This is a genomic window from uncultured Capnocytophaga sp., from assembly GCF_937936315.1.
Lineage (GTDB): Bacteria > Bacteroidota > Bacteroidia > Flavobacteriales > Flavobacteriaceae > Capnocytophaga.
In genome coordinates this window covers 56,985-114,655 of the sequence record NZ_CALGWU010000041.1, presented here as the reverse complement: position 1 = coordinate 114,655, position 57,671 = coordinate 56,985, and the positions used below count along the sequence as shown (strand labels likewise).

Sequence of the window (57,671 nt, the reverse complement as noted above, 5' to 3'; positions counted from 1 at the left end):
TATTTGGTGCGGTGAGCGGTGATATAATCAGCCATTGTTTTCACCGATTGGAAGATTTCTTTTCCTTTTTTAGGGTCGTCTAAGCGGATACCATAATTTTTGTCGAGTAGTACGATAAGTTCAAGAGCATCGATAGAGTCGAGGGCTAAGCCAGTGCCGAAGAGGGGCTCGTTTTCATCGATATCCTCGGGGGTTACTTCTTCTAAGTTGAGTACTTCAATAATTTTGTTCTTGAGTTCTAAAATAAGTGCGTCCATTATAAATGTTATTAATATCAGGGGGCAAAGATAGTGAAGAATTAGCAAATTAGCAAATTCACTAATCTGCTAATTGGCAAATTGCCCTATAATCATCGTCTAAGAATTCAACCCAAGCTGTAAGCACACTTTGGGCTTTGCCTTGCGCTAAAAGAGAGTTGCTGTATTGCTCTAAAAAGGGTTGTGCCTTTTCGTAACTATCGAATACAAAAAAACTGTTTTCGGTTTTCAGTTGGTGACGTATGCTTATTTCACCTAAACAGATGTTGGGTAGGGTGTAAACAAATACCGCTGGACTGGGGTAATATTCCTGTGGGTTGGCAATAGTTGCCTGATGTTTGCGGTCGGTATCAAGGCTGGCAGAACGATTGGCAAATACTAAGGCTACACCGTTTTTCTCGGATTGTGAAAACGGGCGCAAGAGTACTTCGGCGGCTAAGAAAGCGAGCTTGCTGAGGTTATCCATTTTGAAGAATTTAGGATACTCCATTTGCAGGGCTTTGAGGGCTTTTTTGGAGAAATCGGCAAATGAGTCGCTTTTATCAGTGAAAAGCACTGAACCGTTTAGGGTGATAGTGTTGTTTTCTATAGTGCAGGTCTTCATAAGTGAATAGTGAAAAGTGAATAGTGAAAAGTTGTTATTCGTGGGCAAAGGTAGGAATAATTTATCAATTTGCTAATTTGCTAATTCGCTAATTATGTAGTATCTTTGTCGGCAGTAACAAAAATGCTTCTCTATGAAAAAGTTTTTATTAGGTTTGCTTTGCTTCTTGTGTTTAGTGATAGGTACGCTCTACCTCACTGGCTATGGCTATATTCTCAAAGCAGTGGCAATGGTCTATGGCACAGGACATACCACTACTTTTCTCGATGATTATACGTATTTTGATAATCGTACGATTGCCAAAAGTTCCGCCGCTCAACCTTGGGCGATTTCTTTGGATTACAACAAAACTCCCGAAACCCCCGAACTGCAAAATGCACATCAAAAATACGGCACTGTGGCTTTTCTCATCATCAAAGGGGATAGCATTTGGCACGAACAGTATTTTGATAACTACAATTCTAAAAGTATGAGCAATTCGTTTTCTATGGCGAAGAGCTATGTATCAGCACTTTTGGGTAGGGCTATTGCCGATGGCTATATCAAGAGCCTCGACCAAAAAGTGAGTGATTTTTTTCCTGAATACAAAGAAGGTTTGGCGGCACAGCTAACAGTAGGCGACCTCTCTTCTATGGCATCGGGGCTCGATTGGGACGAGTCGTACTACAACCCTTTCTCTATCACTACTCGCGCTTATTTTGACAAGGAATTTCGCGAGAAGATGTTGCACTTAAAAATTACGTCATCCCCAGGCAAATCGTTTAAATACCTCAGCGGGAATACTTTCCTCTTAGGGATGGTTTTAGAAAAAGCTACGGGCAAAACGCTTACCCAATACCTCACCGAGAGTCTTTGGCAACCAATGGGTTGTGAGAGCGATGCGCTTTGGCAATTGGATAGCGAGGAGAGCGGATTGGAAAAAGCGTATTGCTGTATTGCCTCTAATGCACGTGATTTCGCTCGTTTGGGGAAACTCTATCGCGACCACGGCAAATGGAATGGCAAACAGTTGTTAGACTCCATTTTTGTAGCCACCTCAGTACAACCGCGCTTTGCCGAGAGTCCGCAGTATGGTTATGGCTGGTGGTTGTTAGATTATAAAGGAATGCACTTCTTTATGATGCGCGGACACTTAGGGCAATATGTGATTGCCAATCTTACGGATGATGTTATCATTGTGCGCTTAGGACACGACACTGCCTCCAAACCCTCGGAAGAAACTATCTACCCTCAAGACATCTACGACTATATCGATGAGGCGTATAAGATGTTAGGGGTCAGGATTTAGGTTTCAGGTATCAGGTATCAGGTATCAGGGGTCAGTGCTGTAGGGGCGTTTTGCAAACGCCCGCACCAATAAGTTTTGCAAACGCCCACGCCAATAAGTTTTGCAAACGCCCGCACTAATAAAACTTTTCGGGCAGGGGGCTACGATTTATTCACAATTTATTTTTGTTTGACTATAATTATGAAAGATTTTCCTTTTGAAGAAGAAAAAGAATATATCGCGATGGTAGAGGCGAGTAAGTGCAGAACCTATATAGGTTTTATAGAGGCACTCAACGATGCTTTTTTCATTCATACCGGTCAGGAGCCTCATATCAATGATACGATGTGGCATATATTTTCATCGGATGTAGGGCATCGCAAGATAAAAATACTTTTTATGCGCAGTGGAGCCCTGAAAAAACTGCCTGTTTATCACGAAATTACTGCCGATTTAGAGCAGTGGAAACGCTATTGGGAAGCCGAAAATCCCAAAAACCAATTAGAATGGGAGTTTTGTTGAGGTAAGAGGTAAGAAGTATGTAGTCCAAAATTTGTGAAAATTCGTAGGCTTTTAATAAAAATGGAATGAAAAAAGTATTATTATTCATAGTTTTAGTTACTATTGCCAAAACTTATTCGCAAACCCCAACTGCGTGGCAATTGGTATGGGAAGATGATTTTAATCGCAAAGATATCTTTTCAACGGCTGTATGGTCTAAAATTCCCCGTTGTGAAAAGGTTGATTGGTGCAATACAATGAGCGATGACAAAAGTCTGTTTAAAATTAAAAAAGGCAACCTCATTTTGTCGGGCAAACCCAACCCACACCGCAAAACCGACCCTAATCAGTACATTACCGGAGGTGTTTTTACCAAAGGCAAGATGTATTTTACTTTTGGGAGGATAGAAGTGCGCTGTAAGTTAGAGGGTGTACAAGGTTCTTGGCCTGCCATTTGGATGCTTCCCCAAAGTATTAAATGGCCTAAAGGAGGTGAAATTGACATTCTTGAGCGCCTCAACCACGATGCTTTTGTATACCAAACCGTACATTCGCCCTACACTCAGAAAGGCAATACGGAGTACCCCAAACACTCAGCAACAGCCCCCATTTGCCCCACTGATTACAATGTATATGCTGTAGAATGGGATGAGGAGGCGGTACGTCTTTATGTAAACGATAGTCTTTCACTCACTTACCCGCGTATACCCGAAAAAGATTCCGAAGGGCAATATCCTTTTGCACAAGAACCTTACTACCTGCTAATTGATATGCAACTTGGTGGCAGTTGGGTAGGAGAAGTAAAACCCTTCAAAAAGCCCGTAAAAATGTACATAGATTGGGTGCGGTATTACCAAAAAGAAGAAAAATAGTAGCTCGGGAACTATTTAAAAATTATTCATTTGCACAAAGAAGAAGTTTTTAGTATTTTTGCCACAAATTTAGAATAACCATAAAAATAAACGCTAGTCGTACTACAATATGCAAGAACAAGAAACCCAAATATACGGCATTCGTGCCCTGATAGAAGCCCTCAAAGCAGGCAAAACCATCGATAAAGTCTTTTTGCAAAAAGGCTTACAAGGTGGTTTGTCTAAAGAGTTAATGCCCCTACTGCAAGCAGCCCAAGTGCCAGTGCAGTATGTGCCCGTTGAGAAGCTGAACCGCCTTACCAAGAAAAACCACCAAGGGGTAGTGGCAAATCTTTCCCCCGTAGATTATCACAATTTTGAGGATTTGGTGATTTCGGTTACCGAAAGCGGAGCCACACCGCTTTTTCTTGTGTTAGACCACCTCTCGGATGTGCGCAATTTTGGTGCGATTATCCGCACGGCAGAGTGTACAGGCGTTTCAGGGATTATCATTCCTAAACGTGGTAGTGTGAGCATCACCGCCGATACTGTCAAAACCTCGGCTGGAGCTGTGTTTCGCGTACCTATTTGCAAGGTCGAAAACCTCGTAGATGCTGTGTATTACCTGCAAGGCAGTGGCATCAGGGTAGTAGCAGCGACCGAAAAGACAAACCAATTGCTATACACCGAAGATTTTACCGTGCCTACCGCTATTGTGATGGGAGCTGAAGATGTGGGTGTATCGTCTGCTGTGTTGAAGGTAGTAGATAGCAAAGCCAAATTGCCAATGGTAGGCGATATCAGTTCGCTAAACGTTTCTGTAGCTTGTGCCGTCTTCTTGTACGAAGTTCTCAAACAACGCCTCTAACTCCTAACCTCTAACACCAATGAACCGCCAACAAACCCGAGGAGTTATACTGCTCCTCGTTATTATTGTCGCACTGCAATTCGCCTTTCGCAACTGTGAATTCCGCCATACTTTTACTCCCGTAGAAACTACGCTGGGCTACCGCGAAATGGATTCACTAAGGGCGATCGCAACTGCCCTTAAAAAGGATACCATCTATCCCTTTAACCCTAATTTTATCACCGATTATAAAGGCTTCAAACTGGGGCTTACTCCAGAGCAAATCGACCGTTTGCAAGCCTTTCGCGCACAGAATAGGTATGTAAATTCTGCTCGAGAATTCCAGCAAGTAACGGGTGTTTCGGATAGTTTGCTCGCTAAGATTGCCCCTTCTTTCAAATTCCCCGACTGGGTGAACAATCGCAAAACAACTGCTTATAACTATGAGTATGCCTCTTCTAAACATTTTCCTAAACAAGATATCAACACGGCAACTGCCGAAGCGCTGATGAAAATCTACGGCATAGGCGAGGGATTTTCTAACCGCATCTTGAAATACCGCGACAAACTGCACGGCTTTACCTATATCGACCAAGTAGCTGAGGTATACGGACTTGACAAAGAGGTCTACCAGCGTGTAGCCGAACGTTTTGAGGTACAAACCGCTCCCGTGATTGAGAAAAAGAACATCAATGCGCTCAATATGTATGAACTGAGCAAAATACCCTATGTGAAATACGGCGAAGGCAAAAAGATTGTAGGGTTGCGCTCAGAACTCGGTGCTATCAAATCTTTTGACGACCTTTTGCAAATCGAAGGGTTTGATAAAGAACGGATTGCCCGCTTGCAGTTGTATTTGTATATCGAATAGGCGCTACAGTTTGCCAAAGTTCCCTGCCTGTGCGGCTCGCACCTTTGGCAAAGTTGATTACTCTGATTATTAATAATCTTTGAAGTATGTTATGTACGGGCGTTTTGCAAACGCCCACATAAATAAAACTTTTTCGTACAGCCTCAATAAAACTAAAAAGGCTGCCCAAATAATGAGCAGCCTCTTTTAAATTCCAAATTTGCTAATTACCTAATTGTGTAGCATATTTTTAGGGTCTAACACTTCATCTAATTTCTCTTTAGAGAGCAATCCGTGTGCTAACACCAAATCATAAACTGATTTACCTATTTGTAAGGCTTCTTTGGCAATTTTGGTACTGTTCTTATAACCGATATGTGGGTTGAGAGCTGTTACAATACCAATGCTATTTTTCACCATATTGAGGCACACCTCGCGGTTGGCAGTGATGCCTTCCACACATTTAGTGCGCAAAGTATCAATAGCGCGTTCTAAGAATACGATTGATTCTATAATGCTTTGGCACAACACAGGCTCCATTACATTCAATTGCAACTGACCAGCCTCGGCAGCAAAAGTAACAGTAAGGTCGTTGCCTATCACCTTGTAGCACACTTGGTTCACTACTTCGGGGATTACAGGATTTACTTTTCCTGGCATAATAGACGAACCTGGTTGCATAGCAGGAAGATTGATTTCATTGAGTCCTGCACGAGGTCCTGAAGAGAGCAAACGCAAGTCGTTACAAATTTTAGAGAGTTTCACCGCCATACGTTTCAATGCCGATGAGTAAATCACGTAAGAACCAGTATCAGGAGTAGCCTCTACGAGGTTGGCAGCAGTTACAAAAGCATCGCCAGTGAGTTTTGCTAAGTTCTCAGCGCATAGTTTGGCATAGCCTTTAGGCGCATTGAGTCCTGTGCCGATAGCCGTTCCTCCCATATTGATTTCCAAGAAAAGATTGGCATTGCTTTGCAAACGAGCGATTTCCTCTTCTAAGTTGGCTGCAAAAGCCTCAAACTCTTGACCGAGAGTCATAGGTACTGCATCTTGTAATTGGGTACGCCCCATTTTAATTACATCAGCGAACTCTTGTCCTTTTTTGCGGAAAGCCTCGATGAGTGATTGCAATTTCTTGATGAGAGATTTATTCATCATAATCACCGCTAATTTCACGGTGGTAGGGTAAGCATCGTTAGTAGATTGCGATTGGTTCACGTGGTCGTTAGGTGAGCAGTGCGGATAATCCCCTTTTTCATAGCCCATAAGCTCTAAAGCGCGGTTAGCAATCACTTCATTAGCATTCATATTCACCGAAGTACCTGCTCCCCCTTGAATCATATCTACAGGAAACTGACTGTCGAACTTACCGTCGATGACTTCTTTACAAGCCTCACTAATAGGTTTGAGGAGTGTATCGGGTAATAACCCCAAAGCGTGATTAGTTTGAGCCGCAGCGAGTTTCACATAGCCGATAGCTTTTACAAAAGCGGGATAGTCACCCATTTTAGTGCCGGTGATGCGGAAATTCTCGATAGCGCGCTGAGTTTGCACACCATAATAAGCATCGGCAGGCACTTGCAAATCACCGATAAGGTCTGATTCTGTTCTAAATTTTGTCATAATTATTATTGTTAGTCATTAGAAAATAGGAATTAGGAATTACAAAAAATCGCGGTAAAATTACGAAAGATTTCTGATATAAAAAAGAAAAATCAGAAGAAAAACTTATAGGTAAATAAAAAAGGCTGTTCTAAAATAGAACAGCTTTTTTATTATAGTTCGTACCTGCTTGTGCCTGTACGGCTCGTACTATTTTACTCCGTGCATCATTGCTTGGAGTTTTTTGTTGAGTAATATCATTGTTAAACCACAGAGGATTACAAAGCCTGATACACCTGCAAATACTACACTCGCGCCGAGTTTTTCTACATAAGAAGCGATTATTCCTCCTGCAGCATTAGCAAAGAAGGCTGCCATCATCCAAACTCCCATCAAGATACCAGCTAAACGAGGAGGTGAAAGTTTGGTAACGGTAGAAAGTCCTACAGGCGATAAGCATAACTCACCAATAGTGTGTGTGAGGTAAGTAAGCACTAACCACGCCAAGCTAGCTTTTACAGCTACATCTTTAGGGTCTACCCCTATAGCGCCACCGCGCTCATACACGGCACCGAGCATAAAGAAGAACCCTACCCCAAGAAGGATCATACCTAATCCCATTTTGAAAGGTGTAGTAAGGCGTTGCCCCATTTTAGTACCCCAGAATGATGCAAATACTGGCGCTAGCAATACAATAAACAATGGGTTTACTGATTGGAACCAAGCGGTAGGAATTTCAAAGCTACCTACCACGCGATTAATGTAACTATCGGTGTAGAGGGTTAGTGAAGATCCAGCTTGTTCAAAGCCTGCAAAGAAGAAGATAGCAAAGAAGAAGTAAATAAAGATAACTGTAATGCGCTCTTTTTCTTCTTTGGTAAGTGGTTTGTGGGCTTCAGTTTCCGAAACTTCTACAGCTTTTTTCATGCCACCTTTAGGTTTTAAACCGAGGTTTCCTAAATATTTCTGTGCAAATAAAATAAATATCAATTCACCGATGAGCATCCCTATAGCTGCTGCTCCAAAACCGAATTTATAACCAAACGACATCGCTACTTCACCCGTGTTAGGATCAATAGCGGTTGAAGCAAAGATATTGTCGGTGAGGAGTCCAGTGATAAGAGGCGCTAAGAAAGCCCCCAAGTTGATACCCATATAGAAAATAGAGAAAGCTGAGTCAAGGCGTTTATCTCCTGATTCATAGAGTCCTCCTACTAAGGCTGAAATATTTGGTTTGAAGAATCCATTACCGATGATGAGTAGGAAGAGTCCTAAATAAAGTCCTGCGTGGCTCGTCCAAGCGAAGAGGGCTGCCTCACCCAAGAACATTATAAATCCTCCTAACAACACCGATTTGCGTTGTCCTAAGAAGTTATCGGCTATCCATCCGCCAATCAGTGGGGTGAAATAGGTGAGACCGGTGGCAAAACCATAGATCAAACTTGCGGTGGCAGGATCAAAAGCTAAACCGCCTTCAAGCCACGTTTTGGTGAGGTATAACATCAAGATACCGCGCATTCCATAGTAACTGAAACGCTCCCACATCCCTGTTAGGAACACCAAATAAAGCCCCTTAGGGTGCTTTTTCTTCTCATTTTCTACGTTTGTATTCATTTATTAATAAATTAAGGTTTGTTTATAAATTTTGTTCAATAAAATTCGTCATTTTTGTGTATAACTGAAAGCGTGTGCTGCCAGTGTTGTCGTAAATTCCGTGGTTCTTATCAGGATAAATGAGCCAATCGAAATCTTTTTGCAAACTCACTAAAGTTTCTATCAGCACCATTGCGTTTTGCACGTGTACATTGTCGTCGGCACTACCGTGAATAAGCAGGTATTTTCCTTTGAGTTTGGCAGCGTGAAACAAGGGTGAATTTTCGTCGTAACCCTTGGCATTTTCTTGAGGGGTACGCATAAAACGCTCGGTGTAAATAGTGTCGTAAAAACGCCAATTGGTAACAGGGGCTACTGCTATTGCCATTTTAAATATATCGCCTTTTTGAAACAGACAGTTAGACGACATAAAACCTCCAAAACTCCAACCCCATATTCCTATTCTGCTCTTGTCGATATAAGAATAATTGCCTACGAGCTGAGCGATATCGGCTTGATCTTCAACTTCATATTTACCCAATTGCTGATAGGTACATTTCTTAAAATCAGCGCCTTTGTAACCTGTGCCTCTACCGTCTACACATAGCACTATATAGCCTTTTTGTGTGAGCGATGCGTGCCAAAAGTCGTTCATATCCCACCATTGGTCGGCTACTTCTTGTGAGCCAGGTCCTGAGTATTGGTACATCAATAGGGGGTATTGCTTTTTAGGGTCGAAATCCTTAGGTCTCAGCATATAAGCGTTGAAAGTGCCTTTGGCAGTTTTCAGTTCCATAAACTCTTTTTCGGGCAAATTATACGCTTTGAGTCGCTGGGTATATTCGGTATTGGTAATGATTTCTTTGAGTTGTTTGCCGCTTTTGGTGTCGTTCAGCGTATAGCACGGAGGGGTAGTGGCATTCGCAAAAGCGTGAATATACATAGAGAAATCCCCGCTAAAGGTGCCTTTGTTCGTGCCTGCCTCCGTAGAGAGTGCGCGAGGGGCTTTGCCTTTGAGGCTCACTGCGTAGAGTCCTCGGCGGGTAGAACCTATTTGGGTAGACTGATAGAACAACTGTTGGGTTTTAGGGTCATAACCATAACAATCGGTTACTTCCCAGTTGCCACGAGTGAGCTGGCGCACCAATTTTCCTTTGGCGTTGCAATAGTAAAAATGGTTGTATCCATCTTTTTCCGATTGGTAAATGAAACTATTATCAGGCAAAAATAGTATATCCTTATTGATACTCACATAAGTAGCGCTGGTTTCCTTTACCAAAGTAGCAGTCTCTTTAGTGTGACTGTTCACTTGCACTAACTGCCAATCGTTTTGGTGGCGGTTGAGGGTCTGCACTGTGAGTTTGTGAGGGTCGTTTGTCCATTGCAAACGTGGGATATAATAAGCGTTGAGCGGTATTTCAGTTACCGATTGGTTAGCCACAGTATAGATGTGCAAACTCACTGCCGAATTGGCTTCACCTGCTTTAGGATACTTAAATTTATAAGGGGTAGGGTAGAGGTCGTAACCGTAGATGTCCATTGAAAATTCAGGGACTTTGCGTTCATCTGAACGTATAAAAGCTAACTGACTGCCATCGGCATTCCAAGCAAAGAGTTTCACAATCCCGAACTCTTCTTCATACACCCAATCGGCAGTACCGTTGATAATAGCATTCTTTTGTCCATCGATAGTGATTTGGGTTTCTTCGCCAGTAGCGAGGTCGTATAAATAGAGGTTGTTTTCGTATACAAAAGCTAATTGTTTGCCGTTAGGTGAAAAAGTGGGGACTTGTATGCGTTTGTCGCTCACTTTTTTAAGGTCGCCAGTAGCGAGGTCGTATAGGAAATAATCAGCTATAAATGAATGGCGGTAGATATCCTCTTTGCGAGTGGCAATAAGCAGTTTTTTTTCATCGGCAGTAAATTCGTAACCCTCAATGCGATTCACTCTATCGTTAGTTTGAAAGAGGGTTTGCACTTTGGTGAGCGTTGCAAAATCGTAGAGATTGATTTCCTGAGCGCGTTTCTCGCGGTTGTACTCTAATACAGTGTATTGAGGGGTGTTTTTCAGTGCTTTGAGGTTGAACATACGTTCAGGGTAGAAGGTGCCCTTAGTCCAAATCTCTTGAAGCGTTTGGGCAGGCAATAGGTAATAAGTAGCAGGTAATAAGTAACAGATAAGTAGAAGTGCGCAAAAGTACAAAGCCTTGTGCCCATATAAGTTCTTATGTAAGGTATATTTCGTCATTCGTAATTTGTAACTCGTAACTGATTTGAGCCGTCAATATTAGGAATAATTTTTGAGATAACAGCAATTTTTTAACATCTTTTTTTTAGAAGGACTTTTATGGTATTGATTATTAATTGGTTGTGTATTTTTTTTATCGAAGAGATTTTGATAGTTAAGAGCGAAATTTAGAGCTAAGATTTTTTTGGAACCAAAAGATTTGTTCTCTTGAATGGTGAATTTTAAAAATTGAGTTTGATGTTAGGGGGCTGTTAAAAATGTTAATTATTAATTGCTAATTATCAATTGTTTTGTATTTTTGCAATCTAAAAAAAATCATAAAATGAATACACGCTTTATAACAATGTCTTTTTTAGGGCTTGCTTTCATAGCCTGCCAAAACACACCTCAAGAAATAGCTGTTGCCGAAGATGCTTTTGCTAATACAGAGTTGGCTGAGGCACAACGAGATAAATCAAACGAAAATAATCCTTTTAGTCAGTTAAATAACAATATAGTACAACCTTCTTTACCCGCTAGCCAAGGGGGGGTAACACTCAATCCACCTCATGGACAGCCAGGACACCGCTGTGATATTGCCGTGGGCGCACCACTGCCTAACGATGGGAGTGCTGTTTCACAGGTGAAGCCTGTAGGTGAAAATGAAGTTATGCCAGTAGTTTCGGGTGGGGTGCCTCAGCAAGTAATGCAAGTACAGCCTCAAACTCAACAAAATTATGTAGGAGCTAAGGGGGAAAAACTCAACCCTCCTCATGGACAACCAGGTCATCGTTGTGATATACCTGTAGGAGCACCCCTGAACAGCAAACCTGCTGCTCAACCTGCTGCTGCTCAACCACAAGTAACTCAACAACAAATTGTAATCGACCCTCAACAAGCACAACAACACACGGGCACTACCGAGCTAGGGTTTTCGGGTAAACCCAATCCACCACACGGACAACCAGGTCACCGTTGCGATATCGCAGTAGGAGAGATACTTCCTTAGTTGATAATTAGTAAAATACAGTAAAAAGACGAGAAGAGGTTTTTTTAAATCTCTACGTCAATTTTACCTTAATAAACTTTGTCAAAATCTATAGCTTACGTTTTAAGATTTTTACAAAGTTTTTTATTTAGTTTACTTTAAAATAATTTGTACACTTCACTTCTATTTACTACTTTTGCCGCTTCTAAAAACCTTTAACTCTTAACTTTTTACTACTAACCCACTAATAACTAATATTTATGAAAAAATATCTAATCGCGTGCGCACTCTTGCCTTGTGGTATGGCAATGGGGCAGACACCCGTCACTCCTAAGGACAGTATCATACAACTGTCATCAGTTGATGTAGTAGCTACTGGCTACCAAAATCTTCGCAAGTCAGGAACTACTTCGGCGTATACCGAAATCAAACCTTCGCAAATCAATCGGCAAATCAATGCTACTCTCAAAGATGTTATAGAAGGGCAAGTGGCAGGTTTGCGCTTCACAAAAGACCCTTCTACGGGTAAAGAAGTTCCTATCTTGCGCGGTGTAGGCACTTTCTCGGGCAATGTAGGGTATACCCCTCTCGTTGTGATAGACAATATCCCTACTGATATTCCATTAGAGAACATCAACCCACAAGATATAGAATCAGTAACTGTACTAAAAGATGCTGCTGCTACCGCTATCTACGGGGTGCGGGCTGCCAATGGCGTGATTGTGATTGTCACCAAAAAAGGATTGCATAACGGGTTGCGTATCAACGTGAATACCGATCTTTCTTATACCTTTAAACCCAATGTAGACCGTATGCGCTACGCTTCTACTTCCGACCTTATCGACCTCGAAACCGCTTTCTACCAAAGTAAATTAGCGGATAGCAATAGCAATGTAGACAATCTTTTTGCTTCGTATGGAGAAATTGGAGGCAGACAAACCGTGCGATACTACTCGCCTCTCTTCCAGCTCTACCGCGACCAAGCCAAAGGAAAACTCAGCGCACAAGAGGTGAATAACACTCTCAACACTTGGCGCAACCGCGATTACCTCCGCGACTTCAAGCGCTATGTATGGCAACCTATCATCAGCAAACGCTATAATATAAGCGTAGAAAGTGGTAATAACCGCAGTCAAAATTACGCTTCCTTGCAATATGAAGACACCGATGAGCGCATCGTTACCGAAAAGACCCGTGCACTCAACCTCTATTTAAAAAACACTTATCAGCTTACCCCTTGGCTAAAAAGCACCATAGGACTGAATGGCAGATATACTGCTATTGATGCTGTAGCCGAACCAATGCGCTACAGCTATATCAATCCGCTGGGGCAAGCTCGTTACACCTCAGTATTAGGTACCAATCCGTATGCAGGGTTCAATTTAGTAGCCCCTATCAATGGTCATATTTTAGAACAAATTGCCGGCAACGATGCTTTCCGCTCCTATAGCTTCAATTTATTGGAATCTATAGCGCAGGAACACCAAAAGCAACACACTCTCAACTTGCGTCCGTTTGTAAATCTGCAAGTATCTATACTCAAAGGGTTGCAATATCAAAGTTATTTTCAGTACGAACTGAATACCTTCGACAGTGAAACTTTCTTAGGTAAAGATACTTATTATATGCGTTTGCGCCATAACCAATTGGTAAAACAAGACGCTACTACTCAAAAATTCTCCTCAGAACTGCCCGAAGGAGGTTATTACGAACAGCTAAAAAAACAAACACAGCACTATACCTTCCGTCAGCAGTTAGATTTCAACCGCACTTTTGCCGAAGCGCACAATGTAATGGCTTTGGTAGGTTTTGAGATGCGCCAACACTATACCCCGCGCAATATTGCTGAAGCTCATTATGGTTATGATGAGCAAACTCTCTCTTTCCCTACCCTTAATTGGAAAGACCTCTACAACCCTGGAGTAACTTCTTATCTCTATGGCAGGCAATCACTATCGTTAAACCGCAATCAGCATAGCGAAACCAAACACCGCTTCATTTCTTTCTACAGCAATTTTGGTTACTCATATCGCCAGAAATACAACCTTACAGGGAGTGTGCGTATAGATCAAGCAGATATGTTTGGCGCAGACCCTAAATACAAATACCGTCCGCTATGGTCAGTAGGGGGTAGCTGGAATGTACACCGCGAAAACTTCTTCAATATAAATGATATTGATTTGTTGAAACTCCGCCTCACTTATGGGATCAGTGGAAATGTAGATCAAACTACCTCCCCTTTCTTGCGCGGACGCTTGCTTACCGACGTACGCGGTGCTTATCCTAGCCAACAGTATTTACTGATCAATGATACCGATTTGCCTAACCCTAAATTGCGTTGGGAAAAGACTGAAACTGCTAATATAGGTATTGATTTTGGTGTATGGCATTGGTTCTCAGGAAGTATCGACCTCTACCGCCGTTATAGTTCTGACCTATTGGTACTCACTGAACTAGACCCTACGGTAGGAGCTCAACGACGCCTGATCAACAACGGAGCTTTGCTAAACAAAGGAATAGAAGTAAGTTTGAATGCTACTCGCAAATTGGCTGACGATTTGCAACTTAGTGTAGGAACTACCTTTGCCTACAACAAAAATACCATTGAAAAAGTGAGTAGTAAGCCTACCAGTGCCGTGGAATACGCGCGTAACCCCTTGTATTACTACCATCAAGGCGATGATTTCAACTCGCTATACGCTTACCGATATAAGGAAACCGTTAATGGTTACCCTATTTATTTAGACGAGAATGGCAATCCTAACACTACTTTCGATGCCAATGGCATACCTACTATAAAAGATATCAAAAATGAAGATGCTCTTGTGAAATTAGGAACAATGAATCCTACTTTCAATGGGGCGCTCAACTTGCAACTGCGCTACAAAGTTTTTGAACTCTCCACAATGTTTGTATATGCTGGAGGACATAAACTTCGCAAAGATACCTATTCTATCAACCAAGAAAGCGAAACCCACCATGATATCAAACAGCGTTGGACAGCGACTAACCCCACGGATATGCCGCGTATGTCGTTTGACTATCCAGCCGCTTTGAGACGTACCGCCAACACGGTGAACACCTTTTGGCAATACGGCGACAACCACGTGGTAAATGCCGATTATCTCAAATGGCGCAATGTGGTGTTTGCTTGCTATATCCCTAAAGATATTTGTGAGAAATTGCGCTTGCAAAACGCTAAAGTTACCGCTCAGCTCAACAACTTGTTCACTTGGTGTGCCGCTGGCGACGACATAGACCCCGAAGCTTATAATCTCAATACTGGAACACGCTCTTTGCCTATAGCAACCACTGCTCTTTTTGGCTTGTCACTTAGCTTTTAGCCGGCCGTAGCACGGCAGGCAGTTTTTATACCTTAATAATTTTACAATGAAAAGAATCATAACCACAATAATATTCAGCGCATTGTTTTTCTGTGCTTGCGAAAAATATACCGACCTTACCCCTAAAGGTGAAAAGATAATCAACACTGCTGAGGAATACTACGATTTGGTAGTACTTCCCTCTAAAAACTACTCTCCTTTCAACTTTCGTGCTTTGGTAGACGACAATTGGGTGAAAGAGAGTAGCATCGTTGGGAAAAGTCCCGATCTAAACAGCATCAACTTCTATTATGAGGAAAGTGCCCCTCGTGCCGATTACATTGAGTCATCAGCTTTTTATAACAACGTGTATAGCTATATCGGCAGATGGAATATGATTATCTCTACCGTTGATAATGCCAAAGGCGATGCCTCACTAAAAGCACGTGCCAAAGCCGAAGCCCGCTTGCTAAGAGCTTTTGATTACTTTATGCTGATAAACGTTTATGCCAAAGGCTACAACCCAGCTACAGCAGCTACCGATGGCGGGGTGTGCTTAATGCGCGAGTTCGATTTAGAAGCACAACCTGCTAAAGCTAGCGTAAAAGAAGTGTACGACTTTATTCAAGAAGATATCGAGGCAGCCTTGCCTCTCTTGCAAACACAGCCTGTGAATGTATACCACCCCTCTTTAGCTTTCGGTTATGCACTGAAAGCCAGAGTGCATCTATTCAGAAGAGAATACCAGCAAGCATTGGCAGCAGCCCAAAAGAGTCTGTCGTACAACAACCAACTGATAGATATGGTAGCTTATGAAACTAACCCTACCAATATCACCATAGATAAAAACCCCGAAGTGCTCAACTTAGCCTATATGAATGGACATACCGAAATGAATGTTTGGTGGGTTTACCCTGTGAGTCCTGAGTTTTGCAATCTTTTTGATGCAACAAACGATATGCGCTTCAAGCTATTTTTTAAGAAAAACCACCGCTATGCCGATATAGGTTCAGGTGCAGCCAACTGGGATATGGTCTCTACCAAATTCTTCTACCCTACCGTAGGAATGAAAACAGGCGAAATGTATCTTACTATGGCTGAATGCCAAGCGCGCTTAGGCGACCTCAACGGGGCTATACAAACCGTAAACACCCTTCGTAGCAAGCGTGTGAAAGGCAGTGGCTCAGCCCTTGCAACCCCTGCTAACACCGAGGAAACGGTAAAACTCATCATCGATGAGCGTCGCCGAGAGCTAGCTATGGGCTTTAATCGCTTTTTCGATTTAAAACGATTGAACACCGAGCCTGCTTACGCTAAAACTTTGCAACGCACTTTCCCTTTGGTGAATACCACTGTACCCCAACGCACTTATACCCTACCTCCTAACTCCCCTATGTATATCGTTCCTTTCCCTAAAGATGTAATGGATAAGAACCCATCACTCACACAAAATTATTAGGATAACAGTTGGTTATTCAATGAAAATCATTACCTTTGTATTCTAAAAATCATACAAATTAAATAATAAAATGGAAAACGGAAAACTTTTTACTATTTTAGGCTGGGTAGCTACCGCTACTGCTATAGGAATGTATGTATCATATATTCCACAGATTAGTGACAATCTTGCTGGACACAAAGGCAACCCTATACAGCCTTTGGTGGCAGCGATTAACTGCTCACTTTGGGTAGCTTATGGTTTACTGAAGAAACCCAAACGCGATTATCCTGTTGCCATTGCCAATGCCCCTGGGATTATCTTTGGGCTTTTAGCTTTTGCAACAGCATTGTAGCATTTTCAGTCACACAGTTTTCAAAATATCATTTGGCGCGAGTTTTTAACCCGCGCCAATTTATTTTATACTCTTCAAGATATATTATAGGCACAATTATTGTGCATTTATTAAAAATGATTACCTTTGCATTTTATTTCAATAAGATGTAAAAGATAATAAAGAAGTTAGCACACTAACTCCTCCCTGTAACACCCTAACGACTAAACATAACACCTAAACAATGGAACTGATAAAATTACACGATAAGACCTTTGAGCCTTACGTATCTGCAGAAGAACTCAACCAAATCAATGAACGAATGGCAAGTGAGGTATATCAAGATTTGCAAGAGTCTCGCCCTATTTTCATCGCCATACTCAACGGCTCTTTTATGTTTGCTGCCGACTTTCTAAGGCACTACAAAGGCGAATGCGAAATATCATTCGTGAAAATGGCATCCTACCAAGGCACCCAGTCTACTGGAAAAATACACCAACTCATTGGGCTTTCTACCCCAGTGGAAGGACGCGATGTGGTAATATTAGAAGATATTATCGACACTGGTAATACCTTAGAAGAAATTTACCGACTATTTGAAAACCAAAAGGTAAAATCTTTCCGCGTGGCTACCCTATTCTTCAAACCCGATGCTTACAAAAAAGACCTCAAAATAGACTATGTAGGTAAGCCTATCCCTAACCGCTTTATCGTGGGCTACGGCTTAGATTTCGATGAGATAGCACGCAACCTACCTCAAGTATATCAATTAAACACTTCATTAACTATGACAAATTTAGTACTTTTCGGCAAACCAGGGGCTGGCAAAGGCACCCAAGCCGCATTTTTGAAAGATAAATACAACTTAGTACACATCTCTACCGGCGATATTTTCCGCTACAATATCAAGAACGAAACAAAACTCGGCAAGCTTGCACAATCATATATGGATAAAGGTGACCTTGTACCCGATGAAGTTACTATACAAATGCTACAAGAGGAAGTTGAAAAGAACCCTAATGCCGAAGGATTTATCTTTGACGGCTTTCCTCGTACCATTGCACAAGCCGAAGCTCTCGACGCTTTCTTAACTTCTAAAGGAATGCGCATTCACGGCACTCTTGCTTTAGAAGCTGATGACGAAATTCTCATCAAACGATTAGTAGAGCGTGGCAAAGTGAGCGGTCGCACCGATGACCAAGACGAAGAGAAAATACGCAATCGTTTCACCGAATACAACGAAAAAACTGCTCCCCTTATCGCTTTCTATCAAGCACAAGACAAATATCACGCAGTTGATGGCATTGGTACTATCGAAGAGATTACCACCCGCCTCTCTGAAACTATCGACAAAATTAAAGCTGAATAATCCCCAATGACCGAAGGCAATTTCACCGACTACGTAAAGATATACGCCGCCTCTGGCAAAGGAGGCGCAGGTTCTATGCACCTACACCGCGAAAAATTTGTACCCAAAGGAGGTCCTGATGGAGGCGATGGCGGTCGTGGAGGACACATTATCTTGCGTGGCAACAAACACCTCTGGACTCTCATACACTTCAAGTTCCAACAGCACTTCCGCGCCGAACACGGTGAAGCAGGAGGTGCCAATCGCAGTTTCGGTGCCGACGGTAAAGATATCACTTTAGAAGTCCCCTTAGGAACCATTGTTAAAGATGCTGAAACCGAAGAGGTGCTCTTTGAAATTACTGAAGACGGGCAAGAAATCATCGCACTCCGCGGTGGCAAAGGGGGATTAGGCAACTGGCATTTCCGCACAGCTACCAATCAAACCCCACGCTACGCCCAACCAGGTCTCCCTGGTGAAGAACGCGAGTTGCTTTTAGAGTTAAAAGTATTAGCCGATGTAGGCTTTGTAGGCTTCCCCAATGCGGGCAAATCTACATTGTTATCAGTAATAACTTCTGCCAAGCCCAAAATAGGCGATTATCCATTCACAACGTTAAAACCCAATTTGGGTATTGTGCAAAACCGCGATTATCAATCGTTTGTAGTAGCCGATATCCCTGGGATTATAGAGGGCGCTGCCGAGGGCAAAGGGTTAGGGCATTACTTCTTGCGACATATAGAGCGCAACTCGGTATTGCTATTCCTCATCCCTGCCGACAGCAAGGATATCATAGAAGAATACCATATCTTGCTCAACGAACTCAAAGAATACAACCCCGAACTATTAGATAAAGATCGCCTCATAACCATTTCAAAAGCAGATATGCTCGACGACGAACTCACCGAAGCCATTCGTCAAGAAGTAGCCGCAGGATTGGGCGATACACCTTTCTTATTCATCTCATCGGTAGCAGGCAAAGGCATCCAGCAACTCAAAGACAAACTCTGGGAAATGATACAATAAATAAAAAAGTCAGCTTAAAAGCTGACTTTTTTTATTATAACATCTTTCATAAAGTTAATAAGCGCGTTCTTTATTGCCTTCGTAGAAATTGATAAAGGCGCGATTTACAACGCGATTACCGCCATCGGTGGGGTAATCACCGGTGAAATACCAATCTCCGAGGTTTTCGGGGCAGGCTTTATGCAAACTGTCTACTGTTTGGAATATCACTTCTACTTCTGAGGTAAAGTCATTAGGCAAAAGCAAATCTCTTATTTTATCCGAAATTTCTTCATCGGTGAAAGGGGCATACACTTCTTTTACATAATTCACTACTTTGTCATCACTTAGTGCTACTTGGGTGAGACACTTTTCATATACTTCTTTTATGATGTGATACGTACCGCGTTCTTTATGCAAAGCTAAAGCCGCTTGGAAGGCTACCAAATCTTCTAAACGCGCCATATCAATACCATAACAATCGGGATAGCGGATTTGAGGAGCTGAAGACACTATTATTATCTTCTTAGGTTCTAAACGCCCTAATATACTCAAAATACTCTTCTTGAGGGTTGTTCCGCGCACGATACTATCGTCTATAATCACCAAATTATCGCCTTTTTGTACTGAGCCATAGGTAATATCGTATACGTGTGCCACAAGGTCGTCGCGACTGCTATCTTCGGTGATAAAAGTGCGCAGTTTCACATCTTTGATAGCCACCTTTTCGGTGCGTACTTTTTGAGAGAGAATTGCGGGAATTTCGGATTTTTCGGCTACTGCCAACTGTTTGGCTTTCTGCTCATTGAGGTACTGTTCTGCTTCTTCTATAAGTCCTAAGTAAGAGGTTTCGGCAGTGTTAGGGATATAGGCAAAAACTGTATCTTTTAGATTGTGATTTATCGCTTGAGCGACACGAGGGAAGAGCAATTTACCCAACATTTTGCGTTCGCGGTAGATATCGCGGTCGCTGCCACGAGAAAAGTAAATACGTTCAAACGAACAGGCTTTGCGTACCTTGGGGGTGAGAATTTCCTTGATAGCTGTCTCTCCGCTTTTTTTAATGATAATCGCATTACCAGGGGGGAGTTCGCGTATATTCTCGTATTTTACATTGAAAACGGTTTGTATAGCAGGGCGTTCGGAGGCTACTACCACCACTTCTTCATCTTGATAGTAGAAAGCAGGACGTATACCTGCAGGGTCGCGAAGCACAAAAGCATCTCCGTTGCCTATCATTCCTTCCATTGCATAACCACCATCCCAATATTTGGCAGCGCGTTTGAGGATGCGTTCTATGTTTAGTCGTTCGGCGATGAAAGGGGAGGCTTCTTGTTTGGTATAACCTTCTTCTTTGAGTTTGCGATAGAGTTCTTCTACTTCATCGTCTAAAAAATGACCAATACCTTCCATTACAATCACAGTATCGGTTTTGTCTTTAGGGTGTTGCCCGAGGCGTACGAGGTTTTGGAAGAGCTCGTTTACGTTGGTCATATTGAAGTTGCCCGCCATAATGAGATTACGGTACATCCAATTGTTTTCACGCAGGAAGGGGTGCACATTCTCGATGCTATTTTTGCCAAAAGTGCCATAGCGCACGTGTCCCATAATCACTTCGCCTATGTAAGGGAGTTCTCGTTTTTGGAGGGTTACATCGTCTTTCAAAGAAGGATTGGCTTTGAACCCCTCGTTGATACGCTGGTTGATGCGAGTGAAGATGTCTTGCACGGGTTGCGCCTCATTAGAGCGTATCCTACTGATGTAGCGTTCACCAGGTTGCATATCGAGTTTGATACTCGCAAGTCCTGCTCCATCTTGTCCGCGGTTGTGTTGTTTTTCGAGCATCAGGTACATTTTGTTGATGCCATAGAAGGCTGTACCGTATTTTTCTTTGTAAAAATCAAGAGGTTTGAGCAGGCGGATTAGAGCAATCCCGCACTCGTGTTTGATTGTATCACTCATTATTAAAATTGATATACTACTTCTAATTTATGGTTGCCGAGAGCGCGTTTGGCTTTCTCTAAGTCTTCAGTAAATCCTAAGATATAACCTCCGCCTCCCGATCCGCAGAGTTTTAGGAAATAATCACCCGTATCAATGCCCTGTTTCCAAAGGGTGTGAAACTCTTTAGGAATCATCGGTTTGAAGTGATTGAGCACAATACCCGATAGGCTTTTGATATTGGCAAAAAGCGATTTGAAGCGCCCTTTGAGAAAATCGTCTATACAAGCATCGGTATATTTGATAAACTCTTCTTTCAGCATTTTTTGGAAGGCTTCATTCTTCATATTCTCCATAAAGATACGCACCATAGGGGCAGTTTCGCCTATCACACCACTATCAAGCAAAAAAACAGCGCCTTTGCCATTAGGGATTTGGGAGGGAATGCCAGTAGGCTCGATATGGTCGTGTGAATTGATGAGTATGGGTAAGCTGAGATAGCTATTGAGGGGGTCTAAACCTGAGGAAGTGCCGTGGAAGAAGGATTCCATACGTCCGAAAATCGCTTTGAGTTGCAGTAGTTTTTCACGAGAAAGATTGTCCATCGCACTGATAGGGTCGATAGCGTATTCACTGTAAATAGCTGCTACCAAAGCCCCGCTACTCCCTACGCCATAGCCTTGCGGAATACTGCTATCAAAGTACATACCGGCAGCGATATCGGCATTGAGTTTTTCTATATTAAAGCGGACGATAGGATTTTCTTCTTCGGTAAGCGTTTGTAGATAAGAAGCAAATTCGCGAAGTGCCTCGTTTGATTTTTTAGCAGTAGTTTCTTTACCATCCTGTACATCGGATAGCATTTTTAGAGTCCCTTTATAGAAGTTATAAGGGATAGCAAGTCCTTTAGAATTTTTGATAATACCATACTCACCAAAGAGGAGTATTTTAGAATAGAAAGGTTTCATTTTTCAGGGGTTAGTAAGGGGTGAGAATCCTACTTTAGCTAATTTTTCATTAACACGTGCCAATTTTTCAGCAAAATAAGGTGCTTTAGCATATTTATCAATTGTAGGATCTACTTCTATAATTGTATAATAAGGAGTTACTTCTAAAGGTTTTTGAACTTTAGGTTTCTTCTGTATTTGTTTTCTATTTGTGCTCATAAGATATTCATTTTTCGTCTTACAACAAAAGCGTCATAATTAATATTAGGACGAAATTCTTCCCATTCTCCATTTAAAAGACATAATAATTGAAAGTTTCTCTTAAGTTCATCAAAATGTTTTACGATGTTTATTTGGTATAATCTTGTTCTTGCAGGGGTACTACCTTCAGCATAAACCCAAACATTTGGAAATTTTTGCGTAAAAGCAAAAACAATACCGACTATTGTTGATAAAACTTTTTCTGTATCACCATTATTGGTTACTATCGTGTCATCTATTTCTCCTGTAATGGGATCTTTATCACCGAAACCTAAGTTATATAGGTTTTCTATATTTGTTTCTTGGAAAGAAACCATTTTATCTATTTTACCTTTTATTCCTATACTAGTAAACTCATAACTACGTTTTGTTTCACCTATTCTTATATCATATCTTGGTAGGTTACTCATAATATTTTAGTTGTTAGCGGTTAAAGAGAATAAATCCTACTTTTTGTTATTATTACTACATTCTACAAAAGAATCTTTGCAGTTGTTTGTTATAATATTGAGGCGACAAAAATACAACATAATTTACTAATTTCCAAATTTGCTAATTTGCTAATTTCCTCCTATCTTTGCCGTGATTTTAGAGAATTTCTTTAAATTTGTTTACCTTTCTCACTGATTATGAATGTAAAAGAACGTATCAAAAAATTTATAGACCACGAGGGACTCTCTATTTCGGCTTTTGAAAAGACGATAGAGGTCTCTAACGGCTATGTAAATAGTATTTCCAAAAATATAGGAATCGACAAGCTGAATGTGATTGTAGAGAAATATCCTCAGCTGAGTTTGGAATGGCTGATTACGGGCAAGGGTGAGATGCTAAAACCCACACTACCAACAACTAAAACCAACAAACTACTGATGCCCAAAGTGGTGGTGGTAGATGATAAAGACAACGAGCGGATTCCGTTAGTACCTATACGCGCACAAGCGGGTTACCTCACTGGTTACGACGATATTACCTTTATTGAATCACTACCTACTTACAGTTTGCCAAATATGACTAATGGCACTTATAGGATGTTTCAGGTAAAAGGACTCTCGATGTACCCTACCTTGCAAGATAGTAGTTATGTGGTGGGGTGCTTTGTAGATGATTGGCTTGCACTGAGCAGCAATAGGGTGTGCGTGGTAGTAACTCAAAACGATGGGATTATTGTAAAACGCGTTACTAATACCCTTGAAAAATACGGGACTCTTTATTGTAGATCCGACAATCGGGATTTTCCACATCTATCGGTAGCGGCAGAGGATATCAAAGAGATTTGGGAATGCAAGATGCATCTTTCATTTGAATTTCTCGACCCTGTTACTAACTACCAGAAAATAGCCTCATTAGAAGCCGATGTAGCGCACCTGAAAGAAGAAGTACAACAACTGCGGATTATTGATATTTAGGGTAAAGCCAGCGAGTGGGCGTAGCTGGGTATGTGAGAACAATTTGTATGGGCGTTTGCAAAACGCCCCTACATAAAATGATTACAGTTTTATCTCTTTGGTTTCTCCTTGGAAAATCACTTTAAAGGAAAGACTTTTCCAATGTTTTGGCAGACGGGGGGTAAAGTGTAATTCGCCGTTCTTTACACGCATACCAGCAAACCCTTCTACAATACTGAGCCAAGTCCCTGCCATTGAGGTGATGTGTAAGCCTTCGTGAACTTCTTTATTGTAGTCGTCTAAATCAAGGCGGGCGGTGCGGAGGTAGAGGGTGTAAGCCTCATCGGTCTTGCCTAAGGCAGAAGCTAATACACTGTGTACACAAGGTGATAAAGAGGACTCGTGTACTGTGAAAGGTTCGTAAAACTCGTAGTGTTTTTGGAGTTCTTCTTTGGTAAAATGGTCTTCAAAGAAATAGAAACCTTGCAGCGTGTCGGCTTGTTTGATGTAAGGCGAACGGAGGATTCTATCCCACGACCAATGTTGGTTGAGCGGGCGCTCCTCGGCAGGAATCGCACTCACTGGTTTGAGGTCTTTATCGAGGAAACCGTCTTGTTGCAAGTATACCCCATACTTCTCACTATAAGGCAAGTAGATATTTTGGGCTATGTGTAGCCATTGTTGTATTTCTTCTTTTTGCAATGTTGTTACCTGCTCGGCAGCATAACGCAAGCACCAAGAGGCAAGGTAATTTGTATAGAAATTGTTGTTTATATTATTTTCGTACTCATTAGGTCCTGTCACACCTAAGATTACATACTTTTGTTTTTCTGCTGAAAAAGAGACCCTTTGAGCCCAAAAACGCGCTATAGCAATAAGCACTTTTATTCCATATTCTTTGATATAGAACTCATCGCCAGTATAGCGGGTATAGTTGTAGATCGCAAAAGCAATTGCTCCATTGCGGTGGATTTCTTCAAAGGTGATTTCCCACTCGTTATGGCATTCTTCGCCGTTCATCGTTACCATAGGATAGAGCGCTGCCCCTCCTGTAAAACTGAGTTTTTGGGCGTTTTCAATCGCTTTATCCAACTGATTGTAGCGGTACATCAGTAGGTTGCGAGCTACTTCAGCACCTTTGGTAGCCATATAGAAAGGCAAACAATAGGCTTCTGTATCCCAATAGGTGCTACCGCCATACTTTTCGCCCGTAAAACCCTTAGGTCCTATATTGAGGTGAGCGTATTTGCCAGAATAGGTTTGGTTGAGTTGGAAGATATTAAAACGGATACTTTGTTGGGCTTTTTCGTCGCCTTCAATCACAATATCAGAAGTTTCCCAGATGTGATCCCAATCTTCTTTTTGTTTTTCCAAAAGGCTGTCAAAAAGAGCAATAGACTTTGTTAAAGTTGAGCAATCATTACTTCTACTATAGCCACCGTATTTTTCTATTCTAAATGTTTGGTTTTGCTTCACTTTTACTTCATACTGCAACCCTATATAATTCTCTTTTTTATTTTCTTTAGGAGAAATATTTAACGCTTTATTATCTATAAAAAGTTGATTTTGCATAAAAGTATGCACTTTAAACCTTGTTTTTTTAGTTTCGGCAAGTATCGTTGCAAAGTTATCTTCTGAAGAAATTTCCAAAGTATTCCAAAAACGCTCATCCCAATTAGCATCACTATTTTTGATACCGCTATCTAAGTAACTTTCTATTTCTATAGTAGCTTCGGTAGTGAGGGGGGTGATTTCGTAGCGCAGAGCGCCGAGTTCATCGTAGCGCAAGGAGAGGAAACGCAAGACTTTCACTTGTATTTCTTGCTGATTGGGGAGCATAGCAGTGAATGAACGCTCATACCAACCTTCTTTCATATTGAGTTGGCAGCGGAAGTTTTTCACTTCGAGGCAGGTGTTCAAATCTAATAATTCCCCATTGATTTTGATGTGTAACCCTATCCAACTCGGGGCGTTGAGCACTTTGGCAAAGTACTCGGGATAGCCGTTTTTCCACCAGCCTACTCGGGTTTTATCGGGGTAATAGACCCCACCGATGTAACTGCCTTGCAGGGTATCGCCCGTGTAATCTTCTTCAAAGTTGGCACGCATTCCCATAGCCCCATTGCCGAGGCTAAAAATACTTTCGTGTTTGGTAATATCGGCTTTATTAAAGCCCTCGATGATGATGTTCCAAGTATTCATTTTTCTTTTAGGTTTCAGGTGTCAGGGGATAGGTTTCAGGGGATAGGTTTCAGGGGATAGGTTTCAGGGGATAGGGTTTTTGGAGAATTGAAATTGTAAAAAACAAATGTGTCAATTAGCTTATTGACTAATTGACACATTGGTTATTTTCTAATTATCCTATAATCATTCCGGCGATGGTGGCTGACATTAGGGAGGCTAACGAACCGCCAAGTACTGCTTTGAGTCCGAATTCTGAAAGGGTTTTGCGTTGGTTAGGAGCTAAAGCGCCTATACCGCCTATCTGGATACCTATAGAGGCAAAATTGGCAAAACCACAAAGCATATAGGTAGCTATCATTATTGATTTGTTGTACATCAAGTGTGGCTGACTCGTCATATCTTTGAGGATACCTAATTGAGTGTAGGCTACAAACTCTGAAGAAGCGAGTTTTACCCCGAGCAATTGTCCCATTAGCATCACATCTTCTTTGGCAATCCCGATGAGCCACATCACAGGGGAGAAAATTGTACCGAGAATCATCTCAAGCGAAAGACCTTCTTTATAAGGCGTATTCGCAGCAATAAAACCATTTAGGTCGCCCATATAGCCCATCCAGTGGAGAATATAGTTGATCATCGCAATCATCGCAACGAATACAAGGAGCATAGCAGCTACGTTGGCAGCAAGTTTAAGTCCTTCGGTAGTACCATTGGCGATAGCATCGAGTACATTAGAGCCTACATTTTCCATTGATACGTGAGAATCGTTAGAGAATTGTTCGGTTTGTGGACAGAGGATTTTGGAAACTACAATAGCTCCAGGAGCAGCCATTACTGAGGCGGCTAACAAGTGACGAGCGAAGAGCAAGCGCATTTCGGGGTCATCACCGCCGAGGTATTGTATATAAGCCGCCATTACCCCACCGGCTACAGTAGCCATACCGCCTATCATCACGAGGAGGATTTCGGAGCGGGTCATTTTAGAGAGGTAAGCCTTAATCATCAAAGGAGCTTCGGTTTGACCGAGGAAGATATTACCTGTAACCGAAAGGCTTTCGGCTCCTGAAATATTGAGAAGTTTAGAGAGTGCCCACGCCATTCCGCGTACTACTATTTGGATAACTCCCAAGTAAAACAAGAGAGAGGTGAGCGCTGAAAAGAAGATAATAGTAGGTAGTACTTGGAATACGAATATATACCCAAAAGTATTGGTATCAAGCAGGTTACCCAATAGAAACTGGCTACCAGCTTTGGTGAAATCCAATATCAACACGAACACACTACCAGCGAAATCAAAAGCTTTTTGAATGAAGCCTACTTTGAGGATACCTATAGCGAGCAGTAGTTGTATACTTAAGCCAATACCTACAGTGCGCCAATTGATAGCACGGCGGTTGCTGCTAAAGAGAAATGCTATGAGGAGAATCACTACCATACCTAACACTCCACGTCCAAAGCTCTCCATTGTAAATCCTTCACTAGGGATTACTTTCATAATTGTTTCTTCCATCTATTATTGTTTTTAAAAGGTATTATCACGTTTTGAAATTTCGTCTCTCACTTGAGCAGCCATTTCGTAATCCTCATTTTCCACACATTCACCGAGCATTTTCTTAAGTTCGCTAAGCGAATATTTGGAGTAACGGTTGCGAGTAGTATCGTCGGTAACATTATCTAAGGAGGGACTCACAGGTTGTTTTTTGCTATCTTCATTAGGCAAAGGGATGTAGATGCCAGCGCGTTCTACAATTTCCTTATAGGTGTAAATAGGTGCGTTGAAACGCAATGCGATAGCAATAGCATCGCTGGTACGGGCATCGATAGTGCGTTCTTTGCCGTTTTGCACACAGAGCATATTAGAATAAAAAATGCCCTCCTCTAATTTGTAAATCACTACTCGTCGCACTTGGATACTGAAGGTATCGGCTAAGTTTTTGAAGAGGTCGTGTGTGAGGGGGCGTGGTGGAATGATGTTTCTCTCTAACTCTAAAGCAATAGCTTGCGCCTCGAAGGTACCTATGACGATAGGCAACTTCAAATCGGACTCTAATTCGTGCATTATCAGCACAAAAGCGTCGTTTTGAGAATGGTTATATGATATTCTTTTGACAAAGAGGCGTACTAAATCCATCAGTAGGTTAGCGTAAAAACTTTTTAATTGGGGGGTAAAGATAAGATAAAAAAAGTGAACTGCAAAAGTTTTGTTAAAATATTTTTTAAAACGATACGAAAAAGGCTATGCAAAGTATCGCATAGCCTCTGTTTTAGTGTAATCTTGTTTTACATTTGTTTGGTAAGGGTGTAATCTTTCACCATTTGAGGTTCTTTACCATCTTCGCCAACTTGTACGATATTATCGCCTTTGGTAATATAGAAAGATTTGTGGTTATCTGCTTTAGAAACGAGTGTAAAACCTTTATCAGTGCGTTCTACTTTACCTTCTTCTTTAGATTCGAAGTTTTTGCTTGCGCAATTTTCTTGTTTTACATAGGTGTCATCGGCATAAAGGTGGATAACAGTAGCCATTCCGCCACAATCGGCAGCTGGAAGCGTACCTACATAAGTAGCTAACAATTGAGGAGTTACCATTTCTTCTACTTTTTCAGCAGCATTCTCCATCATAGTAGCGGTTTCACTTACTACAGTGTTAGCTGTTTGTGAAGGATTGTTTTGGCAGGAGGCGAGCAAAAGCACAGCAGCTCCTAGTGTAAAGATGTGTTTTTTCATAAAAATATAATGTTTAATACGTTACTTATTCAAAAAATGTACCAATGTTATAACAAATTCACTGCCTTTGCCTACTTGAGAGGTAAAAGAAATGCTACCATTGTACGAGAGCACGATATTCTTTACCATTGCCAAGCCCAAGCCACTACCGCTGGTTTTGGTTGTGAATTTGGGTTCAAATATTTTTTCTTTATCAGCATCGGCAATGCCTATACCATTATCTTTGACAGTGAGGATAATATCTTTCTCAGTTTTAGTAAGCGTTACTTCTATTGCGGGGAAAGGTTCATTTTCGGTAGCTTGTAGCGCGTTTTTCACCAAATTGGTAACCACACGCCCTAATTGGTCTTTATCAAACACCGCAACAATCTCATCGTGAGAGTGCGTGAAGTGAATTTCATCGGTGTTGAAAATATCCAAAGTGCGCTTGATAACAGACACAAAGTCAAATTCCTCATCGTTTTTAGCTGGCATATTCGTAAGTGCGGAGAAAGCCGTTGAAATATTGCTGAGGATATCGATTTGCTGGATGAGTGATTCGCAAAACTCATTGGTTTGTTCGGTTGTTTGGGGTTTGCGACTCGCTTTACGCTGGTAACTCTGCACCGAAAGGCGCATAGGGGTCAGGGGATTTTTGATTTCGTGAGCTACTTGTTTTGCCATATCGCGCCATGCTTGTTCGCGTTCTGATTGAGCTAAGAGGGCTTTGCTATTCTCAATCTCGTCAATCATTCCGTTATAGGCATTTACCAATTCGGTAATTTCGGCAGGTGCCGATTTGAGGAGGATTTTTTCATTCTGCGATAGCAAGCGCGTTTTCTCTAATCGGTTTTCGATAGTTTTAAGCGATTTGGTGATATACTTAGAAATAAAGTAAGCTACCGTGAGTGCTACCACCAAGAGTGAGAAATAGACAATTGCCAAATTGTAGAGTGAGCCTTCTAAAGCGCGCTCGTTGAAAGTATCGTTCTCAAAATAAGGGATATTGAGGATAGCGATAGGCTTGAACTGCAAATCGGTGATGTAGCTATACGAGGTTTGGTAGCCTCGTCCAGCAAACTCGTGGTGTTCTACCAATCGTTTGTTGAGGGTAGCCGATAGCTGATGTAGTACGGAGGGTGGAATGAAAAATGCATCTTGATCGGGAGAGAGAGAGGCTTTGGAGCTTTTGAGCAGCACTCCGTCGAGGTCGTAGAGGGCAAAATTTAGGTTTTGGATATTGGCAATGCTATAGATATCCTCACGAAAAATAAGGGGGATATAAGGAGTTTCGACAGGGAAAGTAGTTTGCGAGAATACATATTGTATTTGCATTTTTATTTGGTTTTCCTTATCGACAAGACGTTCGTCGTGATATTCCAACGCTTGTTTTTTGTATTGGCTAACCATCACTAAGGCTAAGATAGCAAAAGACACCAGTACGAGGAGGGTCATACTGAGGAATATTTGAAAGCGAAGGCTGTTTTTCTTAAACATAGCTTCCCCTATTAGAGATTATTTTAAGCCAACCACAAAAGCAGCAGGATAGGATTTTTTAATCTCTATCAAGTTTTTTTCGGCTTCTAAGCGCGTGCGGAAACTCCCAATGCGCACTTTGTAGTTAGGCGACTCGAAAGTGAGCAAGGCAGGATATTGTTTGTATTTGTTTTTAGCATCGAGCAAGGCTTTGTTAGCATCGGTGATGTTACCATTATAGATTTGCACTTGGAAAGCACTTTCGCTACGAGCAGCTTCTTTTTTGTATTCCATAATTTCGGCTATGTTGCTCTCTTGGTTGATGGTTACTTGTGCATAAGTAGCTCCTGAGAGTAATAAGGCTGCTGAGATAAATATATTTTTCATCTTTACTAAAAGTTTACTTATTAACTACTTGAATAGAATTGTCGTTCCAATTCACGATTACGCGTTCGTTGTTGATAGCATCTACTTGTTTCCCACTGTAATCGGGCTGGATAGGGAGATGGCGGCTAAAGCGCCTATCGATGAGAACTAAGAGTTCAATTTCAGAGGGGCGTCCAAAGCTTTGTATGGCGCTGAGTGCTGCGCGGATGCTCCTACCGGTATAGAGTACATCGTCTATAAAAACCACTCGTTTGTTTTCTACAATAAAATCGATAGCGGTAGAGTTGGCTTCTAAAGGTTTTCCTGTGCGGCGGAAATCATCGCGGAAGAAGGTGATGTCTAATAGTCCTAAAGGAATATTAGGCACGTGGTATTCTTCGGTAAGGAGTTTTACCAAGCGTTGTGCTAAATGAGTGCCGCGGGGCTGTATACCTATGAAAACAGTATCGGAAAAATCGTTGTGGTTTTCAATCAGTTCACAAGCAAGGCGATGGAGCATTATTTGGAGTTCTTTTTCACCAATAATTAGCTTAGTATGAGTGTTGTCACTGGTCATTATATATTTTTAAAAGGTGAGGGTGTTTAAGTTTTTCTGAGCATCGGGATTGCCTTCGGAGGCAGCTTTTTGGAAAAAGACTTTAGCGTTGTTTCTATCGCCTAGCATATAATAACAAGAAGCGCGATAGTTGTTCAGCACGGGGTCTATAGTAATTCCTAGTTGTTCCATTTGTGAGATATCATTGATAGCGCGCTGGTATTGTTGAGTGCTGTAGAAGCTAATAGCGCGATATCTAAGTCCGTCGATATGAGCGGGAACTTTTTCCAAGAATTTTGTAAAGATAGGGATAGCCTCGGCATAACGTTGTTGCATATAGAATTGCATTGCCTCGCTATATAGAGGGGCGAATTGTTCTACTTGCATACGTGAAATAATTTTGTTGCGATTGTTGATGATTTCTTGATTCGTAGGCAAATATACAAAAGCAGTATCTAACACAGCGCGTGCTTCGGCAATTTGGTTGTTTTTTTCTAAAAGGTAAGCTAAAGAGTTCCATGCTTGTACTTCAATGCGATTGGCTACGCGAGCTTCTTTATCTATATCTACATTGAAAATGCTTTTGAGTCTTTTTTTCCACTTAGGTTGTTCTTTTTGTAGGCTATCTTTTTCTAAGTTCAAATACTGTTTGAGTAATTTGATAGATTCTTGTTCCTTGCCTAAGTTGTTCAAAGCAAAGGTTTCTAAGTTCAAGCTACCATAGAAATTAGGTTTGATCATTCGGGCTTTGTGAGCATACTTATAGATACTGTCTAATTTTTTTTCAGGTTCCATAAAGTAGGATACAGCCATAAAATACTCAGGGCGAGCATCATAAGGGTGATAGTGAATAGAAGAAAGGATTTTGCGAGCCTCGTCAAATTTTTGTTCATCGATGAGGTAGCGAGCTTTTTCAACATCTACGGGTTCAGCGACGGCAGTGAGGTTAGGGATACGAGGGTAGTTGTGTATGAGGTAATCGGCAGGTGATTTAGTAGGTCGTACCCCTTGTTGTTCTTCTTTTACCATACGTTGGATTTTAGAGGAGTCGAAGTACATTCTTTCTACAATTACTCCTAATGCCATTGCTACTACTGCTACGGCTCCTATAAAACCAATGGCAAGAGTAGGGAATTTACGGTCTTTGTTATCGTCTTTTCTAAAATATAGTACAGCTAAACCTACAGCTATCCCCACGTATATACCAAAGAGAGCCTGGATTTCGGGGCGGTCTTGAGGGAAGTTGAAGAAAGCGTCGAATGAATAGGCAAATAGCCCGAATAATGGTAAGAAAAACCATTGTTCTTGTTCAGGATTTTTGTTTTTATAAGTGCTTTTTAAGAAGTAGAAGGCTGCTAAGATAAAGATAGCTACAAAAGCCAAACCTCCAAAGATGCCCACTTCGGCAGTGAGTTCTAAGAAGTCGTTGTGGTTCTTATACATATAGATGTAATGTGAGCTATAGGAGTTTTCGTACTCTAAAAAACGCACTTTCCAGTTGCCGATACCTACACCGAGTAGAGGGTCGTTAGGAATCATATCGGTAGCGGTGATTACCCAAGCGGTTTTACGCAAGTTGTTACTTTGGTTTTCTTGGTTTGCCACCTCAGCCAAACGCGCACCGAAACTAGTGCTTTGTCGTACTTCTTGTGGGTATAAATAATTCTGTACAAAAGAGAAAATGCCAAAAGCAATTACTACTAAGCCTACGTGTGTTAGTACTTTTACTCCTATTTCACGGCGTTTGAGGATGAAAAAATCGATTGCACCATAGATGATAAAAACTACCATAGTGAGAATTGTAGCCAAGTAGAAAGTACGGGTACTCATAAAGAAGATTGCTAAAGTGCCCAAAGTAACGCCTATACCTCCTATAATGCGCAAGAAGTTTTCTTTACGGAAATAGAATAACCATATTGCAAAAGGTATCTTAATGAACATAGCCGAAGCTAGGATGTTTTTATTGGAATATGAACCTTTGATAGCTAAATCGGTAGTAGTTCCTTTGATCACCCCTTTTATTCCGTCCATCGCGACTAAAAAGTCATAACAAAGTAGTATGGTCATTGCTAAAGCTAAGACAACAATTCCTTCTTTGTAGTAGATCACCAAAGCGGAGACCATCCACGCGGCAGAAAAAGCAGTGAATATCTTGAAGAAGTGGAGAATAGCTTCTTCTGTGTTGATAGCTTTAGAAAAGGATAGCAGTGCCATTACCATTATGAGGCTATAGGCAATCCCCATTTTATTGGTAAAGAAACCAAAGAGTACTTGGGTGCGTTCTCTAAATTCTTTAATAAAGAACACAAGAGCAACCACCACTAAGTTGAGGATTGCAAATGTGTAGAATTTCGTAGCGTTAGAGTCAAACGCCATCCAGTTAGGGGTGATTACCGTTACATAACCATAGGCGATGAGCAAGAAGGTTGCTAACCATTTGATAGAGGTGTTTTGGGGTTGTGCTGGTACATCAGCAGTAGAGTTTTTCTTGTTATTGGGTTTCATATTTCAATTAACAATTAACGATTTATAATTAATAATTGTGACATTTTTTATATTAAGCTTGTTTTTTAGAGGGCGTTTGCAAAACGCCCCTACTTTTAGGTTACTTGAATCAGTTCGTAGGCTAAGCCGGTGTTTTTTACCACTGCTTCAGTACGTTGTGAATGAGTATCGGTGATGAAAAGCTGTCCGAAATGTTTTTGAGTTACTAACTGCACTAATTGGGTTACCCGAGTATCGTCTAATTTATCGAATATATCGTCTAAAAGCACTATGGGGGTAATCCCTAATTCTTGTTGCAAAATTTTGAACTGTGAGAGCTTTAGGGCTATCAAAAACGACTTCTGCTGTCCTTGACTACCGTATTTTTTCATTGGGAATCCTTCAATTTCAAAGAGCAAGTCGTCTTTATGAATACCGCTTGTGGTGTATTGCGCACTGCGATCACGCTCGGTATTTTCGCGAAGTAGTGTTGCTAAATCGCTTTGGTGTAACTGACTTTCGTACTGCAAATTCACGCGTTCCTTCCCTCCTGATATATAAGCGTATTGCTCGCTAAAAACAGGCAAAAATTCTTCCATAAAGGCGCGTCGTTTTTCGTAGAGATGCTGCCCTAAAGGGGCTAACTGCTCATCATAAATACTGAGAGTTTCTACAGAAAATACTCCGTTTTCAGCCATTTGCTTTAGCAGGGTGTTACGTTGCAGGAGGATGCGGTTGTAGCGCAAAAGCAGTTCTAAGTAAGCTCTATCGGTTTGCGAAATGACGCTATCTAAAAACTTACGGCGGGTTTCACTACCTTCTACTATCAAGTCGCGATCGGAGGGGGAGATGATCACCATAGGGTATTTACCTATATGGTCGGCAAGGCGTTCGTAGGCTTTACCGTTGTGTTTCATCACTTTTTTTTGTCCTTTTTTGAGGCTACAAACAATCTGTTCTTCGCGGGTTTCGTTTTGGAACTGCCCCTCAATGAGGTAGAACTCCTCACCGTGGCGTACGTTCTGCACGGCACTTGTGGTGAAGTAGCTTTTTGCCATTCCTAAGTGATAAATAGCATCGAGGAGATTGGTTTTCCCTACGCCGTTATCGCCTACAAAACAGTTGATAGTAGGGCTAAAGGCATACGCTTGTGAGGGTATGTTCTTGTAATTGACGACGGATATTTGTTTTAAAAACATCATTTGCAAGGGCAAAGATACAAAACAATTGATAATTAACAATTAATAGCTAACAAAAAACTTTGCCAAAGGTGCGAGCCACACGGGCTATTACCTTTGGCAAAGTGTATTTTTTTATAAGATTGTTATAGGATTTTTTTATTCCTCTTCAGAAATGATATTTGCATACTTCTTAAAACCCTCATTGTTTTTATACACCTCTAATCTTCCTTTAGGCACAAAAATACGAGTTACACTCTCAAAAGGAGTATTCACTTTAGGAGGATTTATTCCTTTAAAAGTAACTGTTGTTAAATTAGAAAAGGCATTTATTCCTATATTTTGTACATTTTTAGGAATAACAACCTCTACTATCACCTTATTGTTATAAAAAGCACGACCTCCTATAGATTGAAGACTTTCTGGAAGATTTACTGAAGGAATTTGGCAACCTACAAAACCTCCTTCTTCAATATCTGTAAGTCCTTCTGAAAACTGAACGGACGTAAGAGTTGAGGCATTGAAAGCATCTTGTTTAATTACTCTCACACTTGAGGGTATAGAAATACTTTTAATACCTGTGTCAAAAAAAGCTTCTTTTTCAATGGTTATTAATTGAGTAGGGAGTGTAATATTCTTTAAATTCTTATGACCTGCAAAAGCTCCCTGCCCTATAGTTTTCACTTCCTTAAGAGTAGGGTCAGCTTGCATATCAAGAGCTGTTGTAGTCTCATTCTTCCATTTTGTTAAGACAAGTCCATTGGTACTCAATTCATAATCAGAAGAGGGGATACTATTGCCGTTATCTTTATCCTTACAAGCAAAGAGGATAAAAGCGGATAATATAAATAAAATGTTTCTCATAGTATTATTTTTTAGTTATTCGAGGCAAATATACAAAACAATTCGTAATCAGCAAATTTTTTAACATTTTAATTTAGGGAAATCTCCGAAAATCTTGGAGAGGCTTAGAGAGCATCAGAGAGAAAAATCTTTATTTATAAAGGTAGTCATCAACTTTGGCAAAGGTGCGAGTTGCTAATTTCTTAATTTGCTAAATCCTGCAATTTTTTTAGTTCATCGCGGTATTGAGCAGCTTTTACGAAATCGAGGTCTTTGGCAGCTGCCTCCATCAATTTGCGGGTCTCCTTGATTTTCTTCTCTAACTCCTTAGCCGATAAATAGACTGATTGGGTTTCCGCTGCTATGTGTTCCTTGAACGATGGGTCATAGTGAAATTCGGTTATAGGGCTCTTGCTGAGGCTATTCTCTATCTTCTTGTGCAAAGGCTGAGGCGTGATACCGTGTGCCTTGTTATAGTTCATCTGCTTTTCGCGGCGGTAATTAGTGTCATCTATGGTGCGCTGCATACTATCGGTAATCTTATCGGCGTACATTATCGCTTTGCCATTTACGTTGCGGGCAGCCCTTCCTACGGTTTGAGTCAGCGAACGCGTAGAACGCAAAAAGCCTTCTTTATCGGCATCGAGGATAGCCACGAGCGACACTTCGGGCAAGTCTAAGCCTTCACGGAGGAGGTTTACCCCTATGAGCACATCAAAGAGTCCCTTGCGGAGGTCTTGCATAATCTCTACGCGCTCTAATGTATCTACATCGCTGTGAATATAACGACACCTAATACCAATGCGGGTGAGGTATTTGGTAAGCTCTTCCGCCATTCGCTTGGTGAGGGTGGTTACCAATATACGCTCGTCTTTTTCGGTGCGCAGTTGTATTTCTTCTACCAAATCATCTATCTGATTTTGACTGGGACGCACTTCTATTTCGGGGTCGAGCAATCCTGTGGGGCGTATCACCTGCTCTACGTACACGCCTTGTGTTTGCTGGAGTTCATAGTCGGCAGGGGTAGCACTCACGTAAATCACTTGGTTTTGTAAGGCTTCAAACTCCTCGAATTTCAACGGACGGTTATCCATCGCGGCGGGCAAGCGGAAACCGTATTCCACGAGGTTTTCCTTGCGACTGCGGTCGCCCCCATACATCGCGTGTACTTGCGAGACAGTTACGTGGCTTTCGTCGATCACCATCAAGAAATCATCGGGGAAGTAATCTATGAGGCAAAACGGACGTGTACCGGGTTCTCTACCATCTAAATAACGAGAGTAGTTCTCAATACCCGAACAATAGCCCAATTCGCGTATCATCTCAAGGTCGAACTCGGTGCGTTCTTTCAGCCGTTTGGCTTCTAAAGGTTTGCCTGATGCCTCAAAGAACTCTACTTGCTTCATCAAATCTTGCTGGATATTCCATATCGCTTTTTGAAGAATATCGGGGGAAGTAACAAACATATTCGCAGGGTAGATATTAAGGCTCTCGTAGCGGTCTAACACGTGATTGGTAGTAGGGTCGAACTGTTCTATTTCTTCAATTTCATCGCCAAAGAAGTGAATGCGGAAAGCGTTGTCGTCATAGCCAGGGAAGACATCGAGCACATCGCCTTTGATGCGGAAATTGCCGTGCCTAAATTCGGCAGTTGTGCGAGCATAGAGGCTTTGCACCAATCGGTGCATCAGCTTAGTACGGGGGAGTACGTCGCCTTGTTTGATTGTAATCACATTCTTTTGGAATTCCACAGGGTTACCAATCCCATACAAGCACGACACCGATGCTACAACTAATACATCGCGTCTTCCTGACAGGAGTGCAGAAGTTGTGCTAAGGCGCAGTTTTTCAATTTCATCGTTAATAGAGAGGTCTTTTTCTATATAAGTACCCGTAGTAGGGATATAGGCTTCCGGCTGATAGTAATCGTAGTAAGAAACGAAGTATTCCACCGCGTTATTGGGGAAGAAGGCTTTAAACTCTGAATACAACTGAGCCGCCAGCGTTTTATTATGTGCCAACACAAGGGTAGGACGCTGAATGCGTTCCACCACATTGGCGATAGTAAAAGTTTTTCCAGAGCCCGTAACGCCTAACAACACTTGGTACTTATCGTCACGCTCAATGCCTTTTACCAGTTGGTCAATAGCCTGAGGTTGGTCGCCCGTAGGGGAAAAATCGGAAACTATATTGAATTTCATTGAAGTTAGCTTTCAGACCTTAGAGGGCTGTTGTTAGTAAAGGGCAAAGGTAAGAATAATTTGTTGAATGACAAATTGACTGTGGATTTTAATTATTGTTGCTAGTTGTTAATTATTTTGTATCTTTGCCATCTGTAATAATACTTTGCAAAGGTATGAATTTCAAAGAAATTTTAAAAAAATCAGGAAAACAACTCGTTTGGCAACTGTTTTTTGCAGTAATAGTTGTGGTACTATTGCTATGGGTATCACTCAAATTTTTGCAACTCTATACGGCTCACGGTAAGTTTGTGGTAGTCCCCGATCTTACTAATAAAAGCCTTACCGAAGTGCAAATCCTTCTCGAAGAACAAGATTTGCGCTGCGAGGTAATCGATTCTACCGAGTACAATCCTTCATTTCCACCGTTATCGGTTATCAGTCAGAGTCCTGAGCCTAATGAGCGAGTGAAGTACAATCGCAAAATATATCTCACGCTCAATCCTAAGGGTTACCACAAAGTAACTGTTCCTAAGGTGATACAAGTAACACGCCGGAATGCTGAAGCTACTCTGCAATCGGTAGGACTTACCATTGGGCAAGTCACTTATGTGGATAATATCGGTAAGGATATGGTGCTTGAGATGCAATACAATGGCAAGCCAGTGCAACCAGGTGATAAGTTAGTGAAAACTTCACGTATAGACTTGATTTGTGGTAATGGCTTTGAAACGCGTGATACAATTCCCAACGAGATACCAATAGAGGAACTGATGGGCGATTAGCATTTCACCTAAGTTTCTATCCTTAATTACAACAAATTAATCCAAAACAATCTCTAAAAATTCTATGACTTTGTACGAAGAAGATTTAGTAGACGATTTAGAACCAGACGATGAGGGAGCTCCCGAACTCTACGAACATTATTCATTTACAGCAGGCAAGGGGCAAGAACCTTTGCGTGTAGATAAGTTTTTGATGAATTTTGTAGAAAATGCAACTCGTAACAAGGTACAACAAGCAGCTAAACAGGGGAATATTTTTGTAAATGGCGAACCAGTGAAAGCCAATCACCGTGTGAAAGCTAACGATGTGGTAAAGGTACTCCTCTCTCACCCTCCACACGAGGATTTGGTAATACCTGAGAATATCCCTTTAAATATTGTATATGAAGATGATGCCTTGCTTGTGGTGAATAAACCTGCGGGTATGGTAGTACACCCAGGGCACGGCAACTATAGCGGAACGCTTATCAATGCTTTAGTATATCACTTTGAGCATTTGCCTAACAACAGCAGCAATCGCCCCGGATTGGTACATCGCATTGATAAAGATACTAGTGGACTGTTGGTAATCGCCAAAACTGAAGAGGCTATGTTGCACCTCACACAACAGTTTTTTTATAAAACTACCCAACGCGAGTACGTCGCCTTGGTGTGGGGCAATATAGAAGAAGATGAGGGAACTGTGCGAGGGCATATAGGACGACATTTGAAAGATCGCTTGCAAATGGATGTTTTTCCCGATGGTTCTCACGGCAAAGAGGCAGTAACACATTACAAAGTCTTAGAGCGTTTTGGCTATGTAACCCTTGTGTCCTGCCGATTAGAAACAGGTCGCACTCACCAAATAAGGGTGCATTTAAAATACATAGGGCATACCCTCTTCAACGACGAGCGTTATGGCGGAGACAAAATACTGAAAGGCACTACTTTTGCTAAATATAAACAATTTGTAGAGAATTGTTTTGCTGTATTACCTCGGCAAGCCCTACACGCTAAAACGTTAGGTTTTGAACATCCCGTAACTCACGAATTTATGAGTTTTGACAGTGAACTCCCCGATGATATGCACGCGTGTATTGAAAAGTGGCGTTCTTACAAACTAACTTCTAATCTTTAATATGGCTTGGATATTTCTTGTGTTAGCAGGACTTTTTGAAGTCCTTTTTGTATTTAGTATGGGAAAAGCACGTGAAACTGTTGGCAGACAGAGTTTCTTGTGGTATGCACTTTTTGCTATTGCACTTTCACTGAGTATGTGGCTGATGATGAAAGCTACCAAAACACTCCCTTTAGGTACAGCTTATGCCGTATGGACAGGTATAGGGGCAGCAGGCTCTGTAGTAATGGGAATGATCTTTTTCAAAGAACCTGTAACTCTCTGGCGCGTAGTGTTTCTGGTGACCCTTATCAGCTCCATTATCGGACTGAAACTAACAAATTAGCCATTATTAATTGTTAATTGAAATTATGATATTACACTCTCAAATTATAGGTGAAGGAACTCCCTTCGTGATTTTACACGGATTCTTAGGAATGTCTGATAATTGGCGTTCCTTAGCGCTTAAATATGCCGAAGCAGGTTTTCAACTCCATTTGTTAGACCAACGCAATCACGGTCGCAGCTTCCACAGCGATGAATTTAGTTATCCTTTAATGGTACAAGATTTATTGCAATATGCCGAAGCGCATCAGTTGGAGGCTTTTCACTTAATGGGACACTCTATGGGAGGCAAAACAGCAATGCTTTTTGCTACTGAATATCCCGAAAAAGTACTCTCACTCATTGTTGCCGATATGGCACCTAAATATTTTCCACCTCATCACGAACAAATATTACGAGGATTAGCATCTCTTGATTTTAACAAAATAACCTCGCGTGTAGAGGCTGATAAAGCACTTGCTGCCTATGTGAGTGATATAGGCACCCGTCAGTTCTTGCTCAAAAATCTCTATTGGGAAACCCCTGGGCATTTAGGCTTACGCCTGAACCTTCCAGCGCTTATTGCCAATGAGAGTGAGATAGGAGCTGAATTGCCAGATAGCAATGTGTACAATGGTAAAACACTCTTTCTCAAAGGTGAGTATTCTGAATATGTAATGCCTGAAGATGAGCAACTTATTTATACTCATTTTCCTCACGCTATTATAGAGACTGTGAGTAAGGCAGGACATTGGCTTCACGCCCAAAATCCTACTGAATTTTACGATAAAACGATACAATTTTTATGCAATTCCTAAAATATTTTGTATATCTAATAATTTCGGCAACGCTTATATTCCTATTGTGTATTTTGAATGTAGGTGCTACCATCGAGGGGTATTCCACAGCCATACTTGCAGCCTTTGTGCTTTCCTGCTTGAACGCCTATGTGCGTCCGCTTTTAGACTATTTGTTGATGCCTATCGCCGAACTTACTTTTGGGCTTACAATGTTTTTAAACAACGTTATAATGGTCTACCTCACATCGCTAGTTATAGGAGGTTTTAAAGTTTATGGTTTTTTGGGAGCCTTGATGTTTAGCACTTGCTTATCGCTTGCTCAAAATATTACAATCGTTCCTTTTGAACAAGCAATCGCAAATAAGAAGTAAATACAAAATTTATTTGCTCATTCAATATTTATCATAATAGATAGAGTGAAAAATAAAAAGGATAGCTCTCCACTGAAAGCTATCCTTTTTTTGTTATGAGTTATTATTCACTTTAAAACATTGCTGAAAACAACTTAGGATTAATGTTCAAGCTGCACCAAAACCAGTCTTGGTAACCACGTTGGTTAGGGGTGTTTTTAAGGGATTTAGTGCCATCATTAGCAAAGTAAGTAGAGTAACCTAATTGTAGTCCGATAAAAGGTTGTACTTTTAGGTTATACACCAAATCAATTTCACTGCCATAGCTGCTGTGTTTTTTGTCAGTTTCAAACTTAGCAGCAGGTGCAAAATAGTGGAAAGTAGCGCTGAGGTTGCTCTTCTCACCAGTGCGTACATTAGCAGTAAGGTAAGGATTAAGCAAACCTGCAGAAGGAGTAAAACCTACATAGTAATAATCCATAAAGCCATAGAACTTATGGTTGGTACCACTGAATGGATCAAAAGTTTTATCCGTTGTATTAGAGGAAGGAGTAGCTGTGCCACTGAGGTAGTCTACTCCAGCTGCTAAACTGAAAATAGGAGAGAACTTGTAGCCTGCATTCACTGCAAACATATAAGCGCTCTTGTCTTGTCCTTTGGCATTTTTACCAGTTTGCAAATAAGCAGAAGCACCATAACTCAAATCGTCACTTTTGCCAGTGTAGTGTGCTCCAAATGTTTGCATATTATAGTTTGTACCATTATTAACGCGGTAACCTAAGTTAGCAAACAAGAGAGATAATTTTTGGTCTTCGCTAAATTTGTGGTGAGAGTGAACTGCTTCAAGGTGTTGGTAGGCTTGTCCTCCTTGGAAATGTACTCCATTAGGAGTGTTTACATCCATTGTTCCTGAAGCGATTCCTTGGTTGTAAGCAAAGAAGCTGCGGAGTGTCCATTGGTCACAAGCATTCCAATTTAAACTCACAGCATCGTGACTACGACCTGCAGGGTGCCAATCAAGAGAGCCAAAAATACGGTCATCGTCCAGCGCAATCACTTGTCTACCTACTTTTGCACTGAGGGTATTAACAAGAGGAAATTCGGCGTAAGCCTCGAAAACCGACATACCACCAGTTCTATCAAATGATTGTATTTGAGGTGCTTGTCCCCATACATTCACATTTTGTAGTGATATATATAGGTGTAGGCGGTCGGTGTGCTTGTAGTCAAAATTCAAGCGAACGCGATTGTTAGTGAGGATGGCAGGCGCTTCACCATCTTGGATAGGTTTGTAAGCTCCATTGCGATACTCAAAACGCGGACGCAATTGTGCTGATAATGTAAACTCGTTTGGAGGTGGTGGTGGAGCCATTTCTTCCATCGGTGGAGGTGATGGTAACTCTTCTTGAGCAGTTACCAAAGTAGGGTACAAAACGAAAGTTGTACCTAGAGCAAAAATTGATAATAAATGTTTTTTCATTAGTATAACGTTTTTTTTAAATTAATTACTCTTTGTAAAGTTTAATACGTTGAAAATGAGATTAAAGCAGCAATACCTTATTTAGAATTGCAATAAAATAAAAACTTATCTTTATATTCATTTGCAAATGTATAGAAAGTATTTTACATTTGCAACGAAAAGAAACGAAAAATTATTTTTTTATATAATGGCGACAACAAATAACAACACCCAATCTACTAAAAAAGGACGATGGTTTCGATTCTTGATTCCGTCGTTAGTAGGGATATTGATAGGGCTTGGCGGATACATATTTTATATATCCAAAGCGCACTCCTATCTATCTGACGACCCCAAGGCGTGTGTGAACTGCCATATTATGGAGCCTGAGTACGCTACGTGGATGCACTCCTCTCACGGTCGCAATACCGTGTGTAACGATTGCCACGTGCCTCACGACAACGTTTTTCGCAAATACTATTTTAAAGCGAACGACGGTCTGCGCCACGCCACGATGTTCACTTTTCGCTTGGAACCTCAAGTGATTAAAATGCACTCTCCAGGACAAAAGGTAGTACAAGAAAACTGTATCCGCTGCCACAGCACCCTTGTGAGTGAAGTGCAAGCAGGAAAGGTAACTGCCGAAATGGCTCACGCCGATAACGGGCGACTCTGCTGGGATTGCCACCGCGAAGTGCCTCACAGCCGTGTACGTGGACTCAATGCAGCTCCTCATTCACCCGTACCTATTATTAGTAATATGCCAAACAATACCCCTGAATGGCTTGATAATATGGTCAAAAATAAAGAAAAATCAACAAATTAAAAAAACGAAATATAATTTATACAGCGATGAAAAAGAAACATTGGTTAATTGCAGGTTTATTAGCGGTAGTTACCTTTTTGTTAGGACTATTGGCTAATTCAATAATGAACAGATCTACAGAAGCTCAGTTTATCGCAAGAGGCGGTAATAACCTCCCCGATCAGGAATGCAAAAACGAGCTCTTTGAATCGTTCTACCCACGTCAATACGACTCTTGGGCGGCTACAGCCGACACGACCTTCCGCTCAAGATATATGAGCAATCAAGATGATGATTTGCTCGCTTTGCGCCCTGAAATGGTAATCCTTTGGGCTGGTTATGCTTTCTCTAAGGAATACAACGCTCCTCGCGGACACATGCATGCTATTGAGGATGTTACCAAAATTCTCCGTACTGGTGCGCCTACCGATTCTACCCACTCTCCTCAACCAGGTACTTGCTGGACTTGTAAAAGCCCTGATGTGCCTCGCCTTATGAAAGAAGTAGGTGCTGAAACTTACTATAGTGCTCCTTGGGATCAATGGGGTAGCCAAATCGTAAACCCTATCGGTTGTGCTACTTGCCACGATACCAAAACTATGAAATTACAAGTAAAACAATTGGCTTTACAAGAAGCTTTCAAACGTCAAGGGCGTGACATCAATAAAGCTACTCACCAAGAAATGCGCTCTCTCGTGTGTGCTCAATGCCACGTAGAGTACTACTTCAAAGGTGATAAAAAATATCTTACTTTCCCTTGGGATAAAGGTATGACTGTTGAAAAGATGGAAGAGTACTACGATGCAGAAGGTTGGACTGACTATGTACACTCACTTAGCCGTACTCCTATCCTCAAAGCACAACACCCTGACTATGAACTTTCTCAACTCGGTATTCACGGACAACGTGGAGTTTCTTGTGCCGATTGCCACATGCCTTACAAAACTGATGGTGCTGTAAAATTCTCTGATCACCAAATCAGCAGTCCATTGCGTAACGTCTCTGCAAGTTGCCAAACTTGTCACCGCCAAAGTGAAGAAGAATTGGTGAAAAACGTATACGATCGCCAAGATGCTGTATATGGTATGCGTATGAAACTCGAAAAACAATTAGCAAAAGTACACTTCAAAGCTAAATTCTTGTGGGATAACGGTGCTACTGAAGAACAAATGAAACCTACTTTGGCACTTATCCGCAAATCACAATGGCGTTGGGATATGGTACACTCTTCACACGGTGCCGCTTTCCACGCTCCTATCGAATCTGAACGCCTCCTTAGCGATGGTCTTATCTATGCTTATCAAGCTGAAAATAATTTAGATGTGCTTAAAGAAAAACTAAACATCAAAACAGCTTTCGTAATGCCTGATATCAGTACTAAAGCTAAAGCTCAAAAAGAAATCGGCTTAGATATCCCTAAAGAAGAAGCTGCTAAGAAAAAATTCTTAGAAACTATCGTTCCTAAATGGATTAAAGAAGCCAAAGAAAAAGGACGCTTAGTAACCCAAAAATAATAACAAATTACCAATAATAAATAACGATGTAGGGGCGAATGGCAATTCGCCCCTATTTCTTACCTCTTATCTCTTACCTAACTAATGAAACAATATCCTTTCGCTATTTTGGTTGCGTGTGTGTCCCTTATCATAGGGCTAATACTGCAACTTACCTTAGGAAGTATCAGCAAAAGTTGGTTTAGTTTTCCTTACAATGTGATAGAAGGCTTTGCCTTCGTAGTAATCACTACAGCTGTATATTTTATCTTTAGAAAAACAAACTTCATCGTGCGCTTTTCTTCGGCGCCTTTTGCAATTGTTACAGTTGCAACTCTTGGAATACTCACCATCGGCTTGGGGAGTATCAATGTGAATCCTCAAGAAGTAGCAAATAGCTTTCTAGGCAAATTAGGATTAGACGACCTTACCAAAACTTGGTACTTCGGCATCGTTTTCGTATTAGCACTGATGAACCTCTGGTTTTCTATCCTCAAACGCTCAATGGTTTATCAACGCAAAAACATTCCTTTCCTCCTCAATCACTTTGGCTTATGGCTTACAATGTTTGCTGGGGTATTAGGGCAAGGCGACATCATTCGCTTGAAAATGAACCTTTACAAGGATAAACTCGAATGGCGTGCAACTACCGATGATAATCGTGTAGTACAACTGCCTATCGCTATGGAACTCAAAGAGTTTAGTATAGATATTTATCCTAATAAACTATTTGTTATCGATAGCACAGGATCGGCACTGCCTCACGAAAAACCTATAGGCTTTATGCTCGAAAAACAAGGTGAGAGTATGACCCTGCTCAATTGGAAAATTACTCTTCACCAATACCTCGAAAAGGCAATCCCCGATACCGATAGTACTTATGTCAATCACACGATGTGGGGAGCGACCAATGCAGCCAAAGTAACCGTAGAAGACCTTCGTACTCACAAAAAGAAAACCGATTGGATTTCAGCTGGTAACTTCCAATTCTCACCTCGTGCCATTCATTTAGATGATGAACATACCTTGGTAATGGCACCTGCCGAAGCACGCAAATTCCAATCCGATGTATTGATATATCAAAAAGACCATCTAAACGAAGTACTCGAAGAAAAAATAGAAGTAAATCACCCTATTAGTGTAGGTGGTTGGCGCATTTACCAATTGAGTTACGATGAACGTATGGGACGCTGGTCAGAACTCAGTGTCGTCGAACTCATCTCCGACCCTTGGTTACCTGTCGTTTATGTAGGAATTTTCTTACTACTTGCCGGCGGTATTGCCCTTCTCTTTGAAGTAAAAACTAAAAAACAAACATCTAATTCCTAACTCCTAATTCCTATTTTCTAAACTATGTGGCATTATTTCAATCTTATAACATATATTTCAGTAGCCCTATGGTTACTTTCCGGAACGCTTATCTATAGTAAAAGTAAAGCTCCTAGAAACCTCACTATTACAGCTCATTTAGTAGCTACCCTAACCATTGGAGTCTTTATTGTTGCCTTGTGGCAAAACTTAGATCGTCCGCCCTTGCGCACCCTTGCCGAAACACGTATTTGGTACGCATTCTTTATGGGACTCATAGGCTGTGCCATCTATTGGCTCTATCGCCAAAAGTGGATGCTCAGCTATTCAGCTGTAATGGGGATTGTATTTATAGTACTTACCTATACCCACCCCGATACAATGAACAAAGCCCTAATGCCTGCCTTGCAGAGCGTGTGGTTCATTCCACACGTAATCGTGTATATCTTTGCTTATGCAATGTTAGGGATGGCGTCACTCACCGCTTTCTATGGCATTTATCGCTATAAAAAAGGACAAGAAGTACAATCAATCTTTACCGTCATCGACCAACTCGTAAAAATAGGTTATGTATTTCTCACCTTTGGATTGCTCTTTGGAGCCCTTTGGGCAAAAGAAGCGTGGGGGCACTATTGGACGTGGGATCCTAAAGAAACTTGGGCATTTATCACTTGGCTTGGCTATTTGGTATATCTCCACCACAAGTACAATCACAAAGAAAAGAAACCTTTTCAGAGTTTCCTTATCGTAGGAATTGCCTTTATACTACTCCTTGTCTGCTGGTTTGGTGTAAACTACTTGCCAACAGCACAAATGAGTGTACATACCTATTCTGGATAAATAATAAAAGCTGTTAAGTACCCCGCTTAGCAGCTTTTTTTTTAACACCTTCATACAAAACATTACAACACTTTGCCAAAGTTTTCTGAATTTGCGCTACATACCTTTGGCAAAGTTTTTTTGTATATATTTGCATATTTCTCAGTTATGTAGTACTTTTGCAAAAGGTAACATTTTTTGTTACTTTTTGCAAAAGTTAAAACTTTATATATGTTAGAAAAAGACTTTTCTTACACTGGCTTTATAGAACAATTGCTTTCTGTAGGGCGACTTTCTTTTACAATTGGAGAGATAATTAAGAAAACTGGCTATAATAGAAAAACAGTACAAGTATCCTTGTCTCGATTGATTCAGAAAAAGAAAGTTACACTCATCAGAAGAGGGTTTTATGTGATTATTACTCCCGAGTTTTCTGCGCAGGCAACGATCCCTCCAATATTGTACATAGACGACTTGATGCAATATCTTAAAAAAGAATACTATCTTTCGTTGCTCTCAGCAGCAGCACTTCACGGAGCTGCTCATCAGCAACCAATGCTTTTTTTTGTGACTACCGAAGCTCCTTCCATTAGAAATATCATAAGTGATAAATGGCATATTGTATTTAATATAAAACAAAAATGGGATAAAAACAGTGTAAAACCAATGAAAACTCGTACGGGTTATTTAAATGTATCAACCCCTGAAGCAACTATGCTTGATATGGTCGAAAATCAACGAACTTTTGGATTAGGACGAGTGATTACTATTGTAGAAGAACTTTGTGAAAAAGTTAATAAAAGTTTCTTGCGGAGTATAGCTTCTAAATATCCTGCCCCTATTGTTCAGCGATTAGGATATATTTTAGATGTTTTACTCAATAAAAAGGAATTTGTTCCTATACTTCTTACCCTTCTTTCAAAGAAAAACATCAAACCTCAATACTTTTCTTTATCAGCTAAAAAAAAAGGAATACTGAATGCTCAATGGCAACTTATTGTAAATGATACTATAGAAAATAATTTGCTATGATACCTCAACGATATATACTCGAATGGAAACAAACTGTCCCTTGGGTAAGTGAAGCTCAAGTAGAGCAAGATTTAGTGATTAGCCGTGCTTTAATAGAAATGTTTTCTTCACCTCTTATCAATGAATCTTTGGCTTTTAGAGGAGGAACAGCTCTTCATAAACTTTATATTGAGCCCCAAGCTCGTTATTCTGAAGATATTGATCTGGTGCAAATTTCCTCAGCTCCTATCCATCCTGTTTTGAAAGAAATTCGCAAATGTTTAGATTTCTTGGGTACTAAAAGAATAGTCAAACAACATATACACAACAACACTATCATTTATCGATTTGAGTCGGAATTTCCTCCTATCGTTGATTTACGACTGAAGATAGAAATCAATACTCGTGAACACTTTAGTGTTTTAGGTTTTAAGCAAATACCTTTTGAGATTCAAAATCTGTGGTTTACGGGAAGTTGCAAACTTACTTCTTATTGTTTAGAAGAACTATTAGGTACTAAACTTCGCGCTTTATATCAACGCCGAAAAGGGAGAGATTTGTTTGACCTTTATTGGGCAATGATACATAATGAAATAGATATAGAAAAGGTCTTGATGTGTTATCACAAGTATATGGACTTTGTTGTGGAACAACCCCCTACTCGTAAACAGTTTTTGCAAAATATGACTGCTAAATTAAAAGATAATGAGTTTATAACTGATATGTATGCTATCATCCGCCCAGAACTTAATTATAATATAGAAGAAGCTTGGGAAATTGTAAAAAATAACCTAATAGAAAATATATAAGCCATCAATTTACAAATTACAACAATGAAAAAACACTATTTTAGTACTTTTATCAAATACTTTTTTCAAGGAATACTTATCATAGGACCTCTCAGTGCCACTATTTGGATTATTTGGTCGATATTCAAAAGTGTTGATAACCTCGTCCCCGACCTCTCTAAAGATTACCCAGGTTTAGTGTTCGCATTAGTCCTATTAGGCACAGCCATCATCGGATTTATAGGTAGCCGACTCATTTTGGGGAAACTATTGGTAGGTTTGTTAGATTATTTGGTGGCACATATCCCTGGGGTAAAAATCATCTATTCATCTATCAAAGATGTCTTAGCGTCATTTGTAGGCGATAAACGCAAGTTCTCCAATCCAGTGTGGGTACGTGTAAACGAAACCCCCGAGGTATGGCGCATAGGTTTTCTTACCCAGTCGTCAATGGATTTTGTCAATCTCGAGGGAATGGTGAGTGTATATTTGCCTCATTCGTATGCTATTTCGGGTTGGGTGATTGTTACTTCTGCCAAGAATGTAAAACCCGCCGAAGGCTTTACTGCCCAAAAAGCGATGGAATTTGCCCTAAGCGGCGGAATTACAACAATTAAGAAAGGATAACTCATTAGAGAATACCTAATAATTAAAGGCGCGAGCTTCATAGCTCGCGCTTTTTTTATTCCCTATTTCTCCCTTGTTACAATCTTGTAACCACTCGTTACAACTATTTGTGCACTTCTTCAAAACTCCTCAATTTTGCATCACAAATCAAAAAGAAAATGGAACTTCTCAAAGAACAATTCATCACTTTTGTAGGGCTTTTGCTCTCAGGATGGGCAGGCTGGCTCTTCGGTCGCCCTAAACAACGCGTGGAACTACAAGCCAGCGAATTAGACAATGTAGATAAAGCGATACATATCTATCGCGAAATGATTGATGACTTAGGCGAAAAATACGCCAAAGCCATTGCCGACCTTAAAGAGGCTAACCTACGCATCAAAGAACTCGAAAATTCTATCGAAAACCTTTTAAAACAACTTAGAAAATGATACACAACGAACAACAAATCGCACTTTTTGTAGCTACCTACAAGCCCTATGCAATCGAAACTGAACGCAAAACAGGCATCTCACACCTCTTTATTTTGGCACAAGCAGCCTTGGAAAGTGCTTGGGGAACACACGCCCCTGGTAATATGTTCTTTGGAGTAAAAGCCAAAGCAAATATCCCCGCTGATGACCGACAATTATTGGTAACTACCGAAGTGCTCTCTTGTGATTGGCAAACTTATCAGCGTACCCCTGCATTACAAAAATTCCCCGAAGTGCTAAGCGTTACCAAGCACACTGATGGCAAATACACGTATAAGGTAAAGGATTGGTTCAAAAAATACCCCACTCCCGAAGTCTGCTTTACCGATCACGCTCTTTTGTTCTTGAACAACAAACGCTATGCCGAGGCTCTAAAAGTCAAAACCGACCCATACTTATTCGCCGAAGCCATTGCTCGTGCAGGCTACGCCACTGCCCCCGATTATGCAACCCAACTCAAAAAAATCATAAAACAACTCTCAAAATGAAACAAATTCTCTTTTTATTGCCTTTTTTATTACTATTCTCCTGCAAAACACATAAGCTAAAACAAACTGAAACCCTCCAAATATGTGAGCAAATAGATAGTCTCTACCGCCAACAAACAGCAGTCTTGCACACCGTAGAATGGCTCAGTAGCCTACAAGAAGTACATCTCACACTCGAGGCGTTTAAGGACAGCACAGGGCACACCCAAGTGCAACTCCACAGCATTACCCGCGTAAAACACTTGCGTGAGTGTACCGATAGCCTGCAACAGAAAGAAATGCACCAATTTCGCCAAAAAGTACTGAATTTCCACCAACACCAATCACTCAAACAAAAAGAACACAATTTCGGGCTATCTCCAAAAACTTATTGGCTAATCGCACTTATTTTACTAGTTATCGCCTATTACCAATACAAAAAACATATTCTAAAGAAATAGAAAAAAACTATTTACACCACCCCTCCCACCTCTGAGATTCTCCAAAACATCTCCAGCGGAGGTTAGGCTATGAAAAAACACCTCTAAACAGAGATTATTTCTAAATAATTTTGTAACTTTGCCCCAATTCTTACCTCTTATCTCTTATCTATTACCTAAAATTACTATTATGGAACATTCACACAACCACGATCACGATCATCACGATCACCACCATCATCATCACACCGTAACCGATTTAAGTGCGCTGAATCGCGCCTTCTATATAGGTATTGGCTTGAATTTGCTCTATACCCTTATCGAATTTATAGTAGGTTTTAGAGTTGATTCACTGGCGCTTATTTCCGATGCAAGTCATAATTTGAGCGATGTCGCCAGTTTGGTGATTTCTCTCATCGGGCTGAAGCTCACTCACCGTGCTGCTACCCAGTTATATACTTATGGCTACAAAAAGGCTTCTATCCTTGCCTCACTTATCAATGCGGTATTGCTGATATACATTGTGATAAAAATCTTTATTGAAGCCTTTGAACGTCTCTCCAATCCACCCGAAATGGCAGGAACTGCTATTATGATTACAGCTTTCATAGGGGTGATTATCAATGGGGTGTCAGCTTTTCTCTTCTATAAAGGTCAGCAAACCGATATCAATATCAAAGGGGCTTTTCTGCACCTGCTACTCGATGCTTTAGTGTCGGTAGGAGTGATTGTCTCAGGAGCAATTATGTACTTCACAGGCTGGTATATCGCCGATCCTATCAGTAGTTTTATCGTGGGAATCGTGATTCTCTTCTCTACTTGGGGGCTCTTAAAAGAAAGTGTAAAACTCATTTTAGACGGCGTACCTCAGAATATAAACCAAGCTCATATTCAACAACTGATAGAACAACACCCTATGGTAGAAAGTGTGCATCACCTGCATATATGGGCGCTCAGCAGTGCGCAAAATGCCTTAACAGCCCATTTGGTACTCAAAGAATGCATTACGCTAAAAGAATTTATGACCATCAAAGCCGAACTGAAACACACCCTTTCTCACGAAGGTATTACCCACAGCACCTTTGAAATAGATACCGAGAATTGCCATTGCAAAGAAGAAAATTGTAATTAAAAAAATATTGCTATCTTTGCCGCCCTAACACTATTCACTTACTATGGGAAGCAAAAACAAACTCAAACGATTCGAAGAAAATAAAACTTTTGCCAATGTAATTCAGCCTTCACGTGAGGAAGTTCTCACCGATGCTTTTGCTTATAAAGGACGTTGGAATGAACTCTATTTCAAGAACAATCACCCTATAGTTTTAGAATTGGGCTGTGGCAAAGGCGAGTATTCAGTAGGGTTAGCCAAACGCCATCCCGAGAAGAATTTCATAGGGATAGACATCAAAGGCGCGCGCTTTTGGCGAGGTGCCAAAACCGCTATAGAAGAAAATATTGCCAATGTAGCTTTCCTACGCACTCAAATAGAGCTCATTGAAAAATGTTTTGCTTCAGGCGAAGTGAGTGAGATATGGATTACTTTCCCCGATCCGCAAATAAAATACAAACGCACTAAACACCGCCTCACAAACGCCGATTTTCTCGCGCGTTACGAGCATATCCTTGCCCCTGATGGCTATGTGCACCTCAAAACCGATAGTGAGTTTATGCACGGTTATACCTTGGGATTGTTACACGGAGCAGGGCATAAAGTGCTTTATGCGAATCACAATATCTACAATAGTGATGGCGTACCCCCAGAAGTAACCGAAATTAAAACCTTCTACGAACAGTTCTATTTAGAACAAGGCAAACCCATTACCTATATTCGTTTTCAGATAAAAAAACAGTAATGCTCCACAAACTCAATTTAGACGACATACTTTTTTTGGATATAGAAACTGTACCGTTACACCAGCAGTACAGCGAATTGTCGGCTGAAGCTCAAATGCTTTGGGAAGAAAAAACGCGTTACCAACGCAAGGAAGAGTTCTCTGCCGAAGAATTCTACGACCGCGCAGGTATTTGGGCTGAGTTTGGGAAAATCGTGTGCATATCAGTAGGGTATTTTTCATTCAGACATCAACAACGCACCTTTAGAGTTACCTCGTTCACAGGTGAAGAAAAAGAATTGTTAGAAGATTTCGGCAGATTAGTAAACGAACATTTTTCACGCCCTAATAAATTGTTTTGCGCCCATAACGGCAAGGAATTTGATTTTCCATATATCTCCCGCCGTATGATTATCAATGGGATAGAAATTCCGCAAAAGCTACAGCTCTTTGGCAAAAAACCTTGGGAAATTCCTCATCTTGATACGATGGAAATGTGGAAGTTCGGCGATTACAAACACTATACTTCACTGAAACTCTTAGCTCATATTTTGGGCATTCCTTCCCCTAAAGACGATATTGATGGCAGTGAAGTGCGCAATGTCTTCTACAACGAAGGTGATATCGACCGTATAGCTACTTATTGCGAAAAAGATACCATTACGGTTGCGCAAATTCTTCTGCGCTTCCGCAATGATACCCTTTTAGATGATGATGAAATCCTGATTTTAGGAAGATAATAAGCGTTATTCTGCCTCTTTTACTTCTTGAGGAGCAGCCTCTTCTTTCGCTTCTTGAGGTATAGGCTCTTCTTTCACTTCTTGGTATACGGGCTCTTCATATGAAGGATATGCTGGCTCTTGAATAGCTGGTTCTTCATTTTTGTTTTTAGGAAGTTTTAAACCTGCGCCTATAGAAATAGCGAAGTAGTAACTTTTAGCATCTTTAAAATAGAGATGAGGAACGTGTTCTTGATCGGTGATAGGGGTGAGGTTCATAGAAAAACGAGCATCAGCGGTGAATATCCATTTAGGAATCTCCCACATCACTCCTCCACCTACGTGAAAAGTAAACAATATTTTATTGAAATATTGTGTCATATTGAACTTCTCACTGTTCTGTTTTTCAGAATACGATGCCAAAAGCAAAACTTTAGGAGCTAATCCTATTTGTCCAAAGCCTCTAAACCATTTCTTGCCCTCAAATTGCAATAAGAAAGGCATTTCTAAGTAATCAAAACGAATATGACGGCGGTCTTGCAATTTTAAATCAGAGCCTTCAGGGCGATACGGAATTGCCTCGCGCTTGTACATCAATTCTATTTGTGAAGCATAGTGAGTTTTGATAGGCATTCGCAAGAATAACCCAGAGTTCACTACGCCTGTCTTTCCAAAATACTCCACATTATACCCCTCCATCGATTGTATGGGTGTAATAATCGTAAAAGTACTTGCAGGGCTATTGATTTTCACTCCTATCGCAGTTTGCGCAAAGCTAAATGTAGTAACACTCAAAAAAATGATGATGATTAAAAAACGTTTCATAATATATTGAGTTAAAAAACTAAAATTCTTGTTCTTGTGATGTATTCACCTCAGCAGGAATACTGTTATTAGTAATTGTTGGGAGCTCTTCCTGAGGAATAGCCTTTTCTAAAGGCAATACTTTCTTTTTAAAAGGTTTGTAACCTGCTCCTAAAGAAAACGCAAAATAATAGCTTTGTGCCTTACTGAAATCAATATCAGGGGTATTCTTTTTAGAGGTAAGTGGTGTAAGGTTGGTAGCGAGTCTTCCATCAGCAGTAAAAATCCAATCTCTTCTGTTCCATAAAACACCTCCCCCAACATTTAAATTGAGAACAACCCTATTAAAAGAGCTCGTAACATTATGGTCGCCTTTTTCTAAAACTGCAGAGTACTTTGCTGAAGTTAAGAATTTAGGGGACACTCCTAATTGAGCAAACCCTCTTACGGTGCGTTTTCCCTCCCATTGTAACAGGATAGGAACCTCAGCATACCAAAATTTATATACTCCGCGATCAGAGAGAAGTTCTTCTATTGTTTCCTCTTGATGAAAAAACCAAACCCCTTCACGCTTGAACAACACTTCGGTTTGTAGTGCCCAATGTGTTTTTAGAGGTATTCGCATAAAAGCTCCTATATTAAAAGCCCCTATATAAAACTCACCAAAAATACCTCCTCCGTTTCTAATCCCCTTAGGTGTATTTGCAATTTGATGTTTCATTACATTAACTGCTACAAACGGATTAGCAACTTTCACCCCTACGGCTATTTGGCTATAGCTAAATGCCGAAATACTTAAAAGCATAGCGGTAATTAAAAAACGTTTCATAATATCTTTAGTGAAAGATTATTCGGTTATGGGTTCTTTATTTACCTCTTCAGTAGGAGCTACTATTTCTTCAGTAGGAGGAGTATTATTCTTCTTTTTAGAGAATTTGTAGCCTGCACCTAACGAAATGCCAAATACAAATGTTCTCGCTTTATCAAAATTGATATATTCTGTACGGCTTCCCGAAGCTAAGTTTGTTATGCTGGTAGAAAAACGAGCATCAACTGTGTAAATCCATTTAGGGCGTTCAAATAGCACACCTCCTCCTATATGTCCCATCAACATCACTGTATTAAATTGCGAACTCCCTCCGTAAGTAACACTCTTAGAGGCATCATAAAAAGAAGAAGTAATGAGAAATTTAGGTGAAAAACCTACAAAACCAAAACCTCTAAACGCTTTCTTACCTTCGTATTGTACTAAGAAAGGCACGTCCAAATATTCAAATCTATAATAAGAATCTTTGCTGCTATTCTCTATTCTAAAACGCACTGCTTCGTGCTTAAAAAGCAATTCACTTTGTAAAACCCAATGTTCTTTTAGAGGAATACGAACAAAGCCTCCAAGGCTAACAAAGGCATTGTAGGTTTTTATATCAACATTGGTTGCTGTATATAGAGGAGTTGCTAGGCTAACAGCCGATAGAGGGTCGGTTACTTTTATTCCTATAGCCGTTTGTGCAAAACTGAATGTAGTAACACTCAAAAAAGCAATGGTAGTTAAAAAATGTTTCATAATATATTTAGTGAATGATTATTCGGTTATGGGTCATTTATTTACCTCTTCAATAGGAGTGCTATTTTTCTTTTTAGAGAATTTATAGCCTGCACCTAACGAAAATGTTAAGGTATGATTTCTTGCTTCTATAAAATTTAAATAAGGAGAACTGCTATTCATTCCTATTTTGGTGAGATTAACTGAATAACGCGCTTCTGCGAACAACAACCATTTGGAGCGTTCTACGAGCAACCCTCCTCCTATATTGAAATTGATGTGTAGTTGTCCCGTGCCAAAATAGTATTTCATATCTTGCACCTCATTGCTTCCTTTATCTCTAAAAGCTGCTCTTGTGCTGATTTTGGGTGAAAAACCTAACTGTGTAAATCCTCTAATGGGTTTTTTGCCCTCGAATTGCATCATAAGAGGGATTTCTAAGTAATCAAACTCATAATAAGGGCGTTCTTCGTAATCCCAACTGCTATTTTTAGGACGGAATGATAATGTTTCTCGGCGATAAAGCACTTCAGTTTGTAATGCCCAACGTTTGGCGAGTTGGAAATGCGCAAATACACCTGAATTAAAAGCAGCAATTCGCGGATAAATCTCAATATCATAACTTTCGTTAGAGGTGAGCTCGTTGAAAAAATTAAAAGAATGTAATGGAGTATTCACTTTTACCCCTATTGCGGTTTGTGCAAAGCCAAAGTAAGCAGTGCAAAGCCATAAAATTGTAGTTAAAAAACGTTTCATAGTATATATTTAGTTAAAGATTATTCTTACTTCTTATCTCTTATCTGTTACCTAAATCTAAGTATTTTTCAAAGTAATCAGCGATGTCTTTCAGTTCTTTCCGGTAGTGGTCATCTTCTTTTTCGGTGAGGATGCCATAACCATAACGACGGAGGTGTTGTAGTATTTCCGAGAGTTGGTTAGTGATAAGTTTTAGGGTGATATGCACATTGTTTTCCGTGCGATTAGAGAGGTAAATCCCTAAAAGTGTTCCTCCATTTTCCTCCACTATCCTGCTAATTTCAGCAAATGAATACTTAATGTCTTTTTGCAAGATGAGTACATAGCCAGCTTCTTGTATAAAAGGTGTTTCGATGAGTTGTAATACAAACTCATCTAAATGATAGTAGCCTATAAAATCTCCTCCCTCATTGATTACGGGTAACATATCCGTTTGGTAGAGCGCAAAAGCCTCTACCACAGCATCCCACGTAGCGGTTAGCGGTATAAAATAGTGTTCAAGTGCATACTCATAATCGCTTACTAACGCCTCTTTAGTTGCCCCTTCCACAGCTTCTTTGCGGAGTACCCCTATAAAAGAATTGTTTTCGCACACGGGCAAAGCCGAAAGCGAATGCGCTTCAAAAAGCAAATTCACTTCCTCTATCGAAGTATTGGGGTCTATATGTAAAAAATGTGTTGTCATATTCTTATCCCTTATCTCTTATCTAATCAATAACAATCCGTTTTGATTTGTCCTTTGTTTTGGTAGTAGCTCAGCGGTTTTTCTAAATGCTCTCTACAAATCGCCTCTAAGACTTCAGTAACTGCTTTCTCCATCGCAACCGACCCGCATATCATTACAATTCCTTTGTTTTTAAGAAGTTCTGCAAAGAAAGGGGCTTCTCTTCGCAAGATGTCTTGCACGTAGAATTTGTCCCCTTCACGCGAGAGGGCTTGCCAATAGTTGGCTATCTTTCCTTCGCGAGTAAACTGTTCTATATAAGGGCGATAGATTTCCAAAGAGGCTTCACGACGGCAACCCCATATCAGGGTGATAGGTTTCTTTTGGGTATTTTCGGCTATCATTCCTATAAAAGGCGCCATCCCCGAACCATTGGCAATACACACCACTTGAGATGCTTTTTTAGGAAAATGGAAGTGTTTGTTGGCTACCAAAGCAGCTTGCAATGTATCGCCTATTTGTAAATTGTTCAGCAGGTTAGACACCACCCCTTGTGAGTGTAGCTTTACGCTCAACCACACATCTCCTTGGTATTTGGCAACCGAATAGAGTCGTTCGCGCCCGTCTTCAGGAGTAATGCCCAAGAGGTCGCCGGAGACAAAACTACTTTTTTTGGAAGGGCGTAGCGCTATTAGGAAAATATCGTCGTCCATTACCGGGGTTTTCTCCGTTACCGTAAAAGTGAGCGGTTTGCGCTGAGGTTGTA

57 protein-coding genes (2 of these 57 cut by a window edge) are annotated in these 57,671 nt (G+C 40.8%); 30 read left to right on the top strand and 27 right to left on the bottom strand.

Annotated elements, in window-relative coordinates:
- Positions 1–257, bottom strand: the 5' portion of a protein-coding gene (locus Q0162_RS08265) for a phosphopantetheine-binding protein (protein ID WP_002674344.1). 1 nt of this gene lie to the left of the window's left edge; the window shows 257 of its 258 coding nt (coding positions 1–257); it begins with the start codon at positions 255–257; its stop codon straddles the left edge of the window (only 2 of its three bases are visible, at positions 1–2).
- A 61-nt stretch (positions 258–318) separates the two neighbouring features.
- A complete protein-coding gene (locus tag Q0162_RS08260; protein WP_297890883.1) occupies positions 319–861 on the bottom strand; it encodes a 3-oxoacyl-ACP synthase in 543 nt (180 codons plus the stop codon).
- A gap of 133 nt (positions 862–994) precedes the next feature.
- Here Q0162_RS08260 and Q0162_RS08255 point away from each other — a divergent pair, with 133 nt between their 5' ends.
- The 5 genes from Q0162_RS08255 to Q0162_RS08235 all read left to right on the top strand — a co-directional run bounded on the left by Q0162_RS08255 (position 995) and on the right by Q0162_RS08235 (position 5,198).
- Positions 995–2,149, top strand: a complete 1,155-nt coding sequence (locus Q0162_RS08255) for a serine hydrolase (RefSeq protein ID WP_297890882.1) — start codon at positions 995–997, stop codon at positions 2,147–2,149.
- Positions 2,150–2,329: 180 nt separating this feature from the next.
- Positions 2,330–2,650, top strand: coding sequence for a hypothetical protein (locus Q0162_RS08250; protein ID WP_198473068.1), 321 nt, complete (start codon positions 2,330–2,332; stop codon positions 2,648–2,650).
- A gap of 65 nt (positions 2,651–2,715) precedes the next feature.
- The gene (locus Q0162_RS08245; RefSeq protein ID WP_297890879.1) at positions 2,716–3,501 is read left to right on the top strand and encodes a glycoside hydrolase family 16 protein; all 786 of its coding nucleotides are present in this window, start codon (positions 2,716–2,718) and stop codon (positions 3,499–3,501) included.
- 109 nt (positions 3,502–3,610) lie between these two features.
- Positions 3,611–4,348: a 23S rRNA (guanosine(2251)-2'-O)-methyltransferase RlmB gene (rlmB, locus tag Q0162_RS08240; RefSeq protein ID WP_297890878.1), complete on the top strand. Its 738-nt coding sequence runs from the start codon at positions 3,611–3,613 to the stop codon at positions 4,346–4,348.
- Positions 4,349–4,367: 19 nt separating this feature from the next.
- A complete protein-coding gene (locus tag Q0162_RS08235; RefSeq protein ID WP_297890877.1) occupies positions 4,368–5,198 on the top strand; it encodes a helix-hairpin-helix domain-containing protein in 831 nt (276 codons plus the stop codon).
- Positions 5,199–5,408: 210 nt separating this feature from the next.
- On the opposite strand, the gene aspA is transcribed toward Q0162_RS08235, so the two are convergent.
- From aspA to Q0162_RS08220, 3 genes are all read right to left on the bottom strand, one after another.
- Positions 5,409–6,800, bottom strand: a complete 1,392-nt coding sequence (gene aspA / locus Q0162_RS08230; RefSeq protein ID WP_297890876.1) for an aspartate ammonia-lyase — start codon at positions 6,798–6,800, stop codon at positions 5,409–5,411.
- 189 nt (positions 6,801–6,989) lie between these two features.
- On the bottom strand, positions 6,990–8,393 hold the full coding sequence (locus Q0162_RS08225; protein WP_297890875.1) for a peptide MFS transporter: 1,404 nt from the start codon (positions 8,391–8,393) through the stop codon (positions 6,990–6,992).
- A 22-nt stretch (positions 8,394–8,415) separates the two neighbouring features.
- The gene (locus Q0162_RS08220) at positions 8,416–10,620 is read right to left on the bottom strand and encodes a S9 family peptidase (RefSeq protein ID WP_297890874.1); all 2,205 of its coding nucleotides are present in this window, start codon (positions 10,618–10,620) and stop codon (positions 8,416–8,418) included.
- A gap of 322 nt (positions 10,621–10,942) precedes the next feature.
- Between Q0162_RS08220 and Q0162_RS08215 the strand changes: the two genes are divergently transcribed.
- The 6 genes from Q0162_RS08215 to obgE all read left to right on the top strand — a co-directional run bounded on the left by Q0162_RS08215 (position 10,943) and on the right by obgE (position 19,056).
- Positions 10,943–11,608: a hypothetical protein gene (locus Q0162_RS08215; protein ID WP_297890873.1), complete on the top strand. Its 666-nt coding sequence runs from the start codon at positions 10,943–10,945 to the stop codon at positions 11,606–11,608.
- A 281-nt stretch (positions 11,609–11,889) separates the two neighbouring features.
- Entirely contained in the window at positions 11,890–14,931 is a 3,042-nt protein-coding gene (locus tag Q0162_RS08210; RefSeq protein ID WP_367272170.1) for a SusC/RagA family TonB-linked outer membrane protein, read from the top strand.
- 46 nt (positions 14,932–14,977) lie between these two features.
- Positions 14,978–16,369 carry a RagB/SusD family nutrient uptake outer membrane protein gene (locus Q0162_RS08205; protein ID WP_297890871.1) on the top strand — a complete coding sequence of 464 codons (1,392 nt, stop codon included), beginning with the start codon at positions 14,978–14,980 and terminating at the stop codon, positions 16,367–16,369.
- Between the two features lie 70 nt (positions 16,370–16,439).
- Positions 16,440–16,703: a SemiSWEET family transporter gene (locus Q0162_RS08200; protein WP_002677774.1), complete on the top strand. Its 264-nt coding sequence runs from the start codon at positions 16,440–16,442 to the stop codon at positions 16,701–16,703.
- 223 nt (positions 16,704–16,926) lie between these two features.
- Positions 16,927–18,051, top strand: a complete 1,125-nt coding sequence (locus Q0162_RS08195; RefSeq protein WP_297890870.1) for an adenylate kinase — start codon at positions 16,927–16,929, stop codon at positions 18,049–18,051.
- A 6-nt stretch (positions 18,052–18,057) separates the two neighbouring features.
- Positions 18,058–19,056: a GTPase ObgE gene (gene obgE / locus Q0162_RS08190; RefSeq protein WP_297890868.1), complete on the top strand. Its 999-nt coding sequence runs from the start codon at positions 18,058–18,060 to the stop codon at positions 19,054–19,056.
- A 54-nt stretch (positions 19,057–19,110) separates the two neighbouring features.
- On the opposite strand, the gene Q0162_RS08185 is transcribed toward obgE, so the two are convergent.
- The 4 genes from Q0162_RS08185 to Q0162_RS08170 are packed head-to-tail and all read right to left on the bottom strand — an operon-like array spanning position 19,111 to position 22,594.
- Positions 19,111–20,997, bottom strand: a complete 1,887-nt coding sequence (locus Q0162_RS08185; RefSeq protein WP_297890867.1) for an amidophosphoribosyltransferase — start codon at positions 20,995–20,997, stop codon at positions 19,111–19,113.
- Between the two features lie 2 nt (positions 20,998–20,999).
- Entirely contained in the window at positions 21,000–21,944 is a 945-nt protein-coding gene (locus Q0162_RS08180; protein ID WP_297890866.1) for a mevalonate kinase, read from the bottom strand.
- A gap of 3 nt (positions 21,945–21,947) precedes the next feature.
- Complete coding sequence (locus Q0162_RS08175) at positions 21,948–22,142, bottom strand: hypothetical protein (protein ID WP_002677922.1); 195 nt, start codon at positions 22,140–22,142, stop codon at positions 21,948–21,950.
- Positions 22,139–22,594: a hypothetical protein gene (locus Q0162_RS08170; RefSeq protein WP_281638600.1), complete on the bottom strand. Its 456-nt coding sequence runs from the start codon at positions 22,592–22,594 to the stop codon at positions 22,139–22,141. The genes Q0162_RS08175 and Q0162_RS08170 overlap by 4 nt, the downstream gene beginning before the upstream one ends.
- Positions 22,595–22,813: 219 nt before the next feature.
- Between Q0162_RS08170 and Q0162_RS08165 the strand changes: the two genes are divergently transcribed.
- Positions 22,814–23,590 (top strand): S24 family peptidase, encoded by a 777-nt coding sequence (locus Q0162_RS08165; RefSeq protein WP_297890865.1) that lies wholly within the window; start codon positions 22,814–22,816, stop codon positions 23,588–23,590.
- Positions 23,591–23,671: 81 nt separating this feature from the next.
- Here the strand turns inward: Q0162_RS08165 and Q0162_RS08160 are convergent, their stop codons facing one another.
- The 11 genes from Q0162_RS08160 to uvrB form a co-directional block, all read right to left on the bottom strand.
- Positions 23,672–25,771 (bottom strand): family 65 glycosyl hydrolase domain-containing protein, encoded by a 2,100-nt coding sequence (locus tag Q0162_RS08160; protein ID WP_297890864.1) that lies wholly within the window; start codon positions 25,769–25,771, stop codon positions 23,672–23,674.
- 154 nt (positions 25,772–25,925) lie between these two features.
- The gene (locus tag Q0162_RS08155) at positions 25,926–27,263 is read right to left on the bottom strand and encodes a nucleoside transporter C-terminal domain-containing protein (protein WP_095901694.1); all 1,338 of its coding nucleotides are present in this window, start codon (positions 27,261–27,263) and stop codon (positions 25,926–25,928) included.
- A gap of 12 nt (positions 27,264–27,275) precedes the next feature.
- Complete coding sequence (locus Q0162_RS08150) at positions 27,276–27,884, bottom strand: bifunctional nuclease family protein (RefSeq protein ID WP_297890863.1); 609 nt, start codon at positions 27,882–27,884, stop codon at positions 27,276–27,278.
- 149 nt (positions 27,885–28,033) lie between these two features.
- Positions 28,034–28,480, bottom strand: coding sequence for a copper resistance protein NlpE (locus Q0162_RS08145; protein WP_297890862.1), 447 nt, complete (start codon positions 28,478–28,480; stop codon positions 28,034–28,036).
- A 21-nt stretch (positions 28,481–28,501) separates the two neighbouring features.
- Positions 28,502–29,956 carry a HAMP domain-containing sensor histidine kinase gene (locus tag Q0162_RS08140; protein WP_297890861.1) on the bottom strand — a complete coding sequence of 485 codons (1,455 nt, stop codon included), beginning with the start codon at positions 29,954–29,956 and terminating at the stop codon, positions 28,502–28,504.
- An 18-nt stretch (positions 29,957–29,974) separates the two neighbouring features.
- Positions 29,975–30,322 (bottom strand): SPOR domain-containing protein, encoded by a 348-nt coding sequence (locus Q0162_RS08135; RefSeq protein ID WP_297890860.1) that lies wholly within the window; start codon positions 30,320–30,322, stop codon positions 29,975–29,977.
- A 13-nt stretch (positions 30,323–30,335) separates the two neighbouring features.
- Positions 30,336–30,878, bottom strand: a complete 543-nt coding sequence (gene pyrR, locus Q0162_RS08130; RefSeq protein WP_297890859.1) for a bifunctional pyr operon transcriptional regulator/uracil phosphoribosyltransferase PyrR — start codon at positions 30,876–30,878, stop codon at positions 30,336–30,338.
- 9 nt (positions 30,879–30,887) lie between these two features.
- On the bottom strand, positions 30,888–33,362 hold the full coding sequence (locus tag Q0162_RS08125) for an O-antigen ligase family protein (protein WP_297890858.1): 2,475 nt from the start codon (positions 33,360–33,362) through the stop codon (positions 30,888–30,890).
- Between the two features lie 95 nt (positions 33,363–33,457).
- Positions 33,458–34,540 carry a DNA replication/repair protein RecF gene (locus Q0162_RS08120; RefSeq protein WP_297890901.1) on the bottom strand — a complete coding sequence of 361 codons (1,083 nt, stop codon included), beginning with the start codon at positions 34,538–34,540 and terminating at the stop codon, positions 33,458–33,460.
- A gap of 138 nt (positions 34,541–34,678) precedes the next feature.
- Positions 34,679–35,383, bottom strand: a complete 705-nt coding sequence (locus tag Q0162_RS08115) for a leucine-rich repeat domain-containing protein (protein WP_297890857.1) — start codon at positions 35,381–35,383, stop codon at positions 34,679–34,681.
- Between the two features lie 182 nt (positions 35,384–35,565).
- Complete coding sequence (uvrB, locus tag Q0162_RS08110; RefSeq protein WP_297890856.1) at positions 35,566–37,563, bottom strand: excinuclease ABC subunit UvrB; 1,998 nt, start codon at positions 37,561–37,563, stop codon at positions 35,566–35,568.
- 155 nt (positions 37,564–37,718) lie between these two features.
- On the opposite strand from uvrB, the gene Q0162_RS08105 reads away from it, so the two are divergent.
- From Q0162_RS08105 to Q0162_RS08085, 5 genes are all read left to right on the top strand, one after another.
- Complete coding sequence (locus Q0162_RS08105; protein WP_297890855.1) at positions 37,719–38,327, top strand: PASTA domain-containing protein; 609 nt, start codon at positions 37,719–37,721, stop codon at positions 38,325–38,327.
- A gap of 64 nt (positions 38,328–38,391) precedes the next feature.
- A complete protein-coding gene (locus Q0162_RS08100) occupies positions 38,392–39,444 on the top strand; it encodes an RluA family pseudouridine synthase (RefSeq protein WP_297890854.1) in 1,053 nt (350 codons plus the stop codon).
- Position 39,445: 1 nt separating this feature from the next.
- Positions 39,446–39,769, top strand: coding sequence for a multidrug efflux SMR transporter (locus Q0162_RS08095; RefSeq protein WP_297890853.1), 324 nt, complete (start codon positions 39,446–39,448; stop codon positions 39,767–39,769).
- 28 nt (positions 39,770–39,797) lie between these two features.
- Complete coding sequence (locus Q0162_RS08090) at positions 39,798–40,565, top strand: alpha/beta fold hydrolase (protein WP_297890900.1); 768 nt, start codon at positions 39,798–39,800, stop codon at positions 40,563–40,565.
- Complete coding sequence (locus Q0162_RS08085) at positions 40,553–40,918, top strand: phage holin family protein (protein WP_297890852.1); 366 nt, start codon at positions 40,553–40,555, stop codon at positions 40,916–40,918. Before Q0162_RS08090 ends, Q0162_RS08085 begins: the two co-directional genes overlap by 13 nt.
- A gap of 112 nt (positions 40,919–41,030) precedes the next feature.
- On the opposite strand, the gene Q0162_RS08080 is transcribed toward Q0162_RS08085, so the two are convergent.
- Positions 41,031–42,377, bottom strand: coding sequence for an alginate export family protein (locus tag Q0162_RS08080; RefSeq protein ID WP_297890851.1), 1,347 nt, complete (start codon positions 42,375–42,377; stop codon positions 41,031–41,033).
- Positions 42,378–42,564: 187 nt separating this feature from the next.
- Between Q0162_RS08080 and nrfH the strand changes: the two genes are divergently transcribed.
- The 13 genes from nrfH to Q0162_RS08015 all read left to right on the top strand — a co-directional run bounded on the left by nrfH (position 42,565) and on the right by Q0162_RS08015 (position 53,159).
- Positions 42,565–43,182 carry a cytochrome c nitrite reductase small subunit gene (gene nrfH / locus Q0162_RS08075; protein ID WP_002677702.1) on the top strand — a complete coding sequence of 206 codons (618 nt, stop codon included), beginning with the start codon at positions 42,565–42,567 and terminating at the stop codon, positions 43,180–43,182.
- 26 nt (positions 43,183–43,208) lie between these two features.
- A complete protein-coding gene (gene nrfA, locus Q0162_RS08070; protein WP_297890850.1) occupies positions 43,209–44,675 on the top strand; it encodes an ammonia-forming cytochrome c nitrite reductase in 1,467 nt (488 codons plus the stop codon).
- 84 nt (positions 44,676–44,759) lie between these two features.
- Positions 44,760–45,983, top strand: coding sequence for a cytochrome c biogenesis protein ResB (locus Q0162_RS08065; protein ID WP_096088190.1), 1,224 nt, complete (start codon positions 44,760–44,762; stop codon positions 45,981–45,983).
- Positions 45,984–46,007: 24 nt separating this feature from the next.
- On the top strand, positions 46,008–46,802 hold the full coding sequence (gene ccsA, locus Q0162_RS08060) for a cytochrome c biogenesis protein CcsA (protein ID WP_297890849.1): 795 nt from the start codon (positions 46,008–46,010) through the stop codon (positions 46,800–46,802).
- A gap of 210 nt (positions 46,803–47,012) precedes the next feature.
- Complete coding sequence (locus Q0162_RS08055) at positions 47,013–47,813, top strand: type IV toxin-antitoxin system AbiEi family antitoxin (RefSeq protein WP_297890848.1); 801 nt, start codon at positions 47,013–47,015, stop codon at positions 47,811–47,813.
- Positions 47,810–48,601, top strand: a complete 792-nt coding sequence (locus Q0162_RS08050) for a nucleotidyl transferase AbiEii/AbiGii toxin family protein (protein ID WP_297890847.1) — start codon at positions 47,810–47,812, stop codon at positions 48,599–48,601. Before Q0162_RS08055 ends, Q0162_RS08050 begins: the two co-directional genes overlap by 4 nt.
- A gap of 24 nt (positions 48,602–48,625) precedes the next feature.
- Positions 48,626–49,207, top strand: coding sequence for a DUF502 domain-containing protein (locus tag Q0162_RS08045; RefSeq protein WP_297890846.1), 582 nt, complete (start codon positions 48,626–48,628; stop codon positions 49,205–49,207).
- A 158-nt stretch (positions 49,208–49,365) separates the two neighbouring features.
- The gene (locus tag Q0162_RS08040) at positions 49,366–49,635 is read left to right on the top strand and encodes a cell wall anchor protein (protein ID WP_172595625.1); all 270 of its coding nucleotides are present in this window, start codon (positions 49,366–49,368) and stop codon (positions 49,633–49,635) included.
- On the top strand, positions 49,632–50,165 hold the full coding sequence (locus Q0162_RS08035; RefSeq protein WP_297890845.1) for a glycoside hydrolase family 73 protein: 534 nt from the start codon (positions 49,632–49,634) through the stop codon (positions 50,163–50,165). The genes Q0162_RS08040 and Q0162_RS08035 overlap by 4 nt, the downstream gene beginning before the upstream one ends.
- The gene (locus Q0162_RS08030) at positions 50,162–50,605 is read left to right on the top strand and encodes a hypothetical protein (protein WP_297890844.1); all 444 of its coding nucleotides are present in this window, start codon (positions 50,162–50,164) and stop codon (positions 50,603–50,605) included. Before Q0162_RS08035 ends, Q0162_RS08030 begins: the two co-directional genes overlap by 4 nt.
- 169 nt (positions 50,606–50,774) lie before the next feature.
- A complete protein-coding gene (locus Q0162_RS08025) occupies positions 50,775–51,716 on the top strand; it encodes a cation diffusion facilitator family transporter (RefSeq protein ID WP_297890843.1) in 942 nt (313 codons plus the stop codon).
- A 43-nt stretch (positions 51,717–51,759) separates the two neighbouring features.
- The gene (gene trmB, locus Q0162_RS08020; RefSeq protein ID WP_278636330.1) at positions 51,760–52,440 is read left to right on the top strand and encodes a tRNA (guanosine(46)-N7)-methyltransferase TrmB; all 681 of its coding nucleotides are present in this window, start codon (positions 51,760–51,762) and stop codon (positions 52,438–52,440) included.
- Entirely contained in the window at positions 52,440–53,159 is a 720-nt protein-coding gene (locus tag Q0162_RS08015; RefSeq protein ID WP_297890842.1) for a 3'-5' exonuclease, read from the top strand. The genes trmB and Q0162_RS08015 overlap by 1 nt, the downstream gene beginning before the upstream one ends.
- A gap of 6 nt (positions 53,160–53,165) precedes the next feature.
- Here the strand turns inward: Q0162_RS08015 and Q0162_RS08010 are convergent, their stop codons facing one another.
- The 6 genes in view from Q0162_RS08010 to Q0162_RS07985 are tightly spaced (at most 40 nt apart) and all read right to left on the bottom strand, a layout consistent with a single transcriptional unit that may run on beyond the window.
- The gene (locus Q0162_RS08010; RefSeq protein WP_297890841.1) at positions 53,166–53,963 is read right to left on the bottom strand and encodes a porin family protein; all 798 of its coding nucleotides are present in this window, start codon (positions 53,961–53,963) and stop codon (positions 53,166–53,168) included.
- Between the two features lie 19 nt (positions 53,964–53,982).
- Positions 53,983–54,771, bottom strand: coding sequence for a porin family protein (locus Q0162_RS08005; protein ID WP_297890839.1), 789 nt, complete (start codon positions 54,769–54,771; stop codon positions 53,983–53,985).
- 18 nt (positions 54,772–54,789) lie between these two features.
- A complete protein-coding gene (locus Q0162_RS08000) occupies positions 54,790–55,506 on the bottom strand; it encodes a porin family protein (protein WP_297890838.1) in 717 nt (238 codons plus the stop codon).
- Positions 55,507–55,539: 33 nt separating this feature from the next.
- Entirely contained in the window at positions 55,540–56,241 is a 702-nt protein-coding gene (locus Q0162_RS07995; protein WP_297890837.1) for a porin family protein, read from the bottom strand.
- A 40-nt stretch (positions 56,242–56,281) separates the two neighbouring features.
- Positions 56,282–56,926, bottom strand: coding sequence for a CBS domain-containing protein (locus Q0162_RS07990; protein ID WP_297890836.1), 645 nt, complete (start codon positions 56,924–56,926; stop codon positions 56,282–56,284).
- Positions 56,927–56,952: 26 nt separating this feature from the next.
- A protein-coding gene (locus Q0162_RS07985; protein WP_297890834.1) for a PepSY domain-containing protein crosses the window boundary here: on the bottom strand, positions 56,953–57,671 show its 3' portion. The gene runs 1,441 nt beyond the window's last position; only the last 719 of its 2,160 coding nucleotides appear in the window; its start codon lies beyond the right edge, outside the window; the stop codon is at positions 56,953–56,955.

Bases quoted from the DNA above. Each gene is read 5' to 3' on its own strand.
- uvrB (WP_297890856.1), bottom strand. From the start codon at position 37,563: ATGAAATTCAATATAGTTTCCGATTTTTCCCCTACGGGCGACCAACCT.
- Q0162_RS08120 (WP_297890901.1), bottom strand. From the start codon at position 34,540: ATGTTTTTAAAACAAATATCCGTCGTCAATTACAAGAACATACCCTCA.
- obgE (WP_297890868.1), top strand. From the start codon at position 18,058: ATGACCGAAGGCAATTTCACCGACTACGTAAAGATATACGCCGCCTCT.
- Q0162_RS08180 (WP_297890866.1), bottom strand. From the start codon at position 21,944: ATGAAACCTTTCTATTCTAAAATACTCCTCTTTGGTGAGTATGGTATT.
- Q0162_RS08160 (WP_297890864.1), bottom strand. From the start codon at position 25,771: ATGAATACTTGGAACATCATCATCGAGGGCTTTAATAAAGCCGATATT.
- Q0162_RS08235 (WP_297890877.1), top strand. From the start codon at position 4,368: ATGAACCGCCAACAAACCCGAGGAGTTATACTGCTCCTCGTTATTATT.
- Q0162_RS08175 (WP_002677922.1), bottom strand. From the start codon at position 22,142: ATGAGCACAAATAGAAAACAAATACAGAAGAAACCTAAAGTTCAAAAA.
- Q0162_RS08015 (WP_297890842.1), top strand. From the start codon at position 52,440: ATGCTCCACAAACTCAATTTAGACGACATACTTTTTTTGGATATAGAA.
- Q0162_RS07990 (WP_297890836.1), bottom strand. From the start codon at position 56,926: ATGACAACACATTTTTTACATATAGACCCCAATACTTCGATAGAGGAA.
- Q0162_RS08245 (WP_297890879.1), top strand. From the start codon at position 2,716: ATGAAAAAAGTATTATTATTCATAGTTTTAGTTACTATTGCCAAAACT.
- Q0162_RS08005 (WP_297890839.1), bottom strand. From the start codon at position 54,771: ATGAAACGTTTTTTAATTACCGCTATGCTTTTAAGTATTTCGGCATTT.
- Q0162_RS08055 (WP_297890848.1), top strand. From the start codon at position 47,013: ATGTTAGAAAAAGACTTTTCTTACACTGGCTTTATAGAACAATTGCTT.
- Q0162_RS08210 (WP_367272170.1), top strand. From the start codon at position 11,890: ATGGCAATGGGGCAGACACCCGTCACTCCTAAGGACAGTATCATACAA.
- Q0162_RS08215 (WP_297890873.1), top strand. From the start codon at position 10,943: ATGAATACACGCTTTATAACAATGTCTTTTTTAGGGCTTGCTTTCATA.
- Q0162_RS08105 (WP_297890855.1), top strand. From the start codon at position 37,719: ATGAATTTCAAAGAAATTTTAAAAAAATCAGGAAAACAACTCGTTTGG.
- Q0162_RS08140 (WP_297890861.1), bottom strand. From the start codon at position 29,956: ATGTTTAAGAAAAACAGCCTTCGCTTTCAAATATTCCTCAGTATGACC.
- Q0162_RS08135 (WP_297890860.1), bottom strand. From the start codon at position 30,322: ATGAAAAATATATTTATCTCAGCAGCCTTATTACTCTCAGGAGCTACT.
- Q0162_RS08260 (WP_297890883.1), bottom strand. From the start codon at position 861: ATGAAGACCTGCACTATAGAAAACAACACTATCACCCTAAACGGTTCA.
- Q0162_RS08220 (WP_297890874.1), bottom strand. From the start codon at position 10,620: ATGACGAAATATACCTTACATAAGAACTTATATGGGCACAAGGCTTTG.
- Q0162_RS08000 (WP_297890838.1), bottom strand. From the start codon at position 55,506: ATGAAACATTTTTTAACTACCATTGCTTTTTTGAGTGTTACTACATTC.
- rlmB (WP_297890878.1), top strand. From the start codon at position 3,611: ATGCAAGAACAAGAAACCCAAATATACGGCATTCGTGCCCTGATAGAA.
- Q0162_RS08165 (WP_297890865.1), top strand. From the start codon at position 22,814: ATGAATGTAAAAGAACGTATCAAAAAATTTATAGACCACGAGGGACTC.
- ccsA (WP_297890849.1), top strand. From the start codon at position 46,008: ATGTGGCATTATTTCAATCTTATAACATATATTTCAGTAGCCCTATGG.
- Q0162_RS08205 (WP_297890871.1), top strand. From the start codon at position 14,978: ATGAAAAGAATCATAACCACAATAATATTCAGCGCATTGTTTTTCTGT.
- Q0162_RS08080 (WP_297890851.1), bottom strand. From the start codon at position 42,377: ATGAAAAAACATTTATTATCAATTTTTGCTCTAGGTACAACTTTCGTT.
- Q0162_RS08170 (WP_281638600.1), bottom strand. From the start codon at position 22,594: ATGAGTAACCTACCAAGATATGATATAAGAATAGGTGAAACAAAACGT.
- Q0162_RS08035 (WP_297890845.1), top strand. From the start codon at position 49,632: ATGATACACAACGAACAACAAATCGCACTTTTTGTAGCTACCTACAAG.
- Q0162_RS08195 (WP_297890870.1), top strand. From the start codon at position 16,927: ATGGAACTGATAAAATTACACGATAAGACCTTTGAGCCTTACGTATCT.
- Q0162_RS08065 (WP_096088190.1), top strand. From the start codon at position 44,760: ATGAAACAATATCCTTTCGCTATTTTGGTTGCGTGTGTGTCCCTTATC.
- Q0162_RS08115 (WP_297890857.1), bottom strand. From the start codon at position 35,383: ATGAGAAACATTTTATTTATATTATCCGCTTTTATCCTCTTTGCTTGT.
- Q0162_RS08185 (WP_297890867.1), bottom strand. From the start codon at position 20,997: ATGAGTGATACAATCAAACACGAGTGCGGGATTGCTCTAATCCGCCTG.
- nrfA (WP_297890850.1), top strand. From the start codon at position 43,209: ATGAAAAAGAAACATTGGTTAATTGCAGGTTTATTAGCGGTAGTTACC.
- Q0162_RS08025 (WP_297890843.1), top strand. From the start codon at position 50,775: ATGGAACATTCACACAACCACGATCACGATCATCACGATCACCACCAT.
- pyrR (WP_297890859.1), bottom strand. From the start codon at position 30,878: ATGACCAGTGACAACACTCATACTAAGCTAATTATTGGTGAAAAAGAA.
- Q0162_RS08150 (WP_297890863.1), bottom strand. From the start codon at position 27,884: ATGGATTTAGTACGCCTCTTTGTCAAAAGAATATCATATAACCATTCT.
- Q0162_RS08155 (WP_095901694.1), bottom strand. From the start codon at position 27,263: ATGGAAGAAACAATTATGAAAGTAATCCCTAGTGAAGGATTTACAATG.
- aspA (WP_297890876.1), bottom strand. From the start codon at position 6,800: ATGACAAAATTTAGAACAGAATCAGACCTTATCGGTGATTTGCAAGTG.
- Q0162_RS08045 (WP_297890846.1), top strand. From the start codon at position 48,626: ATGAAAAAACACTATTTTAGTACTTTTATCAAATACTTTTTTCAAGGA.
- Q0162_RS08255 (WP_297890882.1), top strand. From the start codon at position 995: ATGAAAAAGTTTTTATTAGGTTTGCTTTGCTTCTTGTGTTTAGTGATA.
- Q0162_RS08100 (WP_297890854.1), top strand. From the start codon at position 38,392: ATGACTTTGTACGAAGAAGATTTAGTAGACGATTTAGAACCAGACGAT.
- trmB (WP_278636330.1), top strand. From the start codon at position 51,760: ATGGGAAGCAAAAACAAACTCAAACGATTCGAAGAAAATAAAACTTTT.
- Q0162_RS08085 (WP_297890852.1), top strand. From the start codon at position 40,553: ATGCAATTCCTAAAATATTTTGTATATCTAATAATTTCGGCAACGCTT.
- Q0162_RS08125 (WP_297890858.1), bottom strand. From the start codon at position 33,362: ATGAAACCCAATAACAAGAAAAACTCTACTGCTGATGTACCAGCACAA.
- nrfH (WP_002677702.1), top strand. From the start codon at position 42,565: ATGGCGACAACAAATAACAACACCCAATCTACTAAAAAAGGACGATGG.
- Q0162_RS08145 (WP_297890862.1), bottom strand. From the start codon at position 28,480: ATGAAAAAACACATCTTTACACTAGGAGCTGCTGTGCTTTTGCTCGCC.
- Q0162_RS08225 (WP_297890875.1), bottom strand. From the start codon at position 8,393: ATGAATACAAACGTAGAAAATGAGAAGAAAAAGCACCCTAAGGGGCTT.
- Q0162_RS08050 (WP_297890847.1), top strand. From the start codon at position 47,810: ATGATACCTCAACGATATATACTCGAATGGAAACAAACTGTCCCTTGG.
- Q0162_RS08200 (WP_002677774.1), top strand. From the start codon at position 16,440: ATGGAAAACGGAAAACTTTTTACTATTTTAGGCTGGGTAGCTACCGCT.
- Q0162_RS08010 (WP_297890841.1), bottom strand. From the start codon at position 53,963: ATGAAACGTTTTTTAATCATCATCATTTTTTTGAGTGTTACTACATTT.
- Q0162_RS08095 (WP_297890853.1), top strand. From the start codon at position 39,446: ATGGCTTGGATATTTCTTGTGTTAGCAGGACTTTTTGAAGTCCTTTTT.
- Q0162_RS08040 (WP_172595625.1), top strand. From the start codon at position 49,366: ATGGAACTTCTCAAAGAACAATTCATCACTTTTGTAGGGCTTTTGCTC.
- Q0162_RS07995 (WP_297890837.1), bottom strand. From the start codon at position 56,241: ATGAAACGTTTTTTAACTACAATTTTATGGCTTTGCACTGCTTACTTT.
- Q0162_RS08030 (WP_297890844.1), top strand. From the start codon at position 50,162: ATGAAACAAATTCTCTTTTTATTGCCTTTTTTATTACTATTCTCCTGC.
- Q0162_RS08250 (WP_198473068.1), top strand. From the start codon at position 2,330: ATGAAAGATTTTCCTTTTGAAGAAGAAAAAGAATATATCGCGATGGTA.